Source organism: Paenibacillus amylolyticus, assembly GCF_003719335.1.
In the GTDB taxonomy this organism is placed as follows: Bacteria; Bacillota; Bacilli; order Paenibacillales; family Paenibacillaceae; genus Paenibacillus; species Paenibacillus amylolyticus_D.
Genome location: NZ_RIAS01000002.1, coordinates 461,370 through 519,040 on the forward strand (window position 1 = coordinate 461,370; position 57,671 = coordinate 519,040).

Annotated in this window: 55 protein-coding genes and 1 other annotated feature (2 of these 56 cut by a window edge); of the genes, 46 read left to right on the forward strand and 9 right to left on the reverse strand. The window is 46.3% G+C overall.

The genetic code is table 11. The features are described 5' to 3' along the window. The 3 genes from EC604_RS05785 to EC604_RS30250 form a co-directional block, all read left to right on the forward strand. Positions 1–463, forward strand: the final stretch of a protein-coding gene (locus EC604_RS05785) for a YhgE/Pip domain-containing protein (RefSeq protein ID WP_123063219.1). 1,820 nt of this gene lie to the left of the window's left edge; only the last 463 of its 2,283 coding nucleotides appear in the window; the start codon falls outside the window, past its left edge; its stop codon occupies positions 461–463. A 675-nt stretch (positions 464–1,138) separates the two neighbouring features. Next, positions 1,139–5,737, forward strand: coding sequence for a glutamate synthase large subunit (gene gltB / locus EC604_RS05790; RefSeq protein WP_123063220.1), 4,599 nt, complete (start codon positions 1,139–1,141; stop codon positions 5,735–5,737). 222 nt (positions 5,738–5,959) lie between these two features. Beyond that, on the forward strand, positions 5,960–6,112 hold the full coding sequence (locus EC604_RS30250; protein WP_205127914.1) for a hypothetical protein: 153 nt from the start codon (positions 5,960–5,962) through the stop codon (positions 6,110–6,112). A 105-nt stretch (positions 6,113–6,217) separates the two neighbouring features. Here the strand turns inward: EC604_RS30250 and EC604_RS05795 are convergent, their stop codons facing one another. Continuing rightward, positions 6,218–6,586, reverse strand: a complete 369-nt coding sequence (locus tag EC604_RS05795; protein ID WP_123063221.1) for a helix-turn-helix domain-containing protein — start codon at positions 6,584–6,586, stop codon at positions 6,218–6,220. A gap of 342 nt (positions 6,587–6,928) precedes the next feature. On the opposite strand from EC604_RS05795, the gene EC604_RS05800 reads away from it, so the two are divergent. From EC604_RS05800 to EC604_RS05915, 24 genes are all read left to right on the forward strand, one after another. After that, complete coding sequence (locus EC604_RS05800; protein ID WP_123063222.1) at positions 6,929–7,366, forward strand: hypothetical protein; 438 nt, start codon at positions 6,929–6,931, stop codon at positions 7,364–7,366. Between the two features lie 152 nt (positions 7,367–7,518). After that, positions 7,519–8,277 carry a tyrosine-protein phosphatase gene (locus tag EC604_RS05805; protein WP_123063223.1) on the forward strand — a complete coding sequence of 253 codons (759 nt, stop codon included), beginning with the start codon at positions 7,519–7,521 and terminating at the stop codon, positions 8,275–8,277. A gap of 65 nt (positions 8,278–8,342) precedes the next feature. After that, positions 8,343–9,095, forward strand: a complete 753-nt coding sequence (locus tag EC604_RS05810) for a YveK family protein (RefSeq protein WP_123063224.1) — start codon at positions 8,343–8,345, stop codon at positions 9,093–9,095. Further along, positions 9,076–9,756 carry a CpsD/CapB family tyrosine-protein kinase gene (locus EC604_RS05815; protein ID WP_123063225.1) on the forward strand — a complete coding sequence of 227 codons (681 nt, stop codon included), beginning with the start codon at positions 9,076–9,078 and terminating at the stop codon, positions 9,754–9,756. The genes EC604_RS05810 and EC604_RS05815 overlap by 20 nt, the downstream gene beginning before the upstream one ends. Before the next feature lie 221 nt (positions 9,757–9,977). Further along, a complete protein-coding gene (gene galU / locus EC604_RS05820; RefSeq protein WP_123063421.1) occupies positions 9,978–10,886 on the forward strand; it encodes a UTP--glucose-1-phosphate uridylyltransferase GalU in 909 nt (302 codons plus the stop codon). Next, positions 10,883–11,551: a sugar transferase gene (locus tag EC604_RS05825; protein WP_205127915.1), complete on the forward strand. Its 669-nt coding sequence runs from the start codon at positions 10,883–10,885 to the stop codon at positions 11,549–11,551. The genes galU and EC604_RS05825 overlap by 4 nt, the downstream gene beginning before the upstream one ends. 32 nt (positions 11,552–11,583) lie before the next feature. Further along, the gene (locus EC604_RS05830; protein ID WP_123063226.1) at positions 11,584–12,552 is read left to right on the forward strand and encodes a UDP-glucuronic acid decarboxylase family protein; all 969 of its coding nucleotides are present in this window, start codon (positions 11,584–11,586) and stop codon (positions 12,550–12,552) included. A gap of 16 nt (positions 12,553–12,568) precedes the next feature. Further along, complete coding sequence (locus tag EC604_RS05835) at positions 12,569–13,792, forward strand: glycosyltransferase family 4 protein (protein ID WP_123063227.1); 1,224 nt, start codon at positions 12,569–12,571, stop codon at positions 13,790–13,792. A gap of 1 nt (position 13,793) precedes the next feature. Continuing rightward, positions 13,794–15,107, forward strand: a complete 1,314-nt coding sequence (locus EC604_RS05840; RefSeq protein ID WP_123063228.1) for an O-antigen ligase family protein — start codon at positions 13,794–13,796, stop codon at positions 15,105–15,107. Then, positions 15,104–16,273 carry a glycosyltransferase gene (locus EC604_RS05845; protein ID WP_123063229.1) on the forward strand — a complete coding sequence of 390 codons (1,170 nt, stop codon included), beginning with the start codon at positions 15,104–15,106 and terminating at the stop codon, positions 16,271–16,273. Before EC604_RS05840 ends, EC604_RS05845 begins: the two co-directional genes overlap by 4 nt. 1 nt (position 16,274) lies before the next feature. Further along, complete coding sequence (locus EC604_RS05850) at positions 16,275–17,357, forward strand: glycosyltransferase family 4 protein (RefSeq protein ID WP_161556864.1); 1,083 nt, start codon at positions 16,275–16,277, stop codon at positions 17,355–17,357. 36 nt (positions 17,358–17,393) lie between these two features. Then, complete coding sequence (locus EC604_RS05855) at positions 17,394–18,539, forward strand: glycosyltransferase family 4 protein (RefSeq protein ID WP_161556865.1); 1,146 nt, start codon at positions 17,394–17,396, stop codon at positions 18,537–18,539. A 44-nt stretch (positions 18,540–18,583) separates the two neighbouring features. Continuing rightward, a complete protein-coding gene (locus EC604_RS05860) occupies positions 18,584–19,786 on the forward strand; it encodes a glycosyltransferase family 4 protein (RefSeq protein WP_123063232.1) in 1,203 nt (400 codons plus the stop codon). After that, complete coding sequence (locus tag EC604_RS05865) at positions 19,783–20,679, forward strand: glycosyltransferase (protein WP_123063233.1); 897 nt, start codon at positions 19,783–19,785, stop codon at positions 20,677–20,679. The genes EC604_RS05860 and EC604_RS05865 overlap by 4 nt, the downstream gene beginning before the upstream one ends. Positions 20,680–20,684: 5 nt before the next feature. Next, positions 20,685–22,064, forward strand: coding sequence for a lipopolysaccharide biosynthesis protein (locus EC604_RS05870; RefSeq protein ID WP_240036674.1), 1,380 nt, complete (start codon positions 20,685–20,687; stop codon positions 22,062–22,064). After that, positions 22,030–23,022 carry a polysaccharide pyruvyl transferase family protein gene (locus EC604_RS05875; RefSeq protein ID WP_123063235.1) on the forward strand — a complete coding sequence of 331 codons (993 nt, stop codon included), beginning with the start codon at positions 22,030–22,032 and terminating at the stop codon, positions 23,020–23,022. The genes EC604_RS05870 and EC604_RS05875 overlap by 35 nt, the downstream gene beginning before the upstream one ends. 54 nt (positions 23,023–23,076) lie before the next feature. Further along, the gene (locus tag EC604_RS05880; protein WP_123063236.1) at positions 23,077–24,465 is read left to right on the forward strand and encodes a sugar phosphate nucleotidyltransferase; all 1,389 of its coding nucleotides are present in this window, start codon (positions 23,077–23,079) and stop codon (positions 24,463–24,465) included. Beyond that, positions 24,462–25,793: a UDP-glucose dehydrogenase family protein gene (locus EC604_RS05885; protein ID WP_123063237.1), complete on the forward strand. Its 1,332-nt coding sequence runs from the start codon at positions 24,462–24,464 to the stop codon at positions 25,791–25,793. The genes EC604_RS05880 and EC604_RS05885 overlap by 4 nt, the downstream gene beginning before the upstream one ends. Positions 25,794–25,834: 41 nt before the next feature. Continuing rightward, a complete protein-coding gene (locus tag EC604_RS05890; protein ID WP_123063238.1) occupies positions 25,835–26,752 on the forward strand; it encodes an LCP family protein in 918 nt (305 codons plus the stop codon). A 108-nt stretch (positions 26,753–26,860) separates the two neighbouring features. Beyond that, entirely contained in the window at positions 26,861–27,331 is a 471-nt protein-coding gene (locus EC604_RS05895; RefSeq protein WP_151458053.1) for a VanZ family protein, read from the forward strand. Positions 27,332–27,430: 99 nt separating this feature from the next. Next, complete coding sequence (locus EC604_RS05900; protein WP_123063240.1) at positions 27,431–27,943, forward strand: hypothetical protein; 513 nt, start codon at positions 27,431–27,433, stop codon at positions 27,941–27,943. A gap of 575 nt (positions 27,944–28,518) precedes the next feature. After that, entirely contained in the window at positions 28,519–29,430 is a 912-nt protein-coding gene (locus tag EC604_RS05905) for an ABC transporter ATP-binding protein (protein WP_123063241.1), read from the forward strand. Beyond that, positions 29,423–30,211, forward strand: coding sequence for an ABC transporter permease (locus EC604_RS05910; RefSeq protein WP_123063242.1), 789 nt, complete (start codon positions 29,423–29,425; stop codon positions 30,209–30,211). The genes EC604_RS05905 and EC604_RS05910 overlap by 8 nt, the downstream gene beginning before the upstream one ends. 146 nt (positions 30,212–30,357) lie before the next feature. Continuing rightward, entirely contained in the window at positions 30,358–31,431 is a 1,074-nt protein-coding gene (locus tag EC604_RS05915; protein WP_240036675.1) for an AI-2E family transporter, read from the forward strand. A gap of 189 nt (positions 31,432–31,620) precedes the next feature. Here EC604_RS05915 and EC604_RS05920 read toward each other — a convergent pair whose 3' ends face one another. Next, the gene (locus EC604_RS05920; RefSeq protein ID WP_123063244.1) at positions 31,621–32,973 is read right to left on the reverse strand and encodes a hemolysin family protein; all 1,353 of its coding nucleotides are present in this window, start codon (positions 32,971–32,973) and stop codon (positions 31,621–31,623) included. 318 nt (positions 32,974–33,291) lie between these two features. Here EC604_RS05920 and cls point away from each other — a divergent pair, with 318 nt between their 5' ends. Further along, positions 33,292–34,731, forward strand: coding sequence for a cardiolipin synthase (gene cls / locus EC604_RS05925; protein ID WP_123063245.1), 1,440 nt, complete (start codon positions 33,292–33,294; stop codon positions 34,729–34,731). Positions 34,732–35,084: 353 nt separating this feature from the next. Further along, a complete protein-coding gene (locus EC604_RS05930; RefSeq protein WP_123063246.1) occupies positions 35,085–35,996 on the forward strand; it encodes a YitT family protein in 912 nt (303 codons plus the stop codon). A gap of 98 nt (positions 35,997–36,094) precedes the next feature. Here EC604_RS05930 and ligD read toward each other — a convergent pair whose 3' ends face one another. From ligD to EC604_RS05955, 5 genes are all read right to left on the reverse strand, one after another. Continuing rightward, positions 36,095–36,994, reverse strand: a complete 900-nt coding sequence (gene ligD / locus EC604_RS05935; protein WP_429351459.1) for a non-homologous end-joining DNA ligase — start codon at positions 36,992–36,994, stop codon at positions 36,095–36,097. Between the two features lie 15 nt (positions 36,995–37,009). After that, positions 37,010–37,960, reverse strand: a complete 951-nt coding sequence (locus EC604_RS05940) for an RNA ligase family protein (RefSeq protein WP_123063248.1) — start codon at positions 37,958–37,960, stop codon at positions 37,010–37,012. A 60-nt stretch (positions 37,961–38,020) separates the two neighbouring features. Continuing rightward, a complete protein-coding gene (locus EC604_RS05945; RefSeq protein ID WP_123063249.1) occupies positions 38,021–39,118 on the reverse strand; it encodes a GerAB/ArcD/ProY family transporter in 1,098 nt (365 codons plus the stop codon). Between the two features lie 236 nt (positions 39,119–39,354). Continuing rightward, entirely contained in the window at positions 39,355–40,224 is an 870-nt protein-coding gene (locus tag EC604_RS05950) for a VOC family protein (protein WP_123063250.1), read from the reverse strand. A gap of 406 nt (positions 40,225–40,630) precedes the next feature. Beyond that, the gene (locus EC604_RS05955) at positions 40,631–41,545 is read right to left on the reverse strand and encodes a Ku protein (RefSeq protein WP_123063251.1); all 915 of its coding nucleotides are present in this window, start codon (positions 41,543–41,545) and stop codon (positions 40,631–40,633) included. A gap of 178 nt (positions 41,546–41,723) precedes the next feature. On the opposite strand from EC604_RS05955, the gene EC604_RS05960 reads away from it, so the two are divergent. The 8 genes from EC604_RS05960 (at position 41,724) to EC604_RS05995 (ending at position 48,134) form a co-directional block, all read left to right on the forward strand. Then, complete coding sequence (locus EC604_RS05960; RefSeq protein ID WP_240036676.1) at positions 41,724–42,023, forward strand: hypothetical protein; 300 nt, start codon at positions 41,724–41,726, stop codon at positions 42,021–42,023. A gap of 4 nt (positions 42,024–42,027) precedes the next feature. Further along, a complete protein-coding gene (locus EC604_RS05965; RefSeq protein ID WP_090918464.1) occupies positions 42,028–42,204 on the forward strand; it encodes an H-type small acid-soluble spore protein in 177 nt (58 codons plus the stop codon). 238 nt (positions 42,205–42,442) lie between these two features. Then, positions 42,443–42,928, forward strand: a complete 486-nt coding sequence (gene tsaE, locus EC604_RS05970; protein WP_123063252.1) for a tRNA (adenosine(37)-N6)-threonylcarbamoyltransferase complex ATPase subunit type 1 TsaE — start codon at positions 42,443–42,445, stop codon at positions 42,926–42,928. After that, a complete protein-coding gene (gene tsaB / locus EC604_RS05975) occupies positions 42,925–43,857 on the forward strand; it encodes a tRNA (adenosine(37)-N6)-threonylcarbamoyltransferase complex dimerization subunit type 1 TsaB (protein WP_275670031.1) in 933 nt (310 codons plus the stop codon). Before tsaE ends, tsaB begins: the two co-directional genes overlap by 4 nt. Before the next feature lie 17 nt (positions 43,858–43,874). Next, positions 43,875–44,396 (forward strand): ribosomal protein S18-alanine N-acetyltransferase, encoded by a 522-nt coding sequence (rimI, locus tag EC604_RS05980; RefSeq protein WP_123063253.1) that lies wholly within the window; start codon positions 43,875–43,877, stop codon positions 44,394–44,396. Continuing rightward, entirely contained in the window at positions 44,393–45,451 is a 1,059-nt protein-coding gene (gene tsaD / locus EC604_RS05985) for a tRNA (adenosine(37)-N6)-threonylcarbamoyltransferase complex transferase subunit TsaD (protein WP_123063254.1), read from the forward strand. The genes rimI and tsaD overlap by 4 nt, the downstream gene beginning before the upstream one ends. Positions 45,452–45,690: 239 nt before the next feature. After that, positions 45,691–45,864, forward strand: coding sequence for a hypothetical protein (locus EC604_RS30955; protein WP_429351462.1), 174 nt, complete (start codon positions 45,691–45,693; stop codon positions 45,862–45,864). A 151-nt stretch (positions 45,865–46,015) separates the two neighbouring features. Next, positions 46,016–46,362: a binding site (T-box leader), on the forward strand. Between the two features lie 212 nt (positions 46,363–46,574). Beyond that, positions 46,575–48,134 (forward strand): 2-isopropylmalate synthase, encoded by a 1,560-nt coding sequence (locus EC604_RS05995; protein WP_123063256.1) that lies wholly within the window; start codon positions 46,575–46,577, stop codon positions 48,132–48,134. 755 nt (positions 48,135–48,889) lie between these two features. Here EC604_RS05995 and EC604_RS06000 read toward each other — a convergent pair. Next, the gene (locus EC604_RS06000) at positions 48,890–50,854 is read right to left on the reverse strand and encodes an ABC-F family ATP-binding cassette domain-containing protein (RefSeq protein ID WP_123063257.1); all 1,965 of its coding nucleotides are present in this window, start codon (positions 50,852–50,854) and stop codon (positions 48,890–48,892) included. Between the two features lie 279 nt (positions 50,855–51,133). Here EC604_RS06000 and EC604_RS06005 point away from each other — a divergent pair, with 279 nt between their 5' ends. The 9 genes from EC604_RS06005 to EC604_RS06045 all read left to right on the forward strand — a co-directional run bounded on the left by EC604_RS06005 (position 51,134) and on the right by EC604_RS06045 (position 56,954). After that, positions 51,134–51,772, forward strand: coding sequence for a 5-formyltetrahydrofolate cyclo-ligase (locus tag EC604_RS06005; protein WP_123063258.1), 639 nt, complete (start codon positions 51,134–51,136; stop codon positions 51,770–51,772). A gap of 15 nt (positions 51,773–51,787) precedes the next feature. Next, positions 51,788–52,291, forward strand: coding sequence for a cyclic pyranopterin monophosphate synthase MoaC (gene moaC / locus EC604_RS06010; RefSeq protein ID WP_275670032.1), 504 nt, complete (start codon positions 51,788–51,790; stop codon positions 52,289–52,291). Between the two features lie 37 nt (positions 52,292–52,328). Continuing rightward, complete coding sequence (locus EC604_RS06015) at positions 52,329–52,814, forward strand: MogA/MoaB family molybdenum cofactor biosynthesis protein (RefSeq protein WP_017690080.1); 486 nt, start codon at positions 52,329–52,331, stop codon at positions 52,812–52,814. Positions 52,815–52,964: 150 nt separating this feature from the next. Then, positions 52,965–53,213, forward strand: coding sequence for a twin-arginine translocase TatA/TatE family subunit (tatA, locus tag EC604_RS06020; RefSeq protein WP_123063259.1), 249 nt, complete (start codon positions 52,965–52,967; stop codon positions 53,211–53,213). A 79-nt stretch (positions 53,214–53,292) separates the two neighbouring features. Then, the gene (tatC, locus tag EC604_RS06025) at positions 53,293–54,075 is read left to right on the forward strand and encodes a twin-arginine translocase subunit TatC (protein ID WP_123063260.1); all 783 of its coding nucleotides are present in this window, start codon (positions 53,293–53,295) and stop codon (positions 54,073–54,075) included. Between the two features lie 38 nt (positions 54,076–54,113). Further along, positions 54,114–54,302: a hypothetical protein gene (locus EC604_RS06030; protein ID WP_161556866.1), complete on the forward strand. Its 189-nt coding sequence runs from the start codon at positions 54,114–54,116 to the stop codon at positions 54,300–54,302. Positions 54,303–54,571: 269 nt separating this feature from the next. Beyond that, positions 54,572–54,853, forward strand: coding sequence for a co-chaperone GroES (gene groES / locus EC604_RS06035; protein WP_090918205.1), 282 nt, complete (start codon positions 54,572–54,574; stop codon positions 54,851–54,853). Positions 54,854–54,927: 74 nt separating this feature from the next. After that, positions 54,928–56,559 carry a chaperonin GroEL gene (gene groL / locus EC604_RS06040; protein ID WP_090918203.1) on the forward strand — a complete coding sequence of 544 codons (1,632 nt, stop codon included), beginning with the start codon at positions 54,928–54,930 and terminating at the stop codon, positions 56,557–56,559. 158 nt (positions 56,560–56,717) lie between these two features. Then, positions 56,718–56,954 (forward strand): hypothetical protein, encoded by a 237-nt coding sequence (locus tag EC604_RS06045; RefSeq protein ID WP_123063262.1) that lies wholly within the window; start codon positions 56,718–56,720, stop codon positions 56,952–56,954. A 274-nt stretch (positions 56,955–57,228) separates the two neighbouring features. Here the strand turns inward: EC604_RS06045 and EC604_RS06050 are convergent, their stop codons facing one another. After that, on the reverse strand, positions 57,229–57,671 hold the end of the coding sequence (locus tag EC604_RS06050) for a glycoside hydrolase family 2 TIM barrel-domain containing protein (RefSeq protein WP_123063263.1). 2,698 nt of this gene lie beyond the right edge of the window; the window shows 443 of its 3,141 coding nt (coding positions 2,699–3,141); its start codon lies off the right edge, out of view — the gene reads right to left on this strand; the stop codon is at positions 57,229–57,231.

Here is a 57,671-nt window from a genome sequence, read left to right on the forward strand (position 1 = left end):
GGTGAGCATCTTCCAGTCCGTTATTGTAGCGAGCTTTATGCTTTACGGTCTCGGACTGGAGACACATAGTACAGGACTGTTTTATCTGTTTACGATTATAACGGGTCTGACCTTCATGCTGATCGTTCAGGCGCTGGTTACTTGGCTTGATCTGCCTGGACGTTATGTGATCATCCTGCTATTGGTCTTCCAGCTTGCAGGGAGTGCGGGTACATTCCCAGTAGAACTGATTCCTTCATGGCTGCAATCCATTAGTCAGTGGCTGCCGATGACACACAGCATTATGGGCCTCAGAGCGGTTGTCTCCAGTGGTAACTTCAATGTGATGTGGCATCAGGCTGAAATACTTAGCATCTATGCAGCTGTATCTGTGCTGCTGACGCTGACGTACTTCCTCCTGAACGGCCGACGTACAAAGAAAGAAGCTGAAGTAGCAGAAAGCGGTCAGCCTTTGACAGTTTAATGAATGAAGCAAGAAGATAATTCGCACAACTTTCTGCAAAAAAAGTTAAAGCATATGTATCGAAATTATGCAATATAGTAGTCAAATAGTGCAAATGGCCTGCGGCGCGAAAATAAGCTGCAGGCCATTTTGTATTCAATGCTATGAAAATAGAAAGTTATATTGGAAGCTGGAGCATGAAAATTGCGAAAATATGGTCAAACGTAGGCTGGATATGGAACGATTTTCTTTTATCAGCAATTAAAATCAGTTGTGCTCTGCTATAAAACGTGTATAATTATTCGAAAAAGAGATGTTTTTAAACGTCAACACACTAAAGCTGTACTGCAAAACAATTCTTATCAGAGGTATTAAAAAGTTTAAATTGCGCTGATGTTAGGTCGGTGTTAAAATAATAGAACTATATCAAAAAACGTCGCTCCATCTTGAGTAGTCGTGCCAGCGGCTACGTGTTGTTGTATATATGCTGTTACCGGATTACCGGCGTCAGTCCTTCGCAATAATCGCGGTCCTTACCGCAATACCAGGCTTACAACAGATGGCTCAAGCTGTCACCTCTCCATCTCAGCAGGCAGGCTTATCTCAAGCGAAATGCCGGCTCCTCCCGTTTCATTGTTGCCTGTTGTTATGTTCTTGATCTTTCCGAAATACTTCATTATAGAAAGGTTGCGTTCCATGAGACACATCGGATTACCTCCAAAACAAGGTCTGTATGACCCACAATTCGAAAAAGATGCATGTGGTATGGGTTTTGTTGCCAACATCAAAGGAGTACCTTCACACGATATCGTTAGTCAGGCACTGACCATGCTCAGTAATATGGAGCACCGTGGGGGTCAGGGAAGTGAACCGAATTCCGGTGACGGAGCAGGCATCCTGATTCAGATTCCACATCGTTATTTTGCAAAGGAAGCAGAGCGACTCGGTTTTGCATTGCCTGAACAGGGATTTTATGGCGTAGGCATGCTGTTCTTGTCTCATGATCCGGCAGTTCGTACTGCACATGAAGAGAGCCTGAAGAAGATTATTGAAGAAGAAGGACAGACCTTCCTGGGCTTCCGGGATGTACCTACGTATGATGAGATGCTGGGCCGTTCTGCACTGGCAGCGAAGCCTTACGTACGTCAGGTATTTATCGGAAGATCGGATGAAGTGAAAGATGAGCTTGCATTTGAACGCAAATTGTATGTCATTCGCAGACGTGCTGAACTGGCCATTCGTTATTCCGCAGACGAGGCGGAAGGAGAATCATTCTATTTGCCGAGCTTGTCTTGCCGTAAAGTGGTCTACAAAGGCATGCTGACAACCGAGCAGGTGGGCAAGTTCTATCTGGATCTGCAGGAAGAACTGGTTGAATCCGCGATTGCACTCGTACACTCCCGTTTCAGTACGAACACCTTCCCGAGCTGGGAACGTGCTCACCCGTATCGTTTCATGATCCACAACGGTGAGATCAATACAATGCGTGGTAACGTGAACTGGATGCATGCGCGTCAGTCCTTGTTCGAAAGCGAACTGTTCGGCGATGACATTGCAAAAGTAAAACCGGTCATTAATCCGGACGGTTCAGATACAGCAATGTTTGATAACACGCTGGAATTCCTGTATCTAAGCGGACGCTCCCTGCCACACGTGGCGATGATGATGGTTCCTGAGCCATGGAGCACCGATGAAGGTATGGACCCTGCGAAAAAGGCGTTCTACGAATACCACAGCACAATGATGGAGCCATGGGATGGCCCTGCGGCTATGGCATTTACGGACGGTTTACAGATCGGGGCTACGCTTGACCGTAACGGTTTGCGTCCTGCCCGTTATTATGTAACGAAGGATGACCGAATCATTCTTTCTTCCGAAGTCGGTGTTCTGGATATCGCACCGGAAGACATTCTGTACAAAGATCGTCTGCGTCCAGGACGGATGTTGCTCGTAGATACTCAAGAGGGCCGTATTATCTCTGATGAAGAAGTCAAAGCGCTCATTGCTTCAGAGAATCCTTACGAAGAGTGGCTTGAAGAGCACTTGATGGATCTGAACGAGTTGCCGGAAGCACCGGAGCTTCCAGACCCTAAACATGACAATGTTACGCAACTTCAACTTGCATACGGATATACATTTGAAGAACTGCGCAAAGTGCTGGAGCCAATGGCATCCACAGGAATGGAAGCTACAGGCTCCATGGGTTATGATGCACCGCTGGCTGTTCTGTCCGATCGTCCGCAACGCCTGTATAACTACTTTAAACAGATGTTTGCACAGGTAACCAATCCGCCGATTGATGCGATCCGTGAAGAGATCGTTACCTCTACAGCGACAACGATTGGTCCGGAGCGTAACCTGCTTAACCCTGAACCGGAGAGCTGTCGCCAGATTCGGCTGGATACACCGGTATTGTCTAATGAAGACTTTGCGAAGATCCGCCACGTTCGTCGTCCGGGCTTCCGTTCCATGACGATTCCGATCTTCTTCACCGCAGCAGAAGGAGCCGAAGGGTTGCATAAAGCGATGGACTTGCTCTTTGAAGCAGCAGACCGGGTCATCGACAAAGGACACAATATTTTGATTTTGTCTGACCGCGGTGTGGATGCCGAGAATGCAGCAATTCCGGCGTTGCTGGCTGTTGCAGGTCTGCATCACCACCTGATTCGTCAGGGTACAAGAACAAAAGTCAGCATTTTGCTCGAATCGGGAGAACCGCGTGATATTCACCACTACGCATTGCTTCTGGGTTATGGCGTAAGTGCGGTTAACCCTTATCTGGCATTTGAAACGCTGGATGATATGATTCAGCAAGGTTTGCTGCGCGGCATTTCCCATGAGAAAGCCGTGAAAAACTACATTAAAGCCGCAACTAAAGGCGTTATTAAAATATTGTCCAAAATGGGTATCTCAACGATCCAATCGTATCGCGGTGCTCAAATTTTCGAAGCGGTGGGTCTGAAATCAGATTTCGTTGACCGTTACTTCACTTGGACACCTTCACGAATCGGTGGTATCGGTCTGGAGGAAGTAGCAGCAGAGGCGCTGACACATCACAACCGAGCTTTCACAGATAAGGACGGCAATGATAAAGTGCTGGATTCCGGCGGTGAATACCAATGGCGGAACGACGGGGAAGAGCATTTGTTCAACCCGCAAACGATCCACACATTGCAACACGCTGTACGTACGGGCGATTACAAGCTGTACAAAAAGTATTCCAAACTCGTACAGGGTGAGAATGATCAACTGCTCACCATTCGTTCCATGCTGAAACTAAAACCGGTCGGAGCATCCATTCCGCTCGAAGAAGTAGAATCCGTAGAAAACATCATGCGTCGTTTCAAAACGGGTGCGATGTCCTTCGGTTCAATCAGTAAAGAAGCTCACGAAGATTTGGCAATCGCCATGAACCGTGTGGGTGGTAAATCCAACACTGGTGAAGGCGGAGAAGACCCGGCTCGTTTCGTGAAAGACAGCAATGGGGATTCCCGTCGCAGTGCGATCAAACAAGTTGCATCCGGACGTTTTGGTGTAACTTCCAACTATCTGGTCAATGCTGACGAGATTCAGATCAAAATGGCACAAGGGGCTAAACCAGGTGAAGGCGGACAACTGCCAGGCCGTAAAGTATATCCTTGGGTAGCAGAAGTTCGCGGCTCTACACCAGGTGTAGGTCTGATCTCACCGCCGCCGCATCACGATATTTATTCGATTGAGGACTTGGCAGAATTGATCTATGACTTGAAAAATGCTAATCCGCGTGCCGAAATTAACGTGAAGCTGGTATCAGAAGTCGGTGTCGGAACGATTGCTGCAGGTGTAGCTAAAGGTCGTGCGGACATTATCCTGGTCAGCGGTTACGACGGCGGAACGGGGGCATCTCCTCAAGGTTCCATCCGTCATGCCGGTATGCCGTGGGAGCTTGGACTTGCAGAGACACATCAAACGTTGATGCTGAACAATCTGCGTGATCGTGTTGTTCTTGAAACAGATGGCAAAATGCTGAACGGGCGCGACCTGGCTATTGCTGCGTTGCTTGGAGCAGAAGAATATGGTTTCTCTACTGCACCACTCGTAGCACTGGGCTGTATCATGATGCGTGTCTGCCAAATGGATACTTGTCCAGTTGGTGTGGCAACACAAAATCCGGAACTGCGTAAAAACTACATGGGAGATCCTGAACATGTCGTGAACTTTATGCGTTTCGTCGCAGAAGACATGCGTGAGATTATGGCTGATCTTGGTTTCCGTACCATTCAGGAAATGGTTGGACGTACAGATTGCCTCGAAACGGTAGAAGCTGTGGATCACTGGAAGAAAAAAGGTGTGGATCTGTCTGTATTGCTGCATGTGCCTGAACTGCCGGAAGGCGCTGCACGTTACCGTACACAGCATCAGAATCACCAATTGGAAGAAACGCTGGATATGCAACAACTCGTGCCACTCGCACAGCCAGCTATTGAATCCGGTCAACCTGTTGAAGCGGTTCTTCCGATTACCAATGTGAACCGTGCAGTGGGTACCATCCTAGGTAGTGAGATTACACGTAAATATGGTCTTGCTGGTTTGCCTGAGGATACGGTTAAATTTAAATTTGTTGGCTCAGCTGGACAAAGCTTTGGTGCTTTTGTACCAAAAGGCATGACGCTCACGGTAGAAGGAGACTCCAACGACTACGTAGGTAAAGGATTGTCAGGAGGTAAGCTGATTGTTATGCCTTCACCAAAAGCGACATTCGAAGCGGAGAACAACATCATTATCGGAAACACCGCTTTATATGGGGCGACTAGTGGGGAAGCGTATATCCGCGGTATTGCCGGAGAGCGTTTCGCTGTACGTAACTCAGGAGCCAAAGTGGTTGTTGAAGGTGTAGGCGATCATGGCTGTGAATACATGACAGGTGGGCGTGTCGTAGTACTCGGCGATACAGGTCGTAACTTTGCAGCAGGGATGTCCGGAGGTATTGCTTACGTGTATGATCCAAAAGGCGCATTCCTGCAACGCTGCAATCTGGAAATGGTTCTTTTGGAGCGTGTCGAGGATGCTTCTGAAAGTGAAGATTTGCTTGGCATGATTCAACGGCACGTAGCACTTACGGGAAGTGCTGCAGGTCAGCGTATCCTGGATACATGGCAGGATTCCCTGAATCAATTTGTGCGTGTCATTCCGAAGGACTTCAAACGTATGACGGAACAGATCGAGCGGGTACAGGCGACAGGTCTGACAGGTGAAGCCGCTTTGCTGGCCGCATTTGAAGCGAATATGCGTGAGCTTGCGCGCACCGGAGGTTAATGTTTCGTTTATTTTCCTAATTAAAAGAAAAGCTTTAAAACAAAAGGAGTCTTATAGCCGCCAGAACGGCGTTATAAGGCTCCTTTTTGCTTTCGACAAAATTAGAACCCGCTCAAAAAACGTTATCGCCATGAGACGACAACATCGAGGAACGTTCTAAAGTATAATTAGGTTTAGTTTTTGGAGTGCAGAGAAAGTATTAAGATAAGAGAGGTTAGCGGAATGAAGATGAAGCATCCAAACATGGGCGATTCTAAGCCGACAGGTAACAAAGTCGAAGCAACCCGGATGGACATCATGAAAGTTTTACTGCAATGTGGAATCGACCCGGAGCGTTTGAAACATTTCGTATCCTCCGACAACAAGCGTACATGAACCAGTGCACACCAAGGAATGGAGGGAATTATGATACACAAAAAGGCCCAGAAACCGGAGCAGGAAGTACTCGGAAACTGGGTTTTCTTTTCGGGTATCGTATGATTAATCCATACTGCGTTCCATTCGTACAAAAGCGATAAAACGACGAGCTTCTTCCTCCGTTAAAGGTTTACCATCAATCATCAGATCAAAGCGCTCTAACACTTCCTTATCTGACAATTCAAGCGCATCCACGAATTCACGCACGTCTTCATCCATAACCATATCACTTTGCTTCGTACGTCCAATCAAATAATCAATGGACACATCGAAAATGTCAGCAAGCCGCGTTAACACCTCGAAATCCGGTTTGCGCCGGTTTTTCTCGTAGTGGGAAAGAGCCGCTCTGGTAATATGAATGGAGTTCGCAAGTTCTTCTTGAGTAAGTCCCCGCTGTTCTCGTAATTCAGCAATGCGATTTCCGTAGCTCATAAGCTATTTCCCCCTGAACACCATCATATATATTGAAACAATCCTGAGCCAAGTTTTTGATCAGGGAAGCTTTCCTGCAAAGGTACTACGCCTCATTCGTCTCATATACTTCACTTCTTAAATAGGTCTGTCTAAGGACAGCTCATATTGTCGTAAATCAAAAGAACCATGTCCAAATACCGCTTGACATGATACGTATTGTATCGTAAATTGAACGTATGGAGTTACAAAATGTATCATTAAATAGTATTTTAAGTATTTCCTCATGGACTGAGCGTTATACCTGCTAAAAGTAAAAGAGTCTCGCCCATGCTGGCCAATCCATTCTAAAGGAATGAAATCATGAATTCAAAAATTCTTCAGGAATGGGCCGATCTGAAACCAAATGTCCATATGTACATTCAGGAGTTTCATGGGAAAATGGTAGATCGCAAAAGACGTCCCGTCCTGTTGCTTGGTATGGATACACAAGCGATCACTTTCCTGAGCGACCTGAACTTACCCGTATTATCAGAAATGGTACTAGGTTTGGATGTAGAAGACAGCCGTGTATGTGTCAGGCTTCATGCCAAACTGCAATGGAAACAGCCTTTTGGAGAGTTGATATTGTATCATTCAAACTTGCATATTCAGAAAGAGCAAACACTATATATAACTGGACAGTTAAACAGAATGCTTACTGAAGTTGAATTTGAGGCGGTTCCCCGTTCTACATATGGGAATGCAGCAGATCCATCTCCACAGTTAAAGCCGTATCGTTACATTGATTTTACCATATAGGATGAGGGTGAATCTGAACAATTTCTGAACAAGCATGTACTTAACGCCATTTTACTATATTTCGTAGCGTTATGCATTAGTTCTTTAACACCAAAAGCATTTGCGCAATGAATAAAGGGGCGAGGAGGAGCATACATTGAGGAAGTTTGGATATGGTTGAAATGCACTGCCACATATTATTCGGTCTGGATGATGGTCCTGTTCAAATGGAGCAGTCCGTTGCGATGGCTGAGAAGGCAGTAGCTTCAGGAATTACCTCCATTATTGCAACTCCGCATCACCTGAACGGACATTACAACAATGAACCAAAGGTAGTCAATCAGGCTGTTCATATGTTTCGTGCTGAGCTTGCCAAACGAAATATCCGTTTGCAGATTGATCCCGGTCAGGAGATCAGAGTGCACGATGGGCTGATTGAAGACTTGTATGCAGGAAAGTGCTGCACACTGGCCGGTAGTCGTTACATGTTGCTGGAGTTACCCTTTGGTCATATTCCCTCACAGTTCCCCGGAATACTGCACGAACTGCGAATCGCGGGAATTACCCCTATTATCGCTCATCCGGAACGTAACCTTGTCATTTTGAAAAAGCCATTGCTGCTGTCCGATTATTTGATTCAAGGTGGACTATGCCAGCTTACGGCGGAATCATTCACTGGGCTTTTCGGGCGAAAAGTTCAGAAGTGGTGTTTTCATTTTTGCAAAGAAAACGGGTTTCATTTCATTTCATCAGATGCACACGATACGAAACATCGAACGTTCAAGCTGGATGTTGTATATCCGTTGCTTGAAAGGCGGTTGGGCCGTGGCTATATTCAACATTTTCAAGATAATGCACGATCCATTTGCAATAATCAACGTATTTCAGCTGTGATACCAGCCAAGAAAAAGCGAAGCTTTTTGTTCTGGTGAACAGCTGCTGATGTACCAAATACATAGTCACATATCATGGCTGACTTATATGGGAGGAAAATCGAATGGAACTCAAAGAGTATTTACACATTTTACGTAAACGCATCTGGATTATTGTTGCCTTCGTAGCTGTGGCTTGTATTGGTGCAGGTGTTAAAAACTACTTTTTTACTGTACCGATCTATGAAGCAGGCGCCAAATTAATCGTCAACCAGGCATATAATGCCCAAGGTGTTCCGAGTTTGGATATTAGCACGATTCAGACGAACATCAAAGTGATCAACTCCTATATGGAGATTATTAAATCTTCTGCAATCCTCGATAAAGTGGCATCGACATACCCCGATCTTGGTATGACCGGGAATCAATTAGGGCAGAACATCCAAGTTTCCACCGCCAATGAGTCCCAGGTTATGAGTCTAACAGCTACGGGGCTATCATCCGAAAAAGCCGCAAAAACCGTAAACGCAGTTGCGAAAGTGTTTAAATCTCAAATCCCCGTAATTATGAAAGTAGACAATGTCACGATCCTAAGTGAAGCGAAACCTACGGATTCCTCCAATCCTATTAACGTCAACCCCATCATCAATATTTTGATTAGCTTTATTGTCGGACTGCTACTGGCAGTAGGGTTTATATTCCTGCTGGAATATTTGGATGACACCTTGAAAACGGAAGATGAATTGGAGAAAGAATTAAATCTTCCTGCACTTGCTGTCATCTCCAAGATTAGAAAAGAAGAGAGCCGTATATCCAAACAGTCATCCATATCTCAAAAACAGGTAGGTGATGGACAGTATGTCACGATTAACCAATGAACGAGTAGGCCTAGTAACGATGGCTAATCCCAGATCTAATTCCTCCGAAGCTTATCGAAAGCTACGCACCAATATTCAGTTTTCATCCATAGACAGTCAGATTCAGACGATCATGATTGCCTCGGCATCATCAGGTGAAGGGAAAACAACGACGATTGGTAATTTGGCAGTCACTTATGCGCAGGAAGGCAAAAAGGTTCTGGTGATGGACACAGATTTACGTAAACCGGCAGTACATCTGATGTTTAATATACCCAATCATGTAGGACTGACCAGTGTGTTATCAAGTCAATACCAAGTGACCGAAGTGCTTCGAGAAACCGGAGTAGAAGGTTTACATGTTTTGTCTTCCGGGCCGATTCCTCCTAATCCTTCGGAGATGATTGGTTCACGTAAGATGACGGCACTTCTTGAGGGTTTAAAGGAAGAGTACGATGTTATTTTGTTCGATACACCGCCGGTTCTGACCGTGACCGATGCATTAATTATCAGTTCCTTGTGTGATGGTGTCATTCTTGTGGTGAATGCAGGCAAGGTGAAAAAGGATCTGGTCAAAAAGGCGAAAGCTCATCTTGAACATGTGAACGCACGTATTCTGGGCGCTGTGCTGAACAATGTGCAGATACCCAAAAGCCGCAATAATAGTTACGGGGAAAAATAACAGGCGTGAGAATTTAATTCCCTTTTTAAATCATCTTAAAAGGTCATGTCTACTATACCTCTATCATGGTAGGCACTCGGTCACACTGTGGGTAGTGTACCTTAGACGTGTATCGTCAGGGGTGTGATGTGAGGAGGGGTTCAATGCCCTATTATGAATCATTTATTTCATGTTTTCATGGTTTTATGAGGTCAAATAAAAAAATGGATAGGGTGATATCTATGACAAAGGTGAGAAAAGCAATTATCCCTGCTGCTGGATTGGGGACCCGTTTTTTACCTGCTACAAAGGCAATGCCTAAAGAAATGCTCCCTATTGTGGACAAACCGACTATCCAGTACATCGTTGAAGAGGCAGTCGCTTCCGGGATCGAAGATATTATTATCGTGACGGGCAAAGGAAAACGTGCGATTGAAGATCATTTTGATAGTGCGTTTGAACTGGAGCATAACCTGCTTGAGAAAGGAAAGCTCAGTTTGCTGGAAGAAGTCCGGAAGTCCTCCAACGTGGATATTCATTACATAAGACAGAAGGAAGCCCTTGGACTTGGGCATGCGGTCTGGTGTGCCCGTAATTTCATAGGCAATGAACCTTTTGCTGTACTGCTTGGTGATGATATCGTCGTTTCAGAAGTACCGTGCCTGAAACAGCTAATCCAGCAGTATGAAAAGGTAGAGCAGTCGGTACTTGGCGTGAAAACGGTAAGTCCGAGTGAAACATATCGCTATGGGATTATTGATCCACTGCACACAGAAGGACGCTTATCTTCTGTAAAGAGTATGGTTGAGAAGCCGCCACTAGGTTCGGCACCGTCCAACCTGGCAATTATGGGACGATACATTTTGACTCCGAAAATTTTCGAATATCTGGAAGAGCAAAATGTAGGCGCAGGAGGCGAAATTCAGCTTACAGATGCGTTGCAAAAGTTGAATATTGATCAAGGAATCAGTGCCTATGACTTTGAAGGTTCCCGCTTTGATGTAGGGGAGAAGCTGGGGTACATCCTTACAACTTTAGATTTTGCACTCAAAAATAAAGAGTTGCGCGCACCGGTGTTGATGGCGATTGAAGAGATTCTAATGAAGGAACAAATGAATCAAATCCTTGTAGCTGGAGGGGATAGTCTGTGAAGCTATCAGGACCGGAATACTTTGGGAGTGGGGAAACCTTGGTTAAAGAGGGGAATGCCGCAGTACTTGAGCAGCCATACTCACAACGTGTTGGCGGGTATACGGATGTGATGAAGCCATTGGTCGATTTTGTTATCGCCATTCTGTTACTGCTGATCACATTACCGGTCATGCTGCTTTCAGCTATTTTGATTAAACTGGATTCCAAAGGGCCCGTGATCTTTAAGCAGGAACGATACGGGAAAAACGGAGTCAAATTTAACATCTATAAATTTAGAACGATGCGTACGGACGCACCGAAATATGGCCTTTCGCCAACGACCAGTCATGATCCGAGGATTACACGACTGGGCAGAATATTGCGCAAGACGAGTCTGGATGAACTGCCGCAGCTGCTTAACATTATCAAAGGGGATATGAGTTTTATCGGCCCGAGACCTGAAATGAAACGGATTGTGGAGGAATGTTATACCGATCTGGAGCGCAGACGGTTTCTGGTGAAACCGGGAATTACGGGATTGTGGCAGGTGAGCGAGGCTCGCAAGGAGCCTATTCACCATAATCTCCAGTATGACTTCCACTATATTTCCAATGTCTCTATGAAAATGGACATCACCATCATTTTTAAAACCATCGGTGTAATGATTAAAAGCAACACCTTTTGACCATTTTGGATCATAATTTGGAGTGTGATGTAATGAAACATATTGTAGTGACAGGTGCTGCCGGATTTCTTGGCTCTCATCTCGTGCAATCCTTAATTGGCCAGGGTCATCAGGTTACAGGGATTGATAATCTTTCAACAGGTATGATCCGCAATCTGGCAGAGGTTATGGAGAACCCTCATTTTGTATTCCATGAAGCAGATGTTACACTTCCCGATACAATGGATTTTTTCGTTGATCAGCAGGTACATGAAATCTATCATCTGGCTTCGCCTGCTTCACCGAAGTTCTATCAAGCAGATGCCATCGGCACGATCTGGGTGAACACGCGAGGAACCTATCATATGCTGGAACTGGCCCGGGTCAAAGGTGCCAAGTTTTTGTATTCCAGTACAAGTGAAGCCTATGGCGATCCCGAGATTCATCCGCAGCCGGAGAGTTATCGAGGCAATGTAAATACGTGGGGGCCACGAGCCTGCTATGACGAAGCCAAACGGTTGGGCGAAGTTTTTTGTTATGAATACTACACGAAACAACGTGTTTCCGTGAAGGTTGCGCGTATTTTTAACACGTATTCTTCCGGTCTTCGTAATGATGACGGCAGGGTGATATCTAATTTTGTAACGCAGGCGCTGACAGGTCAGGATATTACGGTGTATGGGGATGGTTCACAGACCCGATCCTTCTGTTATGTGGATGATAACATCCGGGGGTTACAAGCTTTCATGGCAGAAGATCGGGCTGATGGAGAGATTATCAACATCGGCAATCCTACAGAATACACAATCCTTGAGGTTGCTCATTTGGTGAAACAACTTACGCAATCGGACAGTAGGGTTGTATTCTTGCCTTTACCTGAAGATGATCCGAAGGTTAGACGTCCAGTGATTGATAAAGCTCGTGAAATATTAAACTGGGAGCCGGAGATTGGTCTGGAAGAGGGATTGAAACGCACGATAGAGCATTATCGATCGATGTTGCAGGTACAGGAAACTGGATAACACTGAACTGCTAACAATGAAGCTGAATAAAAGCGAGTTGAGAACCGTGCAAACTATATTGATTGCTCACAGTTTATACCCACCCCATATTATTGGGGGAGCCGAGATATCGACACAAATTCTGGCCCAGACGCTGGAGTCCAGTTATGACGTGAAAGTCATTACCGTAGGTGGACACAAGGAGGGCGGGGTGCAGACGGATACAGTGAACGGGATTGAAATCTCGCGGCTACCGTTTAACAATCGGTATTGGATCGGTGATACAGCAAGGCAGGCCAGCACTTCTGACAAAGTATTATGGCGCATCCAGGATATTTTTAATGTGAAGCAATACCAGCATATTAAACAATATCTGATGAGGAAACGTCCTGCCCTGATCCACACTCAGAATATTCCGGGACTAAGCCTTGCGATCTGGAAAGCGGCTTTTGAACTGAACATTCCGGTTGTGCATACGTTGCGGGATTTTTCGTTAATTGAGCCCATTGCAATCTCGGCATACTCCAGGTTCTACAGACAGATTTCCAAACATTACAGCCGCAGGGTTTCTTCTGTTATTGGCATATCCGAGCATGTGCTTAACAAGCATATCGAACTGGGATTTTTCGCGCACGCGTCCAAACATGTCATTCATAACATTGTTGAGCGTGATGATCAGGTTCAGCATGTCAATGCGGGGAAAACGGTTCGTCACCAGCAACCCCTTCATGTTGGATATTTTGGACAATTAACCGAGGTCAAGGGTGTTCAGTATCTGATTGAAGCGGTGCAAAAACTCGATCAGCAGATCGTGGGAAAGCTGTTCATCCACGGGGATGGTCCTCTGCTCCATACATTACAAGAACTCGCAGGGACTGATTCCCGGATCGTGTTCGTGGGCAAAATCGATAAAAAGGAGATCACTTCCCAGATGAAAAAGATGGATCTTACCATTGTACCTTCCACCTGGGATGAACCTTTTGGCAGAGTAGTCATTGAATCGTATCAAGCAGGTACGCCAGTCTACGCTTCTAAGGTTGGGGGTATGCCCGAGATTTTGCTGGATGCGGACACCTTCTCCTTCACCGCTCATCGTGCCGATGCGATCCGTGATGCAATCCTCCATTACTATTCATTATCTGAAGCTGAAAAAAACGAATTAATGCTACGATGCTGCGAACACAGCCTATCCTTTAATGAAGATTATCTTCTCACCAGACATGCGATCATCTACGAGAAGTTAATTGGAGGTGAAGGTTAAGATGTACATGAATCCTCTGAACGTCAAATCGTCATCATTAGTTCAAGCGAGGTCTGCTGCTCCTACCTCTTCCATCATAATATTGATTCATGTCTTACTCCTTTATTTGTCCATTTATGGCCTGGTTTCGATCTACGTCGATAATATTGTGATTCGTTCGTTAAAGGATGCAGGCATGTTGCTGCTTGCGGTATATACGCTTGCCCGGGTATATCGCCAGCAGATTCATTTTCTGAATCTATTCCTGTTTATACTGGCCTCCCTCATCGTGCTCGGATCGTTAAATGTTCTTGTCGGTTCCAGCATGGTCACGTTAGTCTATGGAATCAAAATCACGCTTTTACCGCTGGTGATGCTGTTTGCAGGCATGTTTATGGCCGAGCAGGGTGGAATGTACGCATTTGCCAGAACCAATCTGGTTATTTTTATTATGCTCATTGCAGGATGGTGCGCCCAATATGCGCTGGGTATAGAAAAGTTAATCACTATGGGATTCGTATACGGCGTAAACATCAAAAACTATCTTGAGGGTGTGCCGCGTCTATCCTCCATTACGTACTCGCCTGATGGTTATGCGTATGCATTGGTAATGACAGGCATCATTGCAGAGCATACCAAGATGGCAGTGAAACATCGCAGCTTTCGCCTGATGATCCAGTTGCTGACGATCGGTTTTTTGCTCTTATCTACGATTCGATCAGCTTTATTACTCTGGTGTGTATATCAAGTGGTTCTTTTTTTACTTCAGATTCGAAAGTACAGCAAAAAGAATATGTTAGTTCTGGCGGTTGTTTTTCTGACACTGCCAGCGGTTGTGTTTTTCGGAGGCAGGTTGCTACAGTCCAAAAATCTGCTCTCCAGTTCATCCCTGCTGGATCGGTTACAGATATGGGGAAGTAGCCTAACCTCGCCATTCACCATGAATGGCATGATCGGCAACGGAATTGGTTCGGTTGGTGCTGCCAGCCGGCGCACACATATGATGGGTCTGAACTCCAGTAATTTTGCAGTGGATAACCAATACTTTTCCTTGTACGAACAGACAGGCTGGATCGGGCTTGTCTATTTTTTGATGTTATTCATGTGGCTGTTGATCACACTGGTTAGACGAATGAATGCCTCACCTTACCCGGCAGTTTCCAGACTTCCTCAGGTGGCTATAGCCCTCGGCGCAGGAGTGGCTACGGCAAGTATGACAACCAACGTTCTTGAGTTGTTCCCTGCGAACGTTTTTTTCTGGATGTTCATAGGCATGGCACTATATCAGCATCGTAATGCAGGTGATATACCATATAAAGCGGGTGAGCGAATATGAAGATTTTGCACATCGGAGAATATGTGGTCGGTGGTGTAGCCACGTATGTAAACGAGCTGGTGTCCTACCAGCGTAACCGGTTTGAGGTTTATGTATTGATGAGTGATTATAACTCAGCCAAGGATTTTGATCTGGAGCCAGAACATATTATTCGTTACAACTACAAGCGCCATCCAAAGCACTTTTTCTCAGCGATGAGACAGATTCACCAAGCTATTCGGCGGATCGAGCCGGATATCATTCATGTACACAGCTCATTTGCGGGTATGCTCGCAAGGGGCTTGTTTTTTTTCACCCCGCGCAAAGCGAGTATCTTCTACTGCTCACATGGCTGGTCTTTTTTGATGGATACCAAACCTTTGCATAAAAAGGCTTATTTCTTGATTGAAAAGATACTGGAATTCAAAACAGACTATATCGTGAACATTTCAAAATATGAGATGGAGCAATCGATTCGAATGGGCATGTCTCCAGCCAAATCCCGATTCGTATACAGTGGCCTGCGTGATCGCAAGCCCCGCAAGGACGAAGAGTCGTCGCAAGTCATTGTGCAGAAGCATGAGAAGGAAGAGCAGGTCAGCATGATTCGGCTCTTGTTTGTGGGCAGATACGATCGGCAGAAAGGACTGGATCTGTTGCTGGACGCATTCAGGCAATATCCCGAGCTGCAGCAGCGTATTCAGTTATACATCATCGGAGACAGCGTGTTGGAAAAGAACGAATGGATCTTTACCGACAATATGATCCGGTTAGGGTGGGTCAATAATGCAGAGATTGATCACTATTACGAGCAGTGTGATGCGATCATTATGCCTTCCAGGTGGGAAGGGTTACCCCTGGTCGCGCTGGAAGCGATGAAAAACCACAAACCCGTCATCGCAAGCAATCGGGCCTCGTTGCCAGAACTGGTGACGCATGGCGTGAATGGCTACATCTTTGAACTCGAACGACTCGAAGGGTTGAGAGAGATACTAATGCAGCTCGACAAAGAAACGCTGGCAGCCATGGGTGAAGCGGGACATCAGGTGTATAAAGAAAAGTTCAGCTCGGATCGAATGAATGAGGAATTCGTGAGTCTCTATTACGAAGCGAGAAATGTAGAAGTTAGCTTCCAAACCGCCGGGCCGGCTTCCCGTTTGGAAATTTCAAAGAGAAATGGAGATTAACATGAATACAATCTATATCAATGCCCGTTTCCTGACACAGACCGTTACCGGGGTTCAGCGATATGCCATTGAACTTGTGAAGGAAATCGATAATTTGATTGACGCTGGAGAAGTAGACGGTACGAAAGTAGAGTTTTGCCTGCTCTCACCCGCGAATGTGGTTACACATCTTGAACTGAAACATATCCGGCACCGGATTGTTGGCAGATTGAAGGGACATGTGTGGGAACAGCTGGAGTTGCCATTGTACGCGAAAAAAGGGTTGCTGATTAACCTGTGTAACACAGGCCCGGCATTCAAACGCAATCAGGTCGTGACGATCCATGATGCTTCCGTATTCAGTTATCCGAAAGCATTTTCCTTCGCATTTCGATCCTGGTATCAGTTCTTAACGGTGCGCTTAGGCAAGATTTCGAAAAAGGTAATTACCGTATCTAACTTCTCCAAAGGCGAGCTGATTCAGCATTGCAAAATTGCCGCGCAGAAAGTATCCGTTACGCATCTGGGCATCGATCATATTCATCATAGGCAGGCGGCTCAAGGCACACTTGAGAAATATGGGATTAAATCCCCGTATGTACTGGCCGTAAGCACAATGAACCCTTACAAAAACTTTAAGCTGATCTTGGACATTTTACCTGAGGTAAAAGCGCAAAATTTGAGTGTGGTCATCGTCGGGTCCAAGAACAGTAAGGTGTTCAGCAATCATGCCGTGAACGATTCGGAAGGTGTGAATTGGGTAGGGTATGTGACGGATGAGGAGTTAAAAGCGCTCTACGAACATGCCACCGGTTTTATTTTCCCCTCCTTGTACGAAGGGTTTGGCTTACCGCCACTGGAGGCGATGGCGCTTGGTTGTCCGGTTATCGTGTCTTCTCGCGGCTCGATCCCGGAAGTGTGCGGAGAGGCGGGACTATACTTTGATCCTCATCACCCGCAGGAAGCAGCTTCACGTCTGGTAGAGATGATGTCTGATCCCGAGCTCGGACAGCGAATGTCCATTCAGGGTAAAGAGCACTCGGCCTTCTTCTCCTGGAACAAATGTGCCAAGGATACAGTCAGCATTATTATGAGCACGGTGTAAGCATGCCAAATGTATTGTTGTGAGGGAGATAAAGCTATGAACAAAGTGTTTGTCGCGATTGATTTCCCGCCTGAAAAGGGAGGGATTCATGATTATGCCTACGGGCTTATATCACAGATTCCGGCAGAAGAGACAACGGTGCTGACCAATAAAATAAATAACACCGCGGAGTCAGAGCAGTTTGACCAGAAGCATGATTTTGAAATAATTCGGAAACGGATTTTTTCAGAATCCAATAAATGGCTGATGATTCTCTCGCAGCTCGTTCTGGTCATGCAGCTGATTCTGTTGAAATGGCGCAAAAAAACAGATGAGATTCATTTTGTGAATATATTCCCGGTTGGCCTAGCTGGCCCGTTGATGAAATTCCTTTTCAGAGTAAAATACTTCCCCTACGTTCACGGCCTGGATGTGATGGGGATGGTTAATAGCCGATTGTTCCCACTTCTGTTGTTCATTCTGAAGCGTGCGGACAAGGTGATTGCCAATAGCCAATATACGAAGTCGAAGCTGGTGGAACTGGGGATTTCGGAGCCTCAGATTGTCATTATTCCACCGGGACTTAACGTGAACAAGCTAAATGCGGATACAGGGAGCCAGGGGGATTTACGGGATAAGTATGGTCTGCATGGCAAAAAAGTGATGATCACCGTCTCGCGAATTGTGGAACGCAAAGGTCATGATGTCACACTGAAAGCCGTGAGTCAGGTTATTACGCATATTCCTGATCTGAAGTATGTTATCTGCGGGGATGGGCCGTATAAGGGAGAGCTCGAACGACTGGTAACTCAGTATGGACTCGAATCTGTCGTTGTGTTTACAGGACGTACGACGGATCAGGAGCTTCATCAGTTATATGAATGTGCGGATCTCTTCATTATGCCAAGTCGGGATATCAAGGAAAAGGGTGATGTGGAAGGGTTCGGAATTGTATTCCTGGAAGCCAACTATTATCGGTTACCTGTCATTGCAGGCAACAGTGGCGGTATTCCCGACGCCGTGAAGGATACTATCACCGGTTATCTCGTAGACCCGGTTAATGATCAGGAGATTGCTACGCGTATCGAACAATTAATGACGGACGAGGGACTGTCCAGAACGATGGGGGATAACGGGTACGACTGGGTGGTCAATCATTGTCTGTGGTCGCATCGCGGACAGTTGTTGAAGCAATTGGCCTAATGGATAGTGCCGCAATCTTCATGTCCTAATGGGGAGGATTAAGGATGAAAATATGTATCGTTACTCACAGGGTTGTTAAAGGGGAGGGTCAGGGCAGAGTTAATTATGAGATTGCAATCGAAACCCTAAGACAAGGCCATGAAGTTGTTATGATCTCCAATGAGGTGGAACCGGAACTCCTGGAATATGAGGGAGCTACATGGATTAAAGTTTTTCCTTCGCTCAAGTTACCCCAGCTGTTACGATACCAAATATTTGCCTTCAAAAGTGCCACCCTTATTCGCCAATTAAGAAAAACAAAGCAAGTTGATCTTGTGATGGTCAATGGTTTTATCACCTGGGCTAGAGGGGACATCAATGCGGTTCACTTTGTGCACAGTACATGGATAAAATCCCCCGTACATAGCTTCCGTGTACACCGCTCATGGAAACGATGGTATTTTGGTCTGTACACGCTGGTGAATGCGTATCTGGAACGATTCGCCTTTCGTAAAAGTGGCAGAATCATTGCGGTTTCCGAGAAAGTAAAGCATGAATTGATTCAATTAGGCACGCATCCCGATAAGGTGCAGGTTATTCATAATGGAGTGGATGTCCATGAATTTTACCCCAGTGATGCTGGAGAGAAGAGCAGAATGGATATTAACTCCGGCCGAGTCGTAGGTTTATTTGCAGGTGATATTAGCAGTCCGAGAAAGAATCTGGATACGGTATTGAAATCGATGGTGTCTGTACCTGAGTTAGAACTCGTTGTGGCGGGATCTACAGATCGAAGTATTTATCCTCAAATGGCTAAAGACTTAAACATAGAAGATCGGGTCCATTTTCTGGGCTATCGGAAAGATATGGGGTATCTCATGCGCAATGTGGATCTTTTTATTTTCCCCTCGCGTTATGAGGCTTGCAGTTTGGTCGTGTTGGAGGCTCTTGCCTCAGGTATTCCTGTTGTTATCACGAAGGAGTCGGGAGTAACTGAAATGATCAAGAACGATCATAAAAGTATCCCTCCCGGTGTCATTTTGCAAGATGCCAATGATGTAGATGGGCTGGCAGTCATTCTCAACACGTTAATGCAGGATAAAGCCTATTTGAATGAGATGGGCAAGGTATCCAGAGAAGTGGCTCTTCGAAATGATTGGAAGAAGATGTCTCTTACCTATTTGGAGAGCTACGAAGACTACTTAAAACACAGTGGAAGCCATGCTGGAAGAATGAAACGAAAACAAAGCATTGAGGTGGAATTATGAGAGCATCGGTAGTCATATGTACACATAACAGAGCGAAGGATACCGTTGAAGCTGTCCAAAGTGTTCTAGCTCAAGAGGATCATGATATTGAATTTGAAGTACTGGTTATCGATAATAACTCCAAAGATAACACCAAGGAATTATTTCAGAATGCCGATTGGCCTAATCAAGTTCGCTACATCTTTGAAAGTAGGCTTGGTCTATCTTATGCTAGGAACCGTGGCATTCGAGAAGCGCAAGGAGAATTTATCATGTTTCTGGACGATGATGCGCTGGCCTCTTCTTCCTGGATTCGTGAAGTCATTCAGGTGTTCGAACGGGATGAGCGGATTGGCTGTGTAGGCGGAAAAATTGATCCGATCTGGGAAGGCGGCAAGCCAGATTGGATTCCAGATGAGATTATAGGCCTGTATACGTTGATGGACTTTTCGGATCAGGTTACCGAGATGAAGCCGCCCTATTTCCCCTTTGGGGCAAATGTGTCTTTTCGAAAAAGCGTGTTTGATTCCATTGAGCCGTTTCGCGAAGACTTAGGGCGTGTAGGAAATAATTTGCTTTCAAGCGAAGAGAGTGAACTCATCAGCAGAATTCGAGAGAAATACGCCATATTTTATACGCCATATGGGTCAGTACAGCACAAAATTTCCAAAAGCAGATTAAATAAACGCTGGCTCTTGCGGCGCATGTATTGGCAGGGAATCAGTGATGCAACACGTTACAACAAGAGCGGCTGGGGTGTGTTCAAACATATTGTTCGAATTGCACAAGCAGGGCTGATGATGTTGTTATATATGAATAATGTACAGAAGGTCATGAGCCAATTAGTCAAAATATCTTATCGGAACGGCACGATTGTAGGGTCTCTCCGAAATGGCAGAGGGCTGAACACCTGATGAACATGGCGATTGCCCGAAAACCAAGGCAGCGAAGCATTATTCAGACCATTGTCATGACCAGCATGGCGAATATTCTCATTATGGCTGTGACCACGTTAACCTCAATTATTACAGCCCGTATGTTCGGAGCGACGGGGAAAGGGGAACTCGCTGCCGTTTTATTTTGGCCTGCATTCATTTCGGGTTTGGCCGCATTTGGCCTGCCCACTTCGTTAATTTACAATGTCAAAAAGAACAGTCAGCAACTCCCTGTTTATATCAGTATGAGTTTTGCCGTTCAGATTCCGATTAGTATCATCGCCGGGTTGATTAGTTGGTTTGGTATCCCTGTCTGGTTATCTGGATATTCAGAATCTGTCATTACTATTGCACGATGGTATACCGTATCCATGGTTCCAGTGATGCTGTTCATGGGTGTGCTTGCAGCCGCCGCACAAGGAACCGACAAGTTCCATATTTATAATCTGTCGCGCTTGCTGGCTCCCTTATTGAATCTGGTAGGATTGGTACTATTGTGGATAGCCCAGGTATTAACCGTGGAAAGAGCCATTATGATCAGCTTAGCCAGCACTATACTGGTATTGACCTGTTATATGATTGCGATGCGTCAGCAAATATTCAGTTCCGTCAGCAAGCTGGTAGCTCAGATTCGAACAGGGATTCATTTATTCAGCTATGGCCTTCGTGTATATGGTGTAGAGCTGCTGGGCACGTTGTATAGCCAGTTTGACAAAATTATTATTTTGGCTCTGCTGACGCCCAAAGATTTCGGATTATATTCGGTTGTGTTTGCCCTGTCACGTATGTTTAATGTTGTGCAGACGGCAATCACCAATGTCATTTTTCCAAAGGTAGCCGGCATGGAGCAGCAACAGGTGTTGTCTCTTGTTGGCAGAGCTTTTCGCATTAGTATGGTACTTATGACGATCATCATCATACCGAGTATGCTGATTGGTCGTTTTTTTATTGGTTTGTTGTTTGGCCCGGAATTTCTGGAGGCCAGCGGTGTATTTTATCTGTTATCTCTGGAGTGTATTGTTGGCGGAGGATCATGGATTCTGGCTTCCGCATTTAATGCGCTGGGGAGACCCGGCGTTATCGTGCTTCGGCAGGTCATTGCGCTTGCTGTGACGATCACGTTGTTTTTTGTGCTTACACCGATGTTCGGGCTATACGGTTTAGGGCTGGCGTTGTTACTTGGTTCCTTTGTCCGTATGCTGATGTCGTTAATATCCGTAACGATTATTTTCAAAATGCCGATGCACAAAATGTTGTATAACAATGAAGATATGGCCTTCCTCAAGCAAAAATGGAGAGAAAAAAATCTTATTAAAGGAGCCAGAAGAGATGTCAAACGTGCAAAAGATTCATCCCATGGATGAGTTGAAAAAACGACTTGAATCGATCCTTGAGGTTGTACCTCCTCATTCGAAGATTTACTACATTGATTATCCGGTCTATAGTAACGGTGGCGATATACTAATTATGAAGGGAGCGGAAGCCTTTTTTAAAAGCAATAACATCAGGGTTTCTGCAAGATACAGTGTGCATGACTTTCATGAGAACATTCGCATCCCCGATGATCATATCATCGTTCTTAGCGGGGGAGGTAATTTCGGAGATTTGTATGATGCTCACCAGAACGTGAGAGAATCAATTGTTAAAAATTATCCTAGGCACAGAGTCGTTATTTTGCCGCAAACTATTTTTTATAAAGAAGAATCCAATATTCACAAAACCGCTGATCTTTTTAACCAGCACAAGGATCTCCACTTGTATGTACGGGATGAGTCATCTCTTCAACTGGCTACGACGTACTTCCAACATTGTCACGTAAAGCTTCTTCCAGATATGGCACATCAGCTTTGGCCTATCGAAGTTAAGCGAACACCAACCAGTGAGGAACTTCATTTTTTTAGAACCGATATTGAGAAAAATGCAGAGCAAACGGACTCGATATTAGATGGAGATTACCTGGATTGGCCCACATTGTATAACAAGTACGAGCGAAAGCTAATCTACTATATCAGTAAAGGATTAAAGAAACCTGCTTCGCGAGCCATTTCCCAATTCATATGGATGAAATATAGCGACTACCTTGTGAATAAGGCTATACGCTGCTTCTCGAATTATCGCATGATTCACACATCCAGGTTACATGGTCACATCCTGTCTTGTCTAATGGCGAAGCCTAACCTATTAATTGATAACTCTTATGGGAAAAATTCGGGATATTACCGGATATGGACACATGAAGTGAACACAGCCAATATGGACTCTTCTTCCAAGGCGAGTGCTCCACCCGTGCCTAAGTATATGGAATCAACGGTAACCGTGTAACGAACGAGAAGTTGTCCCGTATCATCTTAAAATATATAGAGTGGAGTGGTTGCATTGAGAATCGTACTTCTCTCCGGTGGATCGGGTAAGCGATTATGGCCTTTGTCCAACGACACGAGATCTAAACAATTCCTGAAAGTGCTTGAAGGTGAGGATGGGCAGACGGAATCCATGGTACAGCGCGTATGGAGACAATTGAAGCATACGGGGCTGAGCGAACAAGCAACGATTGCAACGAGCAAACCTCAGGTGGAGATTTTGCGAAGTCAGTTGGGGTATGAAGTGGATCTGGTCGTTGAGCCTGAACGAAGAGATACCTTTCCTGCAATCGCCTTGGCGGCTGTATATTTATATTCCGTGCAGGGAGCCAGCTTAAATGAAACGGTAGCGATGCTTCCGGTTGATCCCTATGTGGAGGAGTCTTTTTTTTATAAGGTAACAGAGCTTGAGGACATATTAGATGACTCCGGTGCGGAGCTTGCGTTAATTGGAGTGAAGCCAACGCATCCTTCGGAAAAGTATGGTTACATCATTCCAGAGCGGTCTGAAACCAAAGAAGAACAACGTTATGCTAAAGTATCCCGTTTTCAAGAGAAACCCCGTGAAGCTGAAGCGGCAGAGATGATCGAACAATCTGCCCTTTGGAATTGCGGGGTTTTTGCATTCAAACTCAACTATTTGATCAATCTGCTCATCTCGCTTGAACTGCCCATCCAGTATGAAGAAATGCTGAAACAATACGGGAGATTGCAGAAAATCAGCTTTGATTATCAGGTGGTGGAGAAGGCTGAGCATATTGTGGTTACACCTTATGAGGGGTATTGGAAAGACCTTGGTACATGGAACACGCTGACAGACGAGATGAGTACCAATATTGTGGGCAAGGGTGTCATGACGAACAGCACGGTGAACACACATTTGATTAATGAATTAAACATTCCGGTCTGTGTGCTGGGAGTATCCAACTTGATCGTGGCAACAAGTCCTGATGGCATTCTCGTCAGTGAAAAAGAGGCTAGTCCTCAGATCAAAGAATTGTTGAAAGACAGCGCTGAGCGCCCCATGTATGAAGAACGTCGCTGGGGCTGTTACAGAGTGCTTGATTACACACGCAATAAAAAAGGCGAAGAAGTATTAACCAAACGCATCATCATCGAGCCCCATAAAAACTTTTCGTACCAGTACCATCTCAAACGAAATGAAGTATGGACCGTTGTCTCAGGAGAAGGTGAATTCATTATGGACGGCGAGCTCAGACCGCTCCATCAAGGAGATGTCATTGTGATTCCGGCAGGGGGGAAACACAGTGTCAAAGCGTTGACCGAACTCGAAATTATTGAGGTGCAGATGGGCAGTGAACTGGTGGAAGAGGACATCGTTCGCGTTGAGATGGAATGGGAAGATATTATCCAAAATTGCGTGAATTGGGGGAAAACAAGATGAATATTGCGGTGATTGGAACAGGTTATGTGGGCCTGGTATCAGGGGTTTGTTTTTCGGAGATTGGAAATCAGGTGATCTGTGTAGATAACAATGAGGAAAAAGTACAAATGCTGAATGAGGGCATCGTTCCGATCTACGAACCTGGTCTTAAAGAGTTGATGACTTCCAATATGCAAGCAGGTAAACTGGCTTTCACTTCAAACATCGGTGAGGCGATACACCAATCAGATATTGTCTTTATTGCCGTGGGTACACCTTCTCTGCCAAATGGCGAGGCCAACCTTAGTTATGTAGAGCAAGTAGCATACGAAATTGGTACACATCTCGAAAGCTACAAAATTATCGTGACCAAAAGTACAGTTCCTGTAGGTACCAATGACCGTATCCGCGATCTGATTCGCAACATATCCTCCCAGCCATTCGACGTGGCCTCTGTTCCCGAGTTTTTGCGAGAAGGCTCCGCAATCAAGGATACGCTTAACCCCGACCGGATTGTCATCGGCACCAGCAGTGAACGGGCCATCCAGACGTTAAAGAAACTTCATCGGCCCTTAACAAGCAACCTGATTATTACAGATATCCGCTCAGCGGAGATGATTAAATACGCATCCAACGCATTTCTGGCAACCAAAATATCTTTTATTAATGAAATTTCGAATATTTGTGAGAAAGTTGGCGCCGATGTTACACGTGTTGCAGAAGGCATGGGGTACGATAAACGCATCGGGTCTGCTTTTTTGAAGGCAGGTATCGGTTATGGCGGCTCTTGTTTTCCTAAAGATACACAGGCACTGATTCAGATAGCAGGTATGGTGGATTATGATTTCAGACTATTGAAATCCGTGGTGCAAGTCAATCAGGACCAACGCATGCAAGTCATCTACAAGCTTCAGGAAGCGCTAGGGTCACTCGCAGGAAAAACGATTGCCATCTGGGGACTCGCCTTTAAACCGGATACGGATGATGTGCGAGACGCACCGGCCATTGATATTGTTCAACATCTTATTGATGCCGGAGCAACGGTCAAAGCTTACGACCCGATTGCAACGGATAACTTCCGTAAAGAGATCGACATTGCCTCTATTTCGTGGGAGGATAGCCCGCTTCATGCTGCTCAAGACGCGGATGCACTATGTGTGCTGACAGAATGGAAGGAGTTTGCCCAGGTTGATCTGACAACCTTAGCCCAAACGATGAAGGAGCCTGTGATGATTGATGGTCGTAATGTGTATAGTGCTGAGCAGATTCAAGCATCTGCCTTCCACTATTATTCTGTCGGACGTCCAGGTCTTGTGAAGCTGGAAGGGAAAGCGACAGCAATTATCTAATCTGCCAGTGAATATTAACAATATGAGTGAGGAAGATCCCCATGAAAAAGTGGATGAAATGGACGGCATGGATCGTTTCCCTTTTGATCATCGTTGTATTCGGTTATGCGATCTATCTCTATCAATCGGTTAAATCAACTGCTGATCAGATCTATGAGCCTCGTAATCCGGTACAGCCTGTTTCGATAACGGATGCGAGAGGTGGACAACAGGTTGAACTCAATCGTAAAGAGCCTTTTAATGCATTAATTCTAGGGGTAGACGAGCGCCAGAATGACAGAGGTCGTTCGGATACGATGATTGTTCTTAGCGTGAATCCGGGGAAAAAGAAAGTGTTGATGTTTAATATTCCGCGAGATACAAGAACGGAAATTGTAGGACGTAACACCGAAGACAAGATCAATCATGCTTACGCTTTTGGTGGCGTGGATATGTCACTGGCAACAGTGGAGCAATTTTTGGGAATTCCTATTCATTATTATATGAAAGTAGATATGGAGGGGTTTTCTAAAATCATTGATCTCGTTGGGGGTGTGGATGTAAACAACCCGTTTGCTTTTGATTATGAGGGCCAACGATATGAGCAAGGCAATATTCATCTGGATGGTGTGGCTGCACTCGGGTTCTCCAGAATGCGTTATGATGATCCGAAGGGAGATTTGGGACGGAATGATCGTCAGCGGGAAGTTCTGAAGCAGATGCTCAAAAATACGATGCAATTCTCCAGTGTGCTTCACCTTCAGAATATGCTGGATGAACTAGGTACCCATGTCAGAACGGATCTGACATTTGACGAGATGAAAGAGCTACTTCTCGATTATCGTAGCGACCTAGAAGAGATTGATACGGTAGAGATCAAGGGAAAGGGCGAGAAAATCAACGGTATTTATTATTATATCGTAGGTGAGAAGGAAAAGGAGCGCATTCACGGAATAATAAAGCAACATTTGGAGCCGTAAAGGCAACGTTCGTGAACAGCAAGGAAAGTGGTGGGAATATTGCTGAAAGCGGAGGAAAGAGAAACTAGAAAACAAAAACATCAACGGAAACATCGTTCGTATAGAACTGTGTTTTGGCTAATGCTGGCTGGGGCCTGGATTGTGATGATCTGGCTGATGTCTTCCCAATCCTATCAACAGCAAAATATTCAGCCGTGGCTTCAGCGTTTGACCAAACAGGTGCACATCGGGGTTACATTGCCCGATGTGCACCTGTTTTATAATGGGCACGAGTATTCATTAAGAGAAAGACCATATGCGTTCGTAGAATTCCTCTTTCGCAAGACTGCGCATCTATTAGTCTACGCTGTACTCGCAGTGTTAATCTATGGCAGTCTGCGTTACAAACGGGTGCGCGTCATAACATGCATTGCGGTGGCGCTGATGATCGTTGTGATGATCGCCTCCATCGATGAGTACATTCAACAGTTCAGTCCCAATCGCACAAGTTCAATTCGTGATGTGGGTGTAGACTTGATTGGGGGATGCAGTGGTATTGCAATTTACACAGGAATTCGAACTCTAGTGAGGAGAAAATAATTGATTTCCCAGGAAATGCAGTTGGAAACGTATAGCATGGCTTCTACTTGTTTGCAAACCATCATACATATGGGGTAGGCAGGACAAGGGGGCTGGAATATGTTGCGAAGAAGAAATCGTAATGCATTACTCAAAAAAATCGGACTTATTTTATTTGTAGTGCTTTTGCTGTGGCTGATTATTCGAAGTGTACCTGCGTTGTTTCGTGCAGATGCGCCTACAGAGGCTGCTGCTGTGGCAGAGGAGTTTTACAAGTACGAGCAAACGGGTGACTTCGGAAGTTCTTGGGAGCTTTTTCATCCTCTAATGAAAGAGCGATTCCCGAAGAGTGCCTATGTGCAGAATAGAGCACACATCTTTATGCAACATTTTGGTGTGCAGACGTTTGAACTGGAGATGGAATCGCCGGAGCGGGAATTTGATGTGGAGATCATTCAAGGCGTAAAGCCCTTTTCCGAAGCTTACAAAATAAAAGTTAAACAAACGTATTCCGGAACCTTTGGAAAATTTGATCTTGTTCAGATGTGTTACCTTGTGCAGGATGGTAAGCAGTGGACGCTGCTATGGTATTATCCAGATGAGAGGAAACACAACACCGAAACTTCATCATGAGGCGCGATAGGATGTAATATCAAAGTAAAAAAGAAAATATTACATACGATGTGATGTAATTGGAGGTTGACCACGCCGAATTGTATCATTAGTCCCTAATCAAGCGCTATAAATGCGAGACTTTTGTCGCGTTTATAGCGTTTTTTTGAATTTCCAACCTAATTTTGTGCTTAAAAAGCTTGACAATAGTCCTGGTGTCAAGTAAATTACGAATTAGGATACAAAATGTATCAATTTTCAGCGTCTAACGACAAATAACAGGGACTAGAGACTCCCTGTGAGGGGAAGGTATTCCATTGAATGAAACGGGCCGCTTTTACTGTGTCAGTTGTGGGATGATTGTGTCGGTCGCTAGAGACGCTGCCCAGAAGTCAGAGGGCAATGGAGGCAATCACGTGTTTCGTACTGGATTTTACCGGAGTGAAATGCCGCTTGGATGCTGTGAAGCGTGTGTAGTTGAGTCAAAACGAGAAGGTAAGTCCCAGTTTGCAGGACAATTTACTAAAGATTATGATACACTATGCTCATATGAGAAACGGGTATGAAATAAGCCCGTCCATGAAGGAGAGGATTGAATGCAGCAGGAGCCGGTCGTCCGACTTCAAGGCGTCAGTAAAATCATTTCCTCCCGATCATTGGTCAGCGACCTGACCCTGGATATTTCTCCGGGGCAGGTTTTTGGTTTTTTAGGACCGAATGGCGCGGGGAAGACAACAACAATTCGAATGATGGTAGGTTTGATGTCCATTAGTAAAGGAGATATTTTCATCTCTGGACACAGTGTGAAAAATGAGTTTGAACAGGCGATAGCCCAGGTAGGAGCGATTGTGGAAAATCCGGAGATGTACAAGTTTCTGACCGGATATCAGAATCTGGTGCATTTTGCCCGTATGTCACCTGGTGTTACCAAGGAACGTATTGCAGAGACGATTGAACGTGTAGGCCTGACAGCGCGGATTCATGACAAGGTAAAAACCTATTCTTTGGGTATGCGTCAACGTCTTGGCGTAGCACAGGCTATCTTACATAGACCCAAGTTGCTTGTTCTGGATGAGCCAACGAACGGTCTCGATCCTCAAGGGATAAGGGAACTAAGGGACTATTTGCGGCTTCTCACCCATGAAGAGGGAATCACAGTCTTTGTCTCAAGCCATCTATTGTCCGAGATGGAATTGATGTGTGACACCGTAGCTATCATTCAGAACGGTAAACTGATTGATGTTCGGAATCTGCGAGATGAACAAGGTTCAGATACACTAGTCGAAGTTGCTTTTGAAGTAGATGATGCAGAACGTGCTGTTCAACTTATGGAGGGAGAGGCAGTTATCCAGGGCAAGGTTATCGTGATGTCTCTCTCACGGGAACAGATTCCTGATGTCAATGCCAAGCTGGTTCGTGAAGGTGTGCAGGTTTACGGCATTCGCAGTGTGACACGTACGTTGGAAGATCAATTCTTGCAAGTGACTGGAGGTGGCGGTATTGGGTAGTTTCGGCAATCTGCTGCTGAATGAAAATATGAAAGTGTTCCGTCGTGTGCGTACCTGGGTTATGTTAGCTATCCTTGCTCTGATATCGCTGCTAATGCCCGTGTTAATGAAGCAGGGGATGGGGACAAGTGATGTGCTGTATTGGCAGCCGGCAGTTACAACAGTTCAGATCGCATTTTTCCTGAATACGATTTTCTGTGTCGTCGTTGCAGCGGAATCGGTGGCCGGGGAATTTACGTGGGGAACCATCAAACTGTTACTCATCCGTCCATGGTCACGCAGTAAAATTCTGGCTTCCAAATATCTGACGGTAGTGGGCTTCAGCATATTAAGTACGCTATTGGTCATTGGTATGGCCATGCTCAGTTCTTATATTCTGTTTTCCCATGATGTTTCGGTAGAGAGTGGTGTACTGGCAGGCGATGCGTTTACGAGATGGAGCTATCTGTATATCGACCTTTTCATTACACTCGCGATTGCCTTTATGGTTTCTTCTGTATTTCGCTCGGGTGCGCTTGCAATCGGTCTGTCCCTGTTCATTATGTTCACGCAAAATATATTTTCACTGATCTTCAATCCGGATCGTTATGAATGGGCTAAATATGTTCTGTTCAACAATATGGATCTGAGTAAATATATGGACTCACCAGGTATGGGCTTAATGAATGGTCCAAGTGAAGGGATGACTCTGGGGTTCTCCTTAGCCGTTCTCGGTGTATATTATGTCGTCTTTATGGTGATATCCTGGGTAGTATTTAACAAAAGAGATGTGGCAGGTTAACTCCTGCCTCTTTTTTTGTTTGCATGTGGCATGGCTGTCTATTCAGGGTACATACTGGTATTGTAAGGTTAGAATAATTGTAAGGTTAAAATCATATTATCGTCGCAGTCACTTTGGCATGGCAGCGCATGGGGGGATCACGTTTCTTGATTAACAACAAATTTTACCGCATATGCACGGCAATTATTTTACTATTGCTGATCGTGTATTTGGGGGATAAAGTCAACTTTATTTTCCGCCCTCTCACTTCGCTGATTCATATCATTATTATCCCGCTGCTGATCGCAGGATTTTTCTATTATCTATTGCGTCCGCTCGTAGACTTCATGGAACGGCACAAAATCAAAAGGGCACTGTCTGTCTTAATTATTTATGTCGTTGTGGGACTCCTCATCGCAGGATTCAGCGTTCTCGTGTGGCCTTCGTTGCGAGAGCAGTTATGGAATTTTATCGAGAATACACCTAAGCTTGTTTCTTCCCTTGTAGAGCAGATTAAAGCACTGGAAAACAATCGTTTTCTTGCTCGTTACCTGCCTGAGAATTCGGACTTGTTTACCAGGTTGTCCGAGTATTTAAGTCAAGGAATTACGCAAGTTACGGATTATGTCTCTGGTCTGTTTTCTGTTGTGTCCAACCTGGTCATTATCTTGGCGACATTCCCGATTATGCTCTATTACATGCTGAAGGAAGGCAGCAAATTTGGAACCAACCTAACGCTGTTATTGCCGAGACATTATCGAAAAGACGGGGAAGAAACGGTGCACGAAATAGATGAGGCTCTGAGTAATTATATTGTAGGTAGGGTTATTGTTAATGTGGCGCTGGGCATTCTCATGTTTATCGGTTTTATTCTCATCGGGTTGCCTTATGCATTATTATTAACGGTGGTTTCTATTATCCTGAACTTTATCCCTTACGTGGGAGCGTTGCTGGCGGCGATTCCTGTTGTGATCGTTGCTTTTATCGACTCGCCTTCCATGGCACTCTGGTCTCTGATCATTATTGTCGTTGCACAGCAGATTCAGGATAATCTGATCTCCCCTTATGTATATGGCAAACAACTTGATATTCATCCGTTGACTACGGTGATCCTGTTGCTCGTTGGAGCCGACCTGGGCAACATTCTGGGTATGATTATTATCATTCCGCTGTACATGATTCTTAAAATTATATTTAGGAAAATTCAGAATCGCATTGTTGAAGATCGAGCAGAAGCCTAATGTGTGGCGAGACAGGTCTGGCTGGGCTGTGATACTAAACGTAGACTGTACAGGATGACACAAGAGGGGGCTCGCTTGTAATATCTCTAAATAACCCATCATGACTTGAGAGCGCCCTGAGATGCTTCACCTGTAAATATCAAGAAAAGGTCTGTCCATGTCGGTAATGACGTGGACAGACCTTTTAAATTAAACATTTTTTTCTTTCTCGTCTTCATCGGTGTAGTCTGACATGTTCAGTGGTTCTTTCGGGACGACCGCGACTTTGTAGAAGCGATTTTTATCTTTTTCCAGCAGGACGAAGGTCAGATTCTCATATTCGTAATCGTCCTGTTCATTCATCTCTGGACGGTGGCTGTAGAGCCATCCACCAATCGTATCCCACTCGTCCGCATCAAGCGAAGCTAGGAACATATCGTTAACCTTGGACAGCGAAACCTTACCATCCATGATGACATAATGCTCATTCACGATCTGAATCTCTTCTTCTTCATCTGCGTCGAACTCATCGCGAATCTCACCAACAATCTGCTCCAGTACGTCTTCAATCGTTACAATACCCGACGTGCCCCCGTACTCGTCGACAAGAACAGCAATATGCACGCCATCCTTCTGCATTTTTTTGAGAAGGTCCTTTACCGGGGTTGTCTCATGAACGGCCGACACGGGCTGAATTAGGGAAGACAGGTCGACAGGTTCATCATTACCATACAGTTCTAAGAAAAATTGTTTCGTATTAATGATACCGATAATATCGTCTTTACTCTCATTAACGACTGGAAAACGAGTGTATTGTTCTTCACGAATAATTTCGAGATTTTCTTCGTTCGTTTTATTTAGATAAAGGCAGACCATATCAGTCCGGGGAACCATGATCTCTTTGGCCAACATCTCATCAAATGCAAAAATTCGGCTAACATACCCAAATTCAGCCTGATTGATCTTACCACTCTCAAAGCTCTCATTGATAATGATCTGGAGCTCTTCTTCGGAGTGCGCGTCTTCATGTTCTGAAGCAGGCTTGATGCCAAACAATTTGACCAGTTGGTTCGCAGAGCCGTTTAACAGCCAGATAAAAGGATACATCACTCGGTTAAACAAGATGATAGGGCCAGACGTCAGCAGTGCGACAGTCTCGGCTTTGCGGATCGCTATCGTTTTGGGTGCAAGCTCACCCACAACAACGTGTAAATAGGTGATCGCAACAAAGGCAATGACAAATGACAAGAATGAAGAGAGTGCATCTGGGATACTCATGCTTTCGAACACCGGATGCAGGATTTTCTCTACCGTGGGTTCACCGAGCCAGCCTAGTCCGAGAGACGTAATTGTAATCCCGAGCTGACAAGCAGACAGATATCCGTCCAGATTGGCGACGGCCTGTTTTACAGCGAGCGCCCGTTTGTTCCCTTCTGCAATCATTTGATCGATCCGGCTCGGACGAACCCGTACCAGTGCGAACTCCACTGCCACGAAAAATGCCGATAACCCTATCAAAAATGCAACCAAAACCAAATTTAACGCATACCTCTCACTGTCCATTCACTACTCTTCTCCTTTTATGTAATAAGTTTTAACGAGTATTATATCTAATTTTACGTAAGAAGACCACCTTTACCGAAGAAAAGAGGAAGAGTCTGGAAAGGGAGAGATGCAAAACGGTGTTGAAATTAGGTTATGTAAAGTTTTATCTAAGTATTCGTTACGAATAAGGTCGACATTGGGTATCTATGATTAGCTGGGAACATTATCGTCAAAGCTGGTTAGAATGAAACAAGGCAAAGCTGGTGAGCGAGATGACGGAATATTACAAAATAGATAATTAAAATATTAGAGCGTATGCACTAAGGGGGAGGCCGCATGTTCTGGCTGTTCATTATTTTACTTGTTTTTATTTTTCAAGCGGCTACGATTCTTTTGCTGGAGTTCCGCAATCCGGCCAAAGCAGTGGCTTGGTTGTTCATCTTATTTTGTGTGCCTATAATCGGATTCGTTGTGTACTATTTCGTGGCACAGGACTACAGCAAACGCAAAAAACTGCGAAAGGGAGGGTCTCGCATCTTCAGGGAGATGCGCGAAACGATCTGGAAACAGGCGCACATTATAGAAGAGGTTGCCCAAATGCCGGGGGATCGATACAATCACCAGCACCGTTTATTCAACCTGTTAACCCATTTGTCCGAGAGCCCGATTACGGGATGTAACCGGAGCAAGGTGCTCACAAATGGGGAAGAGGCTTTTGCAGCTATGCTTAGAGAGATGGAGAAGGCGAAGCACCATCTGCATGTCGAGTTCTATATTTTCAGAGATGATGTGATCGGTACTCGCTTTCAAGAGGTGATGATCCGTAAAGCCCAGGAGGGAGTTAAAGTCAGGTTCATTTGCGATGGGCTTGGCAGTCATAACCTGAGCTGGAGTTTTATCCGCAAGCTTCAAGATGCGGGTGTTGAGTTTCATTTTTTTCTGCCGCCGCTCATTGCGACGATTGATCGCAGAGTCAATTACCGAAACCACCGTAAAATTGTAGTTGTGGATGGGAAGGTTGGTTTTGTGGGCGGTATTAACGTCGGAGATGACTATCTGGGTCAATACCCGGAGGTCGGATTTTGGCGAGATACCCATGTGCAGATTGAAGGAGATGCTGTCTATTTCCTGCAAAGCACGTTTCTTAACGACTGGAAGCTGGCCTCGGGAAAACGGATCATGGAGCCGCAGCTCGGAGAATTGTTTCCACCCCATATTTGCAGCGGCGGAGAACGGATTCAGATTTTAGGCAGCGGACCCGATCAGGATTGGGATGCCATTCAGGAGATGTGTTTTGGTGCAATTTCAGTAGCCTGCGAACGTATATACATTACCACCCCGTATTTCATTCCTGATCCAGCTCTTTACGAGGCTCTCAAGACCGCCGCAGTCAGTGGGGTGGATGTGCGAATTGTTATTCCGTATCAGTCCGATTCACGGCTAGTGCATCTGGCATCGCTTTCTTATGTTGAAGAGTTGCTTCGTGCCGGTGTGAAATTTTATCAATACCGCAAAGGTTTCGTGCATGCCAAAGTAATGATCGTTGATGAATTATTGGCAACAGTAGGCACGGCCAACATGGACATGCGCAGTTTCTTTTATAATTTTGAATTGACGGCTGTATTGTTTGAAAGCTCTGCGATCCATCGTCTGCTGCATGATTTTGAACGTGATCTAGAGGAGTGCAGCCAAATAGATACCTTCGCATTCCAACATCGTTCACGGCTGCAAAAAGGGGCTGAAATGCTTTCTCGCATGCTTTCTCCGCTTCTTTAGCTGATTTAGGGCAGATTTCCGAAGATAAATTCACTTTTTTTGAATTTATCTTCTTTTTGCTAAGTATTTTGCTCCAATTTGATCTTTTATGATATAATAGTTATATAAATCATGTCGTGATGAAGGAGGGGAGTCTGGGGAAACAGGCTCCCTTTTGCTCTCTTTTGGAAGTGTGATCCGGCAAGCAGTACATCTTGAATCTATTTTATATCGCCTTTAGATGCCCGTTTTGATGTTGGGTTAAAGTACATGAAGAATACAGTTTGGCTGATTTTCTACATGGAGCTTCCCCGTGGAGTAATTTAATGGATATATAAAATGGATTCACATTCTGATTTTACGGGGGGGATACCATGTCCAATGTAACGGTGAAAGAACTAACAGCCAAGCAAGCCGACCGCGGCGTCAAAAGCTCGGTGTTTACGCTGAAGTTTCTGCAGCGTATTGTAATGATCCTGATCGGTGCTGCACTCATGGCTGTATCGCTTGAAGTATTCCTAGTGCCAAACGGCGTCATCGACGGCGGTATCACGGGGATCTCGATTATGGTGTCAGAGCTTACACATCTGCCGCTGGGGATATTTCTGACTCTGCTCAATATGCCTTTTCTAATCCTTGGTTACAAGCAGATTGGCAAGACCTTTGCATTATCTACTTTGCTGGGAATCGTCGTGATGTCTATTGGAACATCGCTGTTGCACGAAGTTCCAGCACTAACACCGGGTGAACCGCTTCTGGGTGCTGTATTCGGCGGATTGATTCTGGGTGTGGGAGTAGGTCTCGTTATTCGTTCTGGTGGTTCACTGGACGGTACAGAGATCGTAGCTATTCTGTTTAGTGAGAAATCACCGCTGTCTGTGGGACAGATTGTTTTGATTATTAACGTATTTATTTTCGCGGGTGCTGGATTTGTATTCGGCTGGCCAAACGCTCTGTACTCGATGATTGCCTATTATATTGCCATGAAGATGATTGATATTGTGAATGAAGGGTTGGATCAGTCCAAGTCGGTCTGGATCATCAGTGAGAAGTATCGTGATATCGGTTCCGCGTTGACGGATCGTCTCGGACGTGGTGTAACGTATCTGGACGGAGAAGGCGGATTCAGCGGGGATGAGAAAAAGATCATTTTTGTTGTCATCACTCGTCTGGAAGAAGCCAAGCTGAAGTCCATAGTTGAGGATTGGGACCCGCAAGCTTTTGTAGCCATCGGTAACATTCATGATGTGAAGGGCGGGCGTTTCAAGAAAAAAGGCATCCATTAGCGAAGCGCTTGATTTGACACAAGGGTAAGTTAACAACAAAAGAAAGCACCATTGTTCTGCTACATCAATAGCCGATATCCTGAATTACAGGGTATCGGCTATTTTTTCTTCAAATGTTTCAGAATCAGTTCCATAGGTTGCGGAGGCACGGCTGCTATCAGGTCCCCAACGGTTGTCAGACGTTCAATAATGTTCATAAGATGAAAATCCTGAATCGAGACATCACGGCGCACCTCATCCCAAGTCAGCGGTGTGGAGACGGTTCCCTTTGGCTTGGCGCGAGGTGTATAGGGAGCAGCCAATGTTTTGCCGCCATAATGCTGGAGATAATCAAAGTAAATTCGATCACCCCGATCTTTTTTGAGCCGTTCCAGTGTAAACAATTCAGGATGCTTTTGCGTGACATATTTACCTACAAAATGACCGATATCCCGTAACTCATCAAATGTTACACCAGACGTAATTGGCACAATAATTTGAACACCTGTGGCGCCAGAGGTTTTGGGAACGGATTGCAATCCAAGGGAAGACAATGTTTCACCTACAATCAATGCGGCCTGCATGATCCGCGGCTCATGCTCCATCGAAGGGTCGAGATCAATCATCCATTCACAAGGAAGCGTACTGTTAATCGCATGAAGCGAAGGATGGAATTCAAGTGCTGCTAGATTCCCTAACCAGAGCAGTTCAGGTAGCCCGTTCATGACGATGTAGCGGATGCCTTCATAGTTCTGTGTATCAACGAAATCAGGTACGGGCTCTGGTGCATTTTTCTGATAAAAAAACGTGTCGTTGGCGCCATGAGGGTATCGAATGGTTGTCAATAAACGGTTGCGGGTGTATGTCAGTAGATAGGGAGCAAGAGCAGCCAGTTTTTGCAAATAGATAGCTTTGGTTATCCCTGCTTCTGGCCATAACAGTTTGTCTGGATTCGTAACCGTGAGTTCTACACCTTCGATCATGATGGAACCTTTAATTTTGTGTGGCACACTGTGCATCTCCTTTCAGTGGAATTAAGGGTAGAGCTGGCTCGCCAGGCAGTCCTCCCGTGTCACTTCTGCAAAAGTTTGGATGCTAGGATGACGAAGCGTTTGATGATGGGTCAGTTCCATGTACTGCACCTTAAGCCCAATCTTGGGTTGTACCCAAGTTGTCTCTGCGCTTCGCTCAGGGATGTTATGGAATGGTCTATCTTTTATGATAAGTGGTTGCACCTGTGAAGTGAGTTCCCGCCAGCGATTGATGTTCAACTTCCCTGTACCTACATGACCAATATAGATAAAATGAGGTCCGTCAAATACGCCGACTGCAACGGCGTTTACGATTCCATCGCGATACGTAACGCCCCCGATCATGGCGTATAGATCATGCATGATCTTCACTTTCTGCCAGCGTGAGTCCTTGCCGCCGATCCCGTAAGTGCTGGTGAGATCCTTGCAGACGATACCTTCCATCTGATGTTGCCTCATGACGTGAAGCAGAGCGGGTGCATCGGGTGCGTTGGTCACTTCCTGAACATGATTGCTGGTACGTAGCACTTGGTGAAGCAGCTGCTGGCGAGCAGATAATGTCTGATCTGTGACCCACTTCCCGTCGTAATAAAGAATGTCAAAAACCATATAAGTAATCGGTATCTGCTGTTTGGCTTGAGCAATGTTATGCGGCTTGCTCATGCGATCCCGGCGGAGTACATGGTAAAAGGAAGGACGTCCCGAATTTGGATCGAGTGCGATGATCTCACCATCCAAAATGTAAGAGGTACCCTCACATAGATCGCGCGGTTCTACTAGTTCTGGATACTGGGTCGTCCGGTCGTGTAATCTGCGATTGACGAGCCGTAATTCTTGTCCGTTCTCATAGGCGAGCATGCGTACACCATCCCACTTAATCTGGGCAATCCATTGGGAGCCTGCGGGTAAAGAGTCCCGGGATACAGGTTCGAACGGTATAACAGGTTTGATCATGTGTTACTCCTTTCCTTATGCCAGCCGCATATTAGGTTTAAACCAAATACGTGGAGGGCATTAATGTTTTTGCAATTTATGTTTCAAATGATGGATCAGGATCAGCAGCAGCGGGAGAAAAATGCCACAGGTCAAATCCCAGTCAATCCAGTATGGAATGATCACTTTCAGATAGAATGTTTCATTCGGAGAGATCAGGATGGAACACGTTAAAATAAGCAATGCCGCTGGGAAGATGAGATTTCGATAGCTGGACAAGCGAAACAGATGAGCGAGTCCAAGCGCAAAGCTGTAGAAGAAGAGCACACTTTTGAAAAATACAGCGATAACCCAGACGGAAGCCATAATGGCTTCAATTCGTTGCAAAAATTTTCCGATGTTAATCAAGCGTGACAGATTAAACGACGTAAACCAGTAATGCTGTGTCATGAATGGTCCCAAAATAAGCAGACACATGCTTATGGTCAGCGTTAACATTAATCCGCCAATCATACCCATGAGCAAAAAATCTCTTTTCAGATGAGGGCGCTGTTCCGTGTAAGGCAATAACATCATGAAAATACATAATTCACAGTACGGATATGTAAGTACAGCAACAAAGCCTTTGAAAGGATCGAGGAATCCCCGACCAAGGATAGGTTTTATATTGTCGAGCTCTGCTTTGGGGAGTAGACATAGTGTGAGAATAATCAAGAACAGGACAACGATAGGCAACAAGATTTCAGCAGTTCTTCCGATGTTAGGGAGCCCTGACCGCAATCCCCAAACTAGAGCACAGATGAATGTCAGGTGTAACACCCATAATGGCGAATTTCTCAGAATGTCCGTCGTCATAAAGTCTCCCATTTCACGGATAAACGTCGATGCACCAATCAGAAAATAAAAAAGATAGAATGCGCTGACAATAGCACCTACCCAAGGCCCCAGCACCCGGAGTACATGTTCAATTAAATTCAGACGCGGATCCAAGCGATATACGGCAAACATGATCAGAAGTACAACCATTCCGCCTCCTACGCCAAGTAAGGAAGAGATCCAGGCATCTTGCTGAGCATAAGATGTGATCATCGTTGGGAAAAAGAGAATCTGCTCACCGATTGTGCAAAGGAACATCAGCGAAGCAAGTTGCCTGACGGTCAAACGTCCCTTTTCAATCATTCCAATAAATCTCCTTCGTCTGACAATGTTTAAGTCTAGGTTAGGATGTACCAATATTTACGGTTTTATCAGAGGTATAAAAAAAGCCCGACCTTTTACCTCCCGAAGAAGCTTTGGAGGAACGAGGGTCAGGCTTTTTTTGCAGTAACAAGTTTGGCCAAGAGAAGGAATGCAGAATTAAGTCGGCAGAGTGAATGGATGGTAACAGCTTGCGTTTAAAGTAAAACGAATTGGCTTTAGGCCTCTGCAGTCAGGCGGATTCCGATGTTTTGCGGGTCTGACGCGTACCATGCATCTCCATCCGGGCTTACTTCAACACCTGCCTGGCGCAGACGTTGAACGGCCTGCTCAACTTCATGGTTATGGGCATACACAATGGTGAAATAGTCGATTCCCGTAGCATTAGCAGGATTAATCGGAGCGTTCACTCCAGCCCAGATATTCAGCCCCAGATGGTGATGGTACCCTCCGGCAGACACAAACAGTGCTGACATGTTGGCGAAGTTGCCTACAACATCAAATCCGAGAATACCGGAGTAGAAGCTGCGGGCTTCTTCCAGACTGCGAACGTGAAAGTGAACATGACCGATAACGGTGCCAGCTGGCAGGCCGCTCCAAGTTTCACTTGCCGACAGATCAAACAAGCTTTGCACATCCACTGGATCGCTTGCCATGACATAATTATTGTCAGCATCCCGTTTCCAAGTATCGCGAGGGCGGTCGGCATAGATTTCAATCCCGTTCAAATCGGGGTCAGAGATATAAAAGGCTTCACTCACCAGGTGATCTCCTTGACCGATATCGATCCCGGATGCGACAAGATTACGAATGGCAAGTCCAAGCGACTTGCGGTCAGGCAAAAGAATGGCAAAATGGTACAAGCCGGCATGGGAGCGCTCAGGCAATGTAATGCTGTTGCTCACTTCTTCAAGGCGAAGAAGGACGTTCTTTCCGCCCGCTGTCATTGTGGCGATATGATCTTGGCGTGTCAGCAGTTTGAGGCCAACAACGTCCGTATAAAACTGGATGGATCGATCCAGATTGCTAATTTTGAGACTGACTTCACCTAAATGGGTTGTGGCTGGAATTTGATAAGTAGTACTCATGGTTAGTTCCTCCTTATAATGCTTTCTCATGTGAACAAATCACAAATTATGATGTGGGAATATTAAATATTGGAACGAGTTGCATATCGATATAAGGGTGAGAGCCTTGAAGCATATGACTTGAAAATGAAACAACACTATACAAATACAAATAAGTTACTTTTCATAAGTTAATATAAAATATTTACCTCGTTTAGTCAATAACTTAGGCAAAATTGTTTCACCAGAAGTGTCAGAAATGTCTGTGTAATTGGGGGTGGTCATAGGAGCGAGCCGAGGATGGTGATCTATAAGATTCTTCCACCACTTGCTAACGGACCGTTAGGGCAGCCATTGGATCATGTTGATCCAATTACGGTCCGTTAGACACAAGTGGGACCCGAGTCTTCCTACTTCACCAGCACGCTTACGCTTTGGGTTTAGCTGGGGCTTTTTTTCGTTTCGGAGCAGCAGGGGGAGCATCGGTTTCTCCTCCGGCAACAGCCTGGGCGGTTGTTTTGCGCGTAGCGCGTTTTTTAGGTTTAGCCGTGGATGTCCCAGGGTCTGAAGGAATTGGCTTGACGGCTTCAATACTTGCTTGAAGGGCGGCCATAAGATCCATCACATTAGCTTCCGGTTTGGCTGGAGCAATCTTGATTTCTTCACCAGCGACCTTGTGTTGAATGAGGTCGAGCAGCTTCGCCCGATAATCATCTGTATATTTACCAGGTTCAAACGGAGTCGAAAGTTGGTCGATTAGCAGTTTCGCCATCGTGAGTTCTTTTTCGTTAACATTTTGAACTTCAGGGAGGTTAGGAACCTGAGACACGGGACGGATCTCATCCGGGTAAAAAATAGTTTCCATCGACAAGCAGTCCTCTAGAACACGGATGGCCGCAAGACTGCTTTTGGAGCGAATGGAGATTTTAGCAATGCCTATTTTACCTGTATCCCGCATGGCGTTCATGAGAAGCTGATAGGCATTACCCCCAGCCTGATCAGGAGAGAGGTAATAGGTTTTTTGAAAATAGATGGGGTCAATCTCAGTCAAATCCACAAAATCCAGAATGGTAATGGTTTTGCTGTTGGACTCGTTTAAGGCCTCAAGTTCTTCTTTTTCAAAAAGAACAAATTTGCCCTTCTCATATTCATAACCTTTGGTGATCTCTTCCCATTTGACTTCGACCTCACAGGAGGGGCACTGACGTACATAAGCGAGCGGGCTTCCACAAACGTTATGAATGTAACGCATGGAGATATCTTTGTCCTCGGTAGCCGAGAACATTTTGACAGGGACATGCACGAGACCAAAACTGATCGCACCTTTCCAGACCGTGTGCATAAGAGCGGCTCCTTTCAAATTTCTTTTTTTATTAATAGTATGGGCAGCTGTTGTAAGGGATAGTCGTAAAACACTGGATTGTACGGTGGTTTGGAATGTCTAGATCGGGGTCTCCAGCATTTTGTATGGTTCTGCAAGAGTCGGGGATGATAACAGAAACATGATGGGGAGGTGCCAGATGAAGAACAGGCGAGATGAGGAAGAGGCGCACAAGCATACGTTCACGCCCTATCCTCTGGAGGATGCCGAAAGTGCAGAAGAGTTTTATACGCCGGCAGCAGATGTGAACTGGGAAGCAGTGACTTCAGAAAAGCTGCCGCTCGATCGGGAATCTTTTATGCTGGATATCGATCGTATGGTGAATGAGGGTTTAGGCGGCGGTCAGGTTACAGAGGATAACGGTTATATTGGCGATAGTACGACAGATACGATTGTGCAAGAAAACCACAATGAAGACCCGGAAGGAGACTACGAATAATATGATGGATGCGAAGCGGGCCAAAGCCATATATAATTCCAAAGATACAATCGCAGTGACGCTTGAAGGAGAACCTGTCTGGATTGAAAATGTGGATGAGGCAAACGGTATGGCAACGGTACAGGTGGGCAGCAGACCAGGAAACACCCAAACGGTGCGAGTGGATCGTCTGGAAGAGTAGCAGCTATAAAAATGTGACAAAAGAGAAGTGAGAACATTCTTGAAATCAATAAAAATGCGGCCGATACCGAAAGGTATCGGTTTTTTAGGTTAGAATCCTTTCTGTGATTACGCAAAGAGATGGTTATTAAGTCTAACCTTTCCAGCATGTTCCTTCGATGTTGCGGGCAAGGAAAGGGACCGATATAATAAGGTTCAAAGTGAACTCAGACGGAAGACCGTCAAAGGTGGGGCGTATATTGAATCAGACGCATGAGCAGTGGGTATATCACTCCCGCAGCATTGCAGATACAGAAACGCTTGCGGCTGCACTTGCGACGCAGGCACAAGCTGGAATGGTCATTGCACTGGACGGCGATTTGGGTGCGGGAAAAACTGCTTTTTCTCAGAAGTTTGCCTGGCATTTGGGCGTGAGAGATGTTGTAAGTAGTCCTACCTTTACGCTGATCAAGGAATACGAGGGGCGATTGCCGCTATATCACATGGATGTATACCGCATTTCGTTAGAAGAAGCGGACGAGCTGGGTCTTGAAGAATATTTTTATGGTACGGGAGTCAGTTTGGTGGAGTGGTCCAGCATCATTCCTGAGTTGTTACCCAAAGAGCATCTTCATGTGCAGATTGAGACGACAGGTCTGGAAGATCGAATGATAACACTGGATGGGTATGGTGAGGGATATGCCGCGCTATGCCGACAGTTCAGACAGAATGGAGTTAAAGGATGATACAAGGTTTGGGTAATGAGGGAAAGATCAAGGGTTTGGGAAAAGAAGGAACGATCAAGGGTTTGGGAAATAATGAGACGATCGAAGAGTTGCAGGAAAAGCCGCGTCAGCGGTTTTTGGTGCTGGATACATCTACAGCGGTGATGGCCGCAGCGGTGATGGAGGAACGGTCGTTGCTGGAGGAGCGCAATGAGCGAGCAGAACGTAATCACTCGGTGCACGTTGTGCCCGTGATGGAGCAGTTGCTTGCAGCCAGCAGCACGAAGCCAGGCCAACTGGACGGGATCGCCGTCGGCATTGGGCCAGGCTCGTACACGGGCATCCGCATTGCGGTGACCGCGGCAAAGACGCTGGCCTGGGCGTGGGACATCCCCGTTGCCGGGGTGTCCAGCCTGCAGGCCCTCGCCTGGGGCGGCTGGCACAGCGGCCTCGCCGCCAAGGCGCAAGCTGCGGCAGATGATGCCGCAGCCGGGGCTGGCGGAACGCCATCCGCGGACCAGGGCGGCACTGGTGCCGCCTCTGTCCACTGGATCGTTCCGCTCGTGGATGCGCGGCGCGGTCAAGCCTATACCGCGCTGTTCGCCTCCGCCGGCGGCGATGCGCCCCGCCGGCTGGCGCCGGATGCCATCCGCCAAGTGAACGGATGGCTGGAAGAGCTCGCCGCCCGCCTGACGGAGGCGGCGCCGGAAGAGCGGCCCGCTGCCGTCTGGATCGTCGGCGAGACGGGCCAACATGCGGCGGCAGCGGCAGAGCTTCGCTGCCCCGCAGGAACGGCGCTCCAGCTCGTCCCGTATGAGCTGGAAGGCCGCTGGATTGGGCGCCTTGGCGCCGAAGCGCTGCTTGCAGGTCAGCGCGACGACGTACATGCCCTGGTGCCGAACTACACCCAGCTGTCCGAAGCCGAAGCCAACCTGCTTCGCAAAGGCTGAAGGGAGAGGGAGAGCGGATGGACAACGCAGCGAACGAAGGACAGGAAACGGAGTTTCAATTCAGACTCATGACGGTGGAAGATATTTCTGACGTGATGGAGATTGAACATGAGGCATTTACCCTCCCTTGGACGGAAGAGGCATTTCACAATGAATTGAAGCATAATCATTTTGCTAAATATATGGTCATGGAGCTGGACGGCACGGCGATTGGGTATGCGGGCATGTGGACCATTATGGACGAGGCACACATTACCAATATCGCGGTGAGAAAAGCATTCCAGGGCCGCAAGCTGGGCGAAAAATTACTGGACGAGCTAATGAAGACGGCAGCCTATCTCGGCATGGAGCGAATGACATTGGAGGTTCGGGTGTCGAATGTCGTGGCTCAAAATTTGTATCAGAAAAAAGGGTTTGAATCGGCAGGTCTGCGCAAAGGGTATTACTCTGATAATGGAGAGGATGCAATGATCATGTGGGCGGTGCTTCCGCCTGCAAGCCGGAGCGGCGAAGAGGAAGGAAGCGTAATGGATTCATGAATGATCTTATAGATAATCAAGGCGGAACTCCATCCTATATTCTGGCGGTAGAGACCAGCTGTGATGAAACATCGGTAGCCGTGGTCAAAGATGGACGTGAAGTGCTGTCCAATCTCATCTCTAGTCAGATCGAGACACATAAAGCGTTTGGCGGAGTTGTACCCGAGGTAGCTTCACGCAAGCATGTTGAAGTTATCACACTGATGCTGGAGCAGGCGATCGAGCAGTCTGGTATTCGTCCGCGTGATCTGAGCGCGATTGCGGTTACACAGGGACCTGGATTGGTCGGCGCACTGCTGGTGGGTATCGTAGCAGCGAAGACGCTTGCGATGGCTCTGGGCAAACCGCTGATCGGCACCCATCATATTGCTGGTCATATTTATGCCAATCGCCTTGTACGTGAATTGCAATATCCGGCGATGGCTCTTGTGGTGTCAGGCGGGCACACCGAGCTTGTGCATCTGGAGTCCGAGGGCAAATTCAAGCTGATCGGACGCACACGGGACGATGCTGTCGGTGAAGCTTATGACAAAGTGGCTCGTGCACTGGGCTGTCCATATCCGGGAGGGCCGCATGTAGACCGCATGGCATCCGAAGCTGAAGATGTGGTTCCTTTGCCACGGGTATGGCTTGAAGCAGGGTCCTATGACTTCAGTCTAAGTGGCTTAAAATCGGCTGTACTCAACGCACTGAATCAGGCCAAGATGCGTGGTGAAACGTTGGAACCTTCTGCAGTGGCACGTGGTTTTCAAGAAGCAGTCGTTGAAGTGCTCGTGGAAAAAGCGGTACGTGCTGTTCGTGAATATGGCTCACGTCAGTTACTTCTGTGCGGAGGGGTTGCGGCCAATCGTGGTTTGCGGACAGCCTTGCAGGAACGCTGTGCGAAGGAAGGGCTTGAACTCGTCATCCCGCCAATGGAATATTGTACGGATAATGCAGCCATGATCGGCGCGGCAGCACATCTGAAATGGATTCGCGGCGAGGGGACTGATTTTGACGCGAAGGCAGACCCTGGACTTTCTCTGGAAGCCTGGTCGGTTCAGACCGAAGCGTAAAGTTCTCTGGGAGTGCATCTTAACGTAGTCTATTTGGGAAAGAGATTGTTCATTTTTGAAATGAATGGTTGACAGCGGTTTGTGAAGAATGTATATTAGTTACAAATTTAAACAGGAATTATCTCCTGAATTGAAAAACGCGATGAACAGGAACAGTAAGGTCACTCCCGGTCATTAGAGAGCTGCGGGATGGTGCAACGTAGCCGAAGGAAACCTGAAACTCACCTGGAAGCGGAACGATGGAACACGGCTATCAAGCAACAGGCCGAAGGCTGAAACCAGCCGAAAGTATATCGTTACGGGTTGCCTCCGTGAAAGGGCCATTGTGCTCGATCCCATTTTTCAGATTAGAACGAACGGAGACGATTTCCGTTACGCTAATCCGAAGTGTAGAGATCGATGGACAATACTAAGGGGACTTTCAAGCCGTTATTCGAACAGACTTGGGGTCAACAAGAGTGGTACCGCGAAGGTGAACAGCCTGTCGTCTCTTGCATTACGCAGGAGAGGGCAGGCTTTTTTGATTTTATTTTTTGATCAATATTAACAATGAATATCATATCAACAAACGTAATGAACGGGAGCAGTAGAACGGCAAAGGCGCTCAGAGAGCTGCGGGGTGGTGCGACGCAGTGGCCGGGATCGTTTGAATCTCGCCCGGGAACAGAGCTTTGGAAACATGAGAAGAGGTTGAGCATGTTCGTCACTAAACGAGACGGTGTCAACTCATGTGTACACAGCAACGGTTAACCCCCGTTACAGGGCGTTTCTCTGAATTGTTACGGTTTCGCCGTAGTTAGGGTGGAGTCTAATGGACTTTTTGGAGAACACGAGGTGGATGGTGTCGGTGCAGACTGAGCCATCAAGCGAGAGTGGTACCGCGGAGGGGAGAATAACCCGCCGTCTCTTTGATGAGACGGCGGGTTATTTGTTTTTGCTGCCGGCAGCAGGGTGGGCAAAATGGAACAACCATATGGATGCAAGTCTGATCAGGAAATCTGGAACAACAGTTCATGGTGTAAGTCGACGTACACTTTGAACCATCACACATCACATTGAACATAACTTTTCACAAACCAAACATATACGAACCGATATCCCAAATTAATGGAGGTTAATGAATATGACAACGAATCCGAACAAACGCATGATTGACATTTTTGATACAACGCTGCGAGATGGAGAGCAAGCCCCCGGAGCCAGCCTGCATCCGGAGCAAAAAATAGAGCTGGCTCACCAGCTGGCAGCGCTTGGCATTGACGTCATTGAGCCTGGATTTCCCATCTCCAGTCCAGGGGAGTTTGAGGCGGTTCAGGCGATCTCAAGACAATTGCAACAGGTGGAAATCTGCGGATTTGCGCGTGCAGTCAAAGGCGATATCGATGCTGCAGTGAAGGCTACAGCGGATGCGGCCCGGCGACGAATCCACCTGTTTATATCCTCGTCTGATATTCATATTGAGCATCAGCTGCGCCGTCCACGCAGTGAAGTGGTGGCTACGGCTCGGGAGATGGTCTCCTATGCACGCCAGTTTACGGATATCGTGGAGTTCACAGCGATGGACGCTGCGCGTACCCAGATGGATGATCTGATTGAAATGGTTGAAGTGGCCATTGAGGCAGGGGCAAGCATTATTAATCTGCCGGATACCGTTGGTTATGCGCTGCCACATGAGTATGGGGAAATGTTCCGGCGAGTTCGTGAGGGGGCAAGGGGCGGCGATAAAGTTCGCTATAGTGCTCACTGCCATAACGATCTGGGGCTTGCCGTGGCGAACAGTCTGGCTGCTATTGCGAATGGTGCTTCCCAGATTGAAGTGACGATTAACGGGATTGGAGAACGGACGGGAAATTGTGCGTTAGAGGAACTGATTATGGCGCTGGAAACTCGTGGAGATGTGATTGGAGCAACGACCAACATCAAGCTGAATCAACTGTATGAGACATCTCGCCAGATTAGCCGTGCCATGCATTTTCCGATCGCTTACAACAAACCGGTTGTTGGACGCAATGCCTTCCAGCATGAGTCTGGCATTCATCAGGACGGTTTGCTGAAGAACCGCAATACGTATGAGATTATGGATCCGGAAGCACTGGGCATTCCGCGCAGTATGATTATTTTGGGGAAACACTCCGGTCGTCACGCTCTGAAGGATCGGGTGCGCAAATACGGGTTTGAGCCGGATGAGCAACAGATGGAACAGCTGTACGAAGTGTTCAAAGTAACCGCAGACCAGCAAAAAGTGGTAAGTGATGACCAGTTGCTGCAAATGGTAAGTCAAACGATGAATATTCCGGCACAAGACTATGAATTGGTTGAGCTACAAGTGACGGCAGGCAGCATGACAGACCGCATGGCTGCAGTCCGTATTCGTACGAGTGCAGGGGAACAGTCCTACTCTGCCGTAGGCAAAGGGCCTGTAGATGCAACGATTCAGGCTATCGGGCAGTGTATCTCAGATGACATTACGTTTGTTGATATGGAGATGCATGCCTTGAGTGGGGGAGAAGGAGCCAGCGCGGAAGCCGTGATCACGGTAGAACGTGCCGGACGAGAGTTCAGAGGGACAGCAACACATCATGATATTGTCATGGCCGCAGGTTTGGCATACGTTGCGGCATGTAATGCAGCTGGACTGAAAGCGGAGTCTGTTGTGGATAGTGAAGAGGTGCCTGTACACTAAGCTCCCTTAGAGATATGAATATGCTATAGCAAAAAAGAGCTGAAAAGGGTTCCTTCCCGCCATAGATTGGGCGGAATAGAACCCTTTTTCTGTTTTATAAATGATTTGATCAGAAATGGAACACGCCCACTTGCCCGTTTAAATATGGAGGAATGGAATGAACGAAAAACTATATCGTGATAACCGAATCTGTCAAGGTGTGATTATAGTTATCCACATATCCAGAGTAATTTGTGGGTAACTAAGGTGAAGTCCTGCAACAAGTGTTTTCGAAACAAACGCTTTGCAGGGGATAGAATACATCAAAGTTACCAACAATACTGTGGATAATGTGGATAAAGTGGTGGATAAATATGGTTTTTGCTTGAAAAACTTATTCTACCAACGTTTGATTACGTGAAAAAGGATGTGGAATATCACTCATGCTTGTGGATAAGAAGAGGGTCTGCCTTCAAAAATTTATTTTACGTAATCCGAGGATATTTGACAAATGTGAAAATATGAGTTTCTGTTCTCTACTGAGCTTGGAGAATTGGATTTATGTTTTATCAACTGCTCCCACGTCGCCTAAATAGCAGGCTTCCTTTAAACCACAAGAGGCTCCGCGTTACTATCGTAACAAGGAGCCTCTAGTACATTTTCTGCTATTTGTCGTACATTACTACATCAATCTCATGCGTTATCGTAGGCTATAACTCAAGTTCCTAAAGTTATGATGTAGACTCACAGTCAGGATCATCACCCGCAATCATAGCTTAGTCCATCGCCAGTGTTTCCCATTCTTCATAAGCTTTTGCAAGCTGTGTTTTGTGCTCCTCCGACGACTGCTGCAACTCCTGCAGTTTCATATAATCCTGATACACTTCTGGCAGAGCCATCTGTTCTTCAAGCGAAGTGATCTCGGACTCCAATTCGGCAATCCGCTGTTCCAGAGCTTCCTGTCTGCGCTGTCTGTTTCGTTCTTCACGCTTGGCTTGTTTATCTGCTTCAAAGGAAGCGGCGCCAGATTTTTCGGTTGTTGCTGAACTGGCACTTGCTGCTGCGGAAGAAGCGGATTTGGAAGAGGCCAGGCGAGCCTCGGCGGCCTCACGTGCAATGTCCTCTAATTCCTGCTTTTTTTCCACATAATCGTCATAGTTACCGAGGTATTGCTCGGTGCCTCCAGGATGAAGCTCAACGATCCGTTCCGCCATCTTGTTGAGGAAGTACCGGTCATGGGAGATAAAGAGCAACGTTCCTTCGTAATCCATTAAAGCGGCTTCCAGCACTTCTTTGGCGAAGAGGTCGAGATGGTTCGTCGGTTCATCGAGAATAAGCACGTTGGCTTCCTTCAGCATGAGTTTGGACAGAGACACACGAGCCTTCTCTCCGCCGCTGAGCGAGGATATTTTTTTGAGCACATCATCACCGCTGAACAAAAAGTTACCGAGTACGGTTCGAATGCGCGCTTCTTCCATGCCCGGATAAGCGCTCCACAGTTCTTCGAGCACCGTGTTGGACGGATTCAGTCCAGTCTGCTCCTGGTCATAATAACCGATCTGTACTTTGGTGCCCCACTGAATGTCACCCTGCGCAGGCCGAAGACTTCCGGTCAGACATTTCAGCATCGTTGATTTTCCGATTCCGTTAGGCCCGATCAGAGCAACCGTTTCGCCGCGTCGCAGATCAAAGGACACATTGCGGAACAGAGGTGAACCCTCCTCGTATGCAACGGATAACTGATCAACACGCAGGACTTCCTTGCCAGACATCACAGCGGTCTCAAACGAAAAATGGGCTTTCTTGAGATCGCCGAGTGGTTTATCCAGACGATCCATCTTCTCCAGTGCTTTGCGGCGACTCTGGGCACGCTTCGTCGTTGAAGCGCGTACGATGTTCTTTTGCACAAAGTCCTCCATCTTGGAGATTTCATCCTGTTGTTTCTCGTATTGTTTCATCTGAATCTCATACTCGGCTGCCTTCAGCTCCATATAACGGCTGTAATTGCCCGTATATTTTTTGGAGCGATGACGTTCGATTTCAACGATGGTCGTTACGAGTCTGTCCAGGAAGTACCGGTCATGGGATACGACTAATAGTGCGCCCGAGTATCCTCTCAAATAATCTTCCAGCCATGTCAAGGTTGCGATGTCCAGATAGTTGGTAGGCTCGTCCAGCATGAGCAGATCTGGAGCTTGTAACAGAATGCGAGCTAATGCGAGCCTGGTCTTCTGACCGCCGCTGAGTGTGCTGATGGGGGTGTCTGGGGAGAATTCACCAAAACCCATACCATGCAGTACGCTGCGAATGCGCGTTTCCATCTCGTAACCGCCATGGTCCTTGAACCAGTCCGAGCGTCTGGCATAGCGTTCCAGCAGATCAGCATATTGCTTTTCATTTTCCATTAGTGCAGGGTCGGCAATATCATGCTCCATCTGTCTCAGTTCAGCTTCGGTCTGGGTCAGATGTGCAAAGACATGCATCATTTCTTCCCAGATGCTGCGACTCGACTGCAGACCGCTGTTCTGGGCGAGGTAACCAAGCGTTGTTTCTTTGGATTTGAAGATTTGTCCGCCGTCATAGGACATCTCTCCAGCGATGATTTTGAGCAAAGTGGATTTCCCTGCACCGTTAACGCCAACCAGGCCGATGCGCTCACGTTCTAATATTTGTAAGTTCACGCCGTCCAGGATTGGATCGACACCAAAACGTTTAATAATTCCGGATACTTGCAGCAACATAGAATTAAGTTCCTCCATAGGTCGAGTTCTGAAATAGACACTTACTTCTCAGTTTACATGAAATACAGAGCAAATGCACCGATTGGGAACGGCTATGGCTTGTAGTCTTTTTGGTCAATCAGTGATAAACTGAAAGAAGGCATGTTATACCATGAGGATTTTGCAGAAAATGAATCATTTGAACCTGATCATCCAGATGACATCTTGTCTTAACATATAAGCGCAATGGCTTAAATTTATTTTTTTACCTTCCACATCAACAGGAGGTTCGTCAGCATTATGCAGGATCAAGCGGAACAGAAGAAGCATCTTCGCTCCCGGCTTAGACAGCTACGTGATCGTTTGGACGAGCATATGCGTCAGCAAGCCAGCATGCGAATAAATGACGGACTGAAGCGTGAACTGGATCGCCTGCGGCTAAGCAAGAACAGGCAAAAGCGTGAGCCGCTGGTTATTTTCAGCTACCTCTCTTATGGCAGTGAGGCTTCCACCGCTTTTCTTTTTGAAGAGGGGTGGAAGCAAGGGGATATGTTGCTAGCGCCAAAAGTGCTCGCTGATCCGCCACGAATGGAACTCCGACGAGTGACGAGCCAGGAGGATATTGAACCAGGCGTTTGGGGCATACCTGAACCTAAGGCGTCTTGTGAAGTGTTGCAGCCCGAGGATTGGCCGGCTTTGGATCTGGTGCTGGTACCGGGACTGGGTTACGACCTTCGAGGAGGACGGATCGGATACGGTGGCGGTTATTACGACCGGTTTGCAGCTTGTCTTGAGAACCATTGTGCTAAGCAAGGTAAAGGACCTCTCATGGCTGCTTTGGTATTACCTGGCCAGTTGGAGCCGGACATTCCGATGGACCCGCTAGATCTGCGGCTGGATCTGTTGATAACACCCGAAGGTATATTACATATCGAATAAAGGGTTGTGATGTGATTGAACTCAGAAGTAAACCAAGGTCGTTCTTCCAGTGGGAAGCTGACTCATTTTAATGAACAGGGACGAGCCCGGATGGTGGATATATCGGGTAAAGATGTAACGGTACGTACCGCTGTCGCTGTAACGAAAGTCACGATGAACCCGGAGACACTGGAAGCGATCCGCCAAGGCCGTATTGGAAAAGGTGATGTGCTGGCGGTTGCTCAGATTGCCGGTATTCAAGGGGCGAAAAAAACGTCTGATTGGATACCAATGTGTCATCCGCTTGCACTGAATGGGGTGGATATTCGTTTCCATGATAACGGCGTGGACGAACTCCATATCCAAGCAACTGTCAAGACAGAAGGCAAAACAGGTGTTGAGATGGAGGCGCTCACGGCGGCCTCGGCTGCGGCACTTACGGTATATGACATGTGCAAGGCGATGCAAAAAGACATGATCATCGGCCCAACGATGTTGCTGTCGAAGAGCGGCGGTAAAAACGGTGATTTCAGCCGATAACGGATATTTATTTTCATAGAGGAGAAGGGTGATCTTTATGGTGTGGAGAACAGCAATCCTGACAGCCAGTGACAAAGGGGCCCGTGGAGAACGTGAGGATACAAGTGCGCAGGTGATACGGGAACTTGTAGAGGAAGAACTGGGTGGTCAGATCGTGGAGTATCGGATCGTTCCTGACGAACCGGATGAGATTATTGCAGCCTTAATCGAGATGACCGATTATTTTCACGCGGATCTCGTATTAACAACGGGCGGTACGGAGCTGGCCATTCGGGATATTACGCCTGAAGCGACCAGACGAGTGATTGAACGTGAAGTTCCCGGCATGGCGGAGGCGATGAGATATAGTGTGATGAGCAAAAATCGCTCAGCGATGTTATTTCGCGGGGTGTGCGGAATTCGCGGCCGTACGCTGATTGTGAATCTGCCCGGTACGCCGAAGGGGGTTCACGAACATCTGGCAGCCATTATGGATCAGCTTCCGGAAGCGCTCCTGATGGTAACGGGCCAATTCAAGCAATAAGGGAAATAAAGCACAGTTATCACATTTACGGGTTATGTAAGTGGTTACATCTGTGGTATGATGGGCATAAATCCAAATGCAGTTAAGACATCTGATGAACATATCTTCGGATATCCGCATGTTGAACGCTTGAAACAAGGAGGAAGATCAATGTTAAGTTCGATTGGACCAACAGGATTTATTTTGCTGGCCGTGATTGCATTGCTGTTGTTTGGGCCTAACAAGTTGCCGGAATTGGGACGGGCTGTCGGACGTACGTTCCGTGAGTTCAAGGAAGGCGCGCGTGATATTATTTCGGACGATGATGCTTCCAGCCGGAAAGAGCAGGAAAAAGCGAAACCGGTAACAGCAGATACAACGGCTGCTGAGAAACCTGTGGATAAACGCCTGCCGGAATAAGGTTCATGCAACGAAAGAGACATCCCTTCCTGCCGGAAGGGTTTTGTATTTTAAAGCTGAAATTCCAGGGGAGGCAGGCATGACGCAGCAAAATGTTGAAATGACGCTTTCGGAACATCTAAGCGAGCTGCGCAAGCGGCTGATTTATGTATTAAGCATTTTTATTTTGGGACTGATTGCAGGTTTTTTTGTGGCAGACCCGGTTTATCATTACTTGACGAAGGCGGAGACGGCCAAAGGCTTTGTACTGCATGCGTTCTCGTTCTGGGACGGTATTGGTATCTATATGAAGATTGCTGGACTCTTTTCCATTATCATTACGTTGCCCTTTACGGTATATCAGATTTGGAAGTTTGTTAGTCCTGGTCTGCGGCCTCAAGAGCGTAAAGCATCTTTGAAGTATGTACCTTACGTATTTCTACTGTTTCTGGTGGGTGTCGCTTTTTCGTATTATGTTGTTTTTCCAATGGCGCTTGCGTTCACAACAACGATCACGGAGAAAATGGGACTTGTCGAGACATACGGCATGAAGCAGTACTTTAGCTTTCTGTTCGGTATTGTGTTGCCGGTATCCCTGTTGTTTGAGTTGCCGCTGCTCATTATGTTCTTGACAGGGCTGCGCATTTTGAACCCGATTCGTCTGCGTAAAATGCGCAAAATTTCTTATTTCGTGCTGATTTTTGTTGCAGTGGTCATTACGCCGCCGGATTTCATATCTGATCTGCTCGTCATGATTCCGCTGTTGCTCTTGTATGAGATCAGTGTGTTTCTATCTGCAATTGTGTATCGCAAGCAGCTTGCAGCCGATCAGGAGATTGAAGCTCGCTATGTGCGGGCCGACGACAATCAGCATGCAGGGTAGAGAAGTGTGTAATTTATGTATTTGGAGTGAGGATGCTGGTGCATCAAAAAAAATGGAGTGCGGGTGGAGAACGAATCTACTCGCTAGAAGACCCGGGGAAGATGTGTTATTCTGCTCCGGGTCTTCTAGTTCCATTGGAAGATGAGAAGAGATCAGGACATGCAGGCATATTATACGGGTCAATGGATACAATGGAAAAGGGGATGCGGGGTGAAGTTTGCATCTAAGGCAATGAATCTCGTAAAATAGAAGGCATGAATGTAACATTCATCCAGCTGTACCAGGCGTGATTTGGCTTAATGGATATTAGTGTCAAGCTGTATGGATGTAAATTCAACGTAAATTCTCGCAAGAATTCATCAAAAAGACTTGAAATCATGCTTCAAGTTGAGTATCATAAAGTTGGTTGTTAGCACTAAACACTGTCGAGTGCTAATACATATGGCTGCAACCTACAAATGCAAGGCTATATAATTTTAAAAGGAGGCTATTTTTCATGATCAGACCTTTAGGTGAACGCGTATTGGTAGAACCACTGGAGCAAGAGCAAACGACTTCTTTCGGGATCGTACTTCCGGACTCCGCCAAAGAAAAACCGCAAGAGGGTAAAATCATTGCAGTTGGTGCGGGTGCATTGAAAGACGGCGTACGTGTAGCTCTGGAAGTGAAAGAAGGAGATCGCGTTATTTTCTCCAAATATGCCGGTACAGAAATCAAATTCGAAGGTAAAGAATATTTGATTATGAAAGAGAGCGACATTCACGCGATTCTCGACTAATCTCAAATTTTAATCGGTTAACCGAACCATATAGCAGTATCATTTTACACAATATACTAGGGAGGTTTTCTTAAATGGCTAAAGACATTAAATTCAGTGAAGACGCTCGTCGCTCCATGCTTCGTGGTGTGGATGCATTGGCTAACGCAGTCAAAGTAACGCTCGGACCAAAAGGCCGTAACGTGGTTCTGGAGAAAAAATTCGGAAGCCCGCTCATCACGAATGACGGTGTAACCATTGCAAAAGAAATCGAACTGGAAGATGCATTCGAGAACATGGGTGCTCAGCTGGTTAAAGAAGTAGCAACGAAAACAAACGATGTTGCCGGTGACGGTACAACTACTGCAACAGTACTTGCTCAAGCCCTGATTACAGAAGGTTTGAAAAACGTAACTGCAGGCGCTAGCCCAATCGGTATCCGTAAAGGGATCGACAAAGCGGTTAAAGCTGCGGTTGCTGAACTGCAATCCATCTCCAAACCGGTTGAGACTAAACAATCCATCGCACAAGTAGCGGCAATCTCTGCAGCTGACGAAGAAGTAGGCGAACTGATCGCTGAAGCTATGGAAAAAGTAGGTAAAGACGGCGTTATCACGGTAGAAGAATCCCGTGGATTCGCTACTGAGCTGGAAGTGGTTGAAGGTATGCAATTCGACCGCGGATACATCTCTCCATATATGATCACAGATACGGACAAAATGGAAGCAGTTCTGGATAACCCGTACATCTTGATCACAGACAAAAAAATCTCCAGCACACAGGACATCCTGCCATTGCTTGAGAAAATCGTTCAACAAGGCAAACCGCTCGTATTGATCGCTGAAGATATCGAAGGCGAAGCTCTGGCGATGCTGGTTGTGAACAAACTGCGTGGTACATTCAATGCTGTAGCGGTTAAAGCTCCAGGATTCGGTGACCGTCGTAAAGCAATGCTGCAAGATATCGCTGCCTTGACTGGTGGCCAAGTAATTACGGAAGAACTGGGTCTGGACCTGAAATCCGCAGTTGTGGAACAATTGGGTACAGCTCGTCAAATCCGTGTTACGAAAGAAAACACAATCATCGTTGACGGTGCTGGTAACAAATCCGATATCGATGCACGTGTTAGCCAAATCCGTACACAATTGGAAGAAACAACTTCCGAGTTCGACAAAGAGAAACTGCAAGAGCGTCTGGCTAAATTGTCCGGCGGCGTAGCGGTAATCAAAGTCGGTGCGGCAACTGAAACTGAATTGAAAGAACGCAAACTGCGTATCGAAGATGCCTTGAACGCAACTCGCGCTGCGGTTGAAGAAGGTATTGTATCCGGTGGTGGTACTGCGCTTCTGAACGTATATCATGCTGTTGCTGGTGTAGCATTGTCCGGCGACGAGCAAACAGGTGTGAACATCGTACTGAAAGCTCTGGAAGCGCCAATCCGCACAATCGCTGCTAACGCTGGTGAAGAAGGTTCCGTAATCGTGGAACGTCTGAAAAAAGAGCAAGTTGGCGTAGGTTTCAACGCTGCAACTGGCGAGTGGGTTAACATGATCGAAGCGGGTATCGTTGACCCTGCGAAAGTAACACGTTATGCACTGCAAAACGCGGCTTCCGTAGCAGCAATGTTCCTGACAACTGAAGCGGTTATCGCTGACAAGCCAGAACCTGCAGGCGCTGCTGGCGCTCCTGACATGGGCGGCATGGGTGGTATGGGCGGCATGATGTAATAAAGGTGTAAAATCCTTTGTTATGCCGATAGAGGAAAGGCTCCCGAAAGGGAGCTTTTTTCTTTTTTAGCACAACCGTAATTCTTTTTGAACGTATGTATGAGGATACATAGAGTAAGATAGAGTAAATGATATCAACTGAGAAAGGAGGGACAGCGATGAGAAAAAGTACAAAGTGGGTATTGTGGATTCTGGGTTTCATATTGGCCGCGATCTTTGTGAATTTCTATATGAATCTATTTAGTTTTGCTTATGCGTTGATTGCTGTACTGCTCATGTTTTTTACAGGTTGGGGGTTCTTGGCTAAGCTAAAAAATGATGTTCATCAGCATGAAGAGTATCACAAAAGAGTTCACGAGTTGGCGGAAGATGATATCGAACGTTATACGAGATAACTGTAAGGTGTTTCATTATTTCTATCACTGCTTCCAATATTGATACGGGATTGTTTAGTGAGAGCGTAACGTTTGAGTAGTTTTGATTTTTAGTAAGTTTGATTTTTAGTAAAGGAGGGATACGGTACGGCTGTAGCTCTCCTTTTTTTATTATAGGTTGTTTTGCACTAACGATCTTCATCACAAAAATCCCTGTCAGCATCATGCTAACAGGGATTTTTGGTGTTTGTTACGAGGATTGAACCTAAGAATTAAGCTGAATGGAGCGGGAGCTCTATACAGGCTTTACCGTAAACGTGAAGTGATACGGACGGTTCGCTTGCAGTGTGTACTCCGGATGTGTACGTGCACTCCAGCTGTCGTCACCGCCAACACCCATCTGCATGTAGTTGATGCGGGCGATGGTACGTGAACTTACTGGCAATTTGTAGACGTGGTCGTTCGCTTCCAGTTCTTCAGGCGACCATGGCAGTGCATTAATTTCAAACGGTGCGTTGGCTTCAAAATGCAATCCGATAGTACTCTTTTCAGAATCTCCGCCTACAGCAGATGTAAGCTCCGCATAACGTACATCCGTTTTGTTACCACATTCCTGTGGTTTCAGGTAAGGCACGAACTGATCACGAACGGCTCCGGTGTAATAGCCGAGGCGTGCACTGGTCAGACGGTCGATGTAGTTGTCATGCGGCCCTCTGCCGTACCAGGAGATCGTATCCA

Coding starts and splice junctions, on each gene's coding strand:
- EC604_RS05950 (WP_123063250.1), bottom strand. CDS start 40,224: ATGAGTACTACTTATCAAATTCCAGCCACAACCCATTTAGGTGAAGTC.
- EC604_RS05940 (WP_123063248.1), bottom strand. CDS start 37,960: ATGATCAAACCTGTTATACCGTTCGAACCTGTATCCCGGGACTCTTTA.
- EC604_RS05905 (WP_123063241.1), top strand. CDS start 28,519: ATGCAGCAGGAGCCGGTCGTCCGACTTCAAGGCGTCAGTAAAATCATT.
- tsaD (WP_123063254.1), top strand. CDS start 44,393: ATGAATGATCTTATAGATAATCAAGGCGGAACTCCATCCTATATTCTG.
- EC604_RS30250 (WP_205127914.1), top strand. CDS start 5,960: ATGAAGATGAAGCATCCAAACATGGGCGATTCTAAGCCGACAGGTAAC.
- tatA (WP_123063259.1), top strand. CDS start 52,965: ATGTTAAGTTCGATTGGACCAACAGGATTTATTTTGCTGGCCGTGATT.
- EC604_RS05815 (WP_123063225.1), top strand. CDS start 9,076: ATGTCACGATTAACCAATGAACGAGTAGGCCTAGTAACGATGGCTAAT.
- EC604_RS05810 (WP_123063224.1), top strand. CDS start 8,343: ATGGAACTCAAAGAGTATTTACACATTTTACGTAAACGCATCTGGATT.
- EC604_RS05840 (WP_123063228.1), top strand. CDS start 13,794: ATGTACATGAATCCTCTGAACGTCAAATCGTCATCATTAGTTCAAGCG.
- tatC (WP_123063260.1), top strand. CDS start 53,293: ATGACGCAGCAAAATGTTGAAATGACGCTTTCGGAACATCTAAGCGAG.
- EC604_RS05875 (WP_123063235.1), top strand. CDS start 22,030: ATGTCAAACGTGCAAAAGATTCATCCCATGGATGAGTTGAAAAAACGA.
- EC604_RS06000 (WP_123063257.1), bottom strand. CDS start 50,854: ATGTTGCTGCAAGTATCCGGAATTATTAAACGTTTTGGTGTCGATCCA.
- EC604_RS05865 (WP_123063233.1), top strand. CDS start 19,783: ATGAGAGCATCGGTAGTCATATGTACACATAACAGAGCGAAGGATACC.
- EC604_RS05900 (WP_123063240.1), top strand. CDS start 27,431: ATGTTGCGAAGAAGAAATCGTAATGCATTACTCAAAAAAATCGGACTT.
- EC604_RS05995 (WP_123063256.1), top strand. CDS start 46,575: ATGACAACGAATCCGAACAAACGCATGATTGACATTTTTGATACAACG.
- cls (WP_123063245.1), top strand. CDS start 33,292: ATGTTCTGGCTGTTCATTATTTTACTTGTTTTTATTTTTCAAGCGGCT.
- EC604_RS05885 (WP_123063237.1), top strand. CDS start 24,462: ATGAATATTGCGGTGATTGGAACAGGTTATGTGGGCCTGGTATCAGGG.
- groES (WP_090918205.1), top strand. CDS start 54,572: ATGATCAGACCTTTAGGTGAACGCGTATTGGTAGAACCACTGGAGCAA.
- EC604_RS05850 (WP_161556864.1), top strand. CDS start 16,275: ATGAATACAATCTATATCAATGCCCGTTTCCTGACACAGACCGTTACC.
- EC604_RS05960 (WP_240036676.1), top strand. CDS start 41,724: ATGAAGAACAGGCGAGATGAGGAAGAGGCGCACAAGCATACGTTCACG.
- tsaB (WP_275670031.1), top strand. CDS start 42,925: ATGATACAAGGTTTGGGTAATGAGGGAAAGATCAAGGGTTTGGGAAAA.
- EC604_RS05800 (WP_123063222.1), top strand. CDS start 6,929: ATGAATTCAAAAATTCTTCAGGAATGGGCCGATCTGAAACCAAATGTC.
- EC604_RS05930 (WP_123063246.1), top strand. CDS start 35,085: ATGTCCAATGTAACGGTGAAAGAACTAACAGCCAAGCAAGCCGACCGC.
- EC604_RS30955 (WP_429351462.1), top strand. CDS start 45,691: ATGGAACACGGCTATCAAGCAACAGGCCGAAGGCTGAAACCAGCCGAA.
- EC604_RS05860 (WP_123063232.1), top strand. CDS start 18,584: ATGAAAATATGTATCGTTACTCACAGGGTTGTTAAAGGGGAGGGTCAG.
- EC604_RS05805 (WP_123063223.1), top strand. CDS start 7,519: ATGGTTGAAATGCACTGCCACATATTATTCGGTCTGGATGATGGTCCT.
- EC604_RS05835 (WP_123063227.1), top strand. CDS start 12,569: ATGAAGCTGAATAAAAGCGAGTTGAGAACCGTGCAAACTATATTGATT.
- EC604_RS05955 (WP_123063251.1), bottom strand. CDS start 41,545: ATGCACACGGTCTGGAAAGGTGCGATCAGTTTTGGTCTCGTGCATGTC.
- gltB (WP_123063220.1), top strand. CDS start 1,139: ATGAGACACATCGGATTACCTCCAAAACAAGGTCTGTATGACCCACAA.
- EC604_RS05870 (WP_240036674.1), top strand. CDS start 20,685: ATGGCGATTGCCCGAAAACCAAGGCAGCGAAGCATTATTCAGACCATT.
- EC604_RS05965 (WP_090918464.1), top strand. CDS start 42,028: ATGGATGCGAAGCGGGCCAAAGCCATATATAATTCCAAAGATACAATC.
- EC604_RS06045 (WP_123063262.1), top strand. CDS start 56,718: ATGAGAAAAAGTACAAAGTGGGTATTGTGGATTCTGGGTTTCATATTG.
- EC604_RS05855 (WP_161556865.1), top strand. CDS start 17,394: ATGAACAAAGTGTTTGTCGCGATTGATTTCCCGCCTGAAAAGGGAGGG.
- groL (WP_090918203.1), top strand. CDS start 54,928: ATGGCTAAAGACATTAAATTCAGTGAAGACGCTCGTCGCTCCATGCTT.
- ligD (WP_429351459.1), bottom strand. CDS start 36,994: ATGCACAGTGTGCCACACAAAATTAAAGGTTCCATCATGATCGAAGGT.
- EC604_RS05920 (WP_123063244.1), bottom strand. CDS start 32,973: ATGGACAGTGAGAGGTATGCGTTAAATTTGGTTTTGGTTGCATTTTTG.
- EC604_RS05845 (WP_123063229.1), top strand. CDS start 15,104: ATGAAGATTTTGCACATCGGAGAATATGTGGTCGGTGGTGTAGCCACG.
- EC604_RS05795 (WP_123063221.1), bottom strand. CDS start 6,586: ATGAGCTACGGAAATCGCATTGCTGAATTACGAGAACAGCGGGGACTT.
- EC604_RS06015 (WP_017690080.1), top strand. CDS start 52,329: ATGGTGTGGAGAACAGCAATCCTGACAGCCAGTGACAAAGGGGCCCGT.
- rimI (WP_123063253.1), top strand. CDS start 43,875: ATGGACAACGCAGCGAACGAAGGACAGGAAACGGAGTTTCAATTCAGA.
- EC604_RS05890 (WP_123063238.1), top strand. CDS start 25,835: ATGAAAAAGTGGATGAAATGGACGGCATGGATCGTTTCCCTTTTGATC.
- EC604_RS05830 (WP_123063226.1), top strand. CDS start 11,584: ATGAAACATATTGTAGTGACAGGTGCTGCCGGATTTCTTGGCTCTCAT.
- galU (WP_123063421.1), top strand. CDS start 9,978: ATGACAAAGGTGAGAAAAGCAATTATCCCTGCTGCTGGATTGGGGACC.
- EC604_RS06005 (WP_123063258.1), top strand. CDS start 51,134: ATGCAGGATCAAGCGGAACAGAAGAAGCATCTTCGCTCCCGGCTTAGA.
- EC604_RS05945 (WP_123063249.1), bottom strand. CDS start 39,118: ATGATTGAAAAGGGACGTTTGACCGTCAGGCAACTTGCTTCGCTGATG.